At 51.0% G+C, this 57671-nt stretch carries 50 protein-coding genes; 27 read left to right on the forward strand and 23 right to left on the reverse strand.

Features of this window, described 5'->3' with window-relative positions:
• Window positions 1–51 precede the first annotated feature (51 nt).
• On the reverse strand, window positions 52–807 hold the full coding sequence (locus HMPREF9442_RS14200) for a nucleotidyltransferase family protein (protein WP_008629930.1): 756 nt from the start codon (window positions 805–807) through the stop codon (window positions 52–54).
• 476 nt (window positions 808–1283) lie between these two features.
• On the opposite strand from HMPREF9442_RS14200, the gene HMPREF9442_RS14205 reads away from it, so the two are divergent.
• From HMPREF9442_RS14205 to HMPREF9442_RS14215, 3 genes are all read left to right on the forward strand, one after another.
• Window positions 1284–1499 carry a hypothetical protein gene (locus HMPREF9442_RS14205; protein WP_008629934.1) on the forward strand — a complete coding sequence of 72 codons (216 nt, stop codon included), beginning with the start codon at window positions 1284–1286 and terminating at the stop codon, window positions 1497–1499.
• A 147-nt stretch (window positions 1500–1646) separates the two neighbouring features.
• On the forward strand, window positions 1647–2120 hold the full coding sequence (gene trxA, locus HMPREF9442_RS14210; RefSeq protein WP_008629957.1) for a thioredoxin: 474 nt from the start codon (window positions 1647–1649) through the stop codon (window positions 2118–2120).
• Window positions 2121–2254: 134 nt separating this feature from the next.
• Window positions 2255–3115 carry an AraC family transcriptional regulator gene (locus tag HMPREF9442_RS14215; protein WP_008629959.1) on the forward strand — a complete coding sequence of 287 codons (861 nt, stop codon included), beginning with the start codon at window positions 2255–2257 and terminating at the stop codon, window positions 3113–3115.
• A gap of 60 nt (window positions 3116–3175) precedes the next feature.
• Here the strand turns inward: HMPREF9442_RS14215 and HMPREF9442_RS14220 are convergent, their stop codons facing one another.
• From HMPREF9442_RS14220 to HMPREF9442_RS14270, 11 genes are all read right to left on the reverse strand, one after another.
• Complete coding sequence (locus HMPREF9442_RS14220; RefSeq protein WP_008629960.1) at window positions 3176–4720, reverse strand: RapZ C-terminal domain-containing protein; 1545 nt, start codon at window positions 4718–4720, stop codon at window positions 3176–3178.
• 5 nt (window positions 4721–4725) lie between these two features.
• A complete protein-coding gene (locus HMPREF9442_RS14225) occupies window positions 4726–5925 on the reverse strand; it encodes a hypothetical protein (protein WP_008629961.1) in 1200 nt (399 codons plus the stop codon).
• The gene (locus tag HMPREF9442_RS14230; RefSeq protein ID WP_008629962.1) at window positions 5922–6566 is read right to left on the reverse strand and encodes an ATP-binding cassette domain-containing protein; all 645 of its coding nucleotides are present in this window, start codon (window positions 6564–6566) and stop codon (window positions 5922–5924) included. Before HMPREF9442_RS14230 ends, HMPREF9442_RS14225 begins: the two co-directional genes overlap by 4 nt.
• Window positions 6566–8026, reverse strand: coding sequence for a DUF4836 family protein (locus HMPREF9442_RS14235; RefSeq protein WP_008629963.1), 1461 nt, complete (start codon window positions 8024–8026; stop codon window positions 6566–6568). The genes HMPREF9442_RS14230 and HMPREF9442_RS14235 overlap by 1 nt, the downstream gene beginning before the upstream one ends.
• A 33-nt stretch (window positions 8027–8059) precedes the next feature.
• Window positions 8060–8815, reverse strand: a complete 756-nt coding sequence (locus tag HMPREF9442_RS14240; protein WP_436197883.1) for a 16S rRNA (uracil(1498)-N(3))-methyltransferase — start codon at window positions 8813–8815, stop codon at window positions 8060–8062.
• Between the two features lie 5 nt (window positions 8816–8820).
• A complete protein-coding gene (locus HMPREF9442_RS14245; RefSeq protein WP_008629965.1) occupies window positions 8821–9387 on the reverse strand; it encodes a bifunctional nuclease family protein in 567 nt (188 codons plus the stop codon).
• On the reverse strand, window positions 9387–10658 hold the full coding sequence (locus HMPREF9442_RS14250) for a nucleoside permease (RefSeq protein WP_008629966.1): 1272 nt from the start codon (window positions 10656–10658) through the stop codon (window positions 9387–9389). Before HMPREF9442_RS14250 ends, HMPREF9442_RS14245 begins: the two co-directional genes overlap by 1 nt.
• A 458-nt stretch (window positions 10659–11116) precedes the next feature.
• The gene (locus tag HMPREF9442_RS14255; RefSeq protein WP_040603212.1) at window positions 11117–12268 is read right to left on the reverse strand and encodes a hypothetical protein; all 1152 of its coding nucleotides are present in this window, start codon (window positions 12266–12268) and stop codon (window positions 11117–11119) included.
• A gap of 299 nt (window positions 12269–12567) precedes the next feature.
• Window positions 12568–13752 carry a class I SAM-dependent rRNA methyltransferase gene (locus HMPREF9442_RS14260; RefSeq protein WP_040603214.1) on the reverse strand — a complete coding sequence of 395 codons (1185 nt, stop codon included), beginning with the start codon at window positions 13750–13752 and terminating at the stop codon, window positions 12568–12570.
• A gap of 19 nt (window positions 13753–13771) precedes the next feature.
• The gene (locus HMPREF9442_RS14265) at window positions 13772–14392 is read right to left on the reverse strand and encodes a 3'-5' exonuclease (RefSeq protein ID WP_008629971.1); all 621 of its coding nucleotides are present in this window, start codon (window positions 14390–14392) and stop codon (window positions 13772–13774) included.
• A gap of 15 nt (window positions 14393–14407) precedes the next feature.
• Window positions 14408–14962, reverse strand: coding sequence for a DUF5063 domain-containing protein (locus HMPREF9442_RS14270; RefSeq protein ID WP_008629973.1), 555 nt, complete (start codon window positions 14960–14962; stop codon window positions 14408–14410).
• 115 nt (window positions 14963–15077) lie between these two features.
• Here HMPREF9442_RS14270 and HMPREF9442_RS14275 point away from each other — a divergent pair, with 115 nt between their 5' ends.
• From HMPREF9442_RS14275 to rpmA, 5 genes are all read left to right on the forward strand, one after another.
• Window positions 15078–17573, forward strand: coding sequence for an FtsK/SpoIIIE family DNA translocase (locus tag HMPREF9442_RS14275; protein WP_008629975.1), 2496 nt, complete (start codon window positions 15078–15080; stop codon window positions 17571–17573).
• A gap of 21 nt (window positions 17574–17594) precedes the next feature.
• Window positions 17595–18236 (forward strand): outer membrane lipoprotein periplasmic chaperone LolA1, encoded by a 642-nt coding sequence (gene lolA1, locus HMPREF9442_RS14280; RefSeq protein ID WP_008629976.1) that lies wholly within the window; start codon window positions 17595–17597, stop codon window positions 18234–18236.
• A 46-nt stretch (window positions 18237–18282) separates the two neighbouring features.
• Complete coding sequence (gene trxB, locus HMPREF9442_RS14285; RefSeq protein ID WP_008629978.1) at window positions 18283–19221, forward strand: thioredoxin-disulfide reductase; 939 nt, start codon at window positions 18283–18285, stop codon at window positions 19219–19221.
• Between the two features lie 181 nt (window positions 19222–19402).
• Window positions 19403–19720: a 50S ribosomal protein L21 gene (rplU, locus tag HMPREF9442_RS14290; protein ID WP_008629981.1), complete on the forward strand. Its 318-nt coding sequence runs from the start codon at window positions 19403–19405 to the stop codon at window positions 19718–19720.
• A 20-nt stretch (window positions 19721–19740) separates the two neighbouring features.
• Window positions 19741–20016, forward strand: a complete 276-nt coding sequence (rpmA, locus tag HMPREF9442_RS14295) for a 50S ribosomal protein L27 (protein WP_008629983.1) — start codon at window positions 19741–19743, stop codon at window positions 20014–20016.
• A gap of 83 nt (window positions 20017–20099) precedes the next feature.
• Here the strand turns inward: rpmA and HMPREF9442_RS14300 are convergent, their stop codons facing one another.
• The 3 genes from HMPREF9442_RS14300 to HMPREF9442_RS14310 all read right to left on the reverse strand — a co-directional run bounded on the left by HMPREF9442_RS14300 (window position 20100) and on the right by HMPREF9442_RS14310 (window position 23628).
• Window positions 20100–21374, reverse strand: coding sequence for a hemolysin family protein (locus HMPREF9442_RS14300; protein ID WP_008629985.1), 1275 nt, complete (start codon window positions 21372–21374; stop codon window positions 20100–20102).
• Window positions 21375–21447: 73 nt separating this feature from the next.
• Window positions 21448–23043, reverse strand: a complete 1596-nt coding sequence (locus HMPREF9442_RS14305) for an aspartate:alanine exchanger family transporter (RefSeq protein ID WP_008629987.1) — start codon at window positions 23041–23043, stop codon at window positions 21448–21450.
• 126 nt (window positions 23044–23169) lie between these two features.
• Entirely contained in the window at window positions 23170–23628 is a 459-nt protein-coding gene (locus HMPREF9442_RS14310; RefSeq protein ID WP_253271124.1) for a hypothetical protein, read from the reverse strand.
• A 369-nt stretch (window positions 23629–23997) separates the two neighbouring features.
• Here HMPREF9442_RS14310 and serS point away from each other — a divergent pair, with 369 nt between their 5' ends.
• Entirely contained in the window at window positions 23998–25287 is a 1290-nt protein-coding gene (serS, locus tag HMPREF9442_RS14315; RefSeq protein ID WP_008629991.1) for a serine--tRNA ligase, read from the forward strand.
• Window positions 25288–25324: 37 nt separating this feature from the next.
• The gene (locus HMPREF9442_RS14320) at window positions 25325–27682 is read left to right on the forward strand and encodes a bifunctional dihydroorotate dehydrogenase B NAD binding subunit/NADPH-dependent glutamate synthase (RefSeq protein WP_008629994.1); all 2358 of its coding nucleotides are present in this window, start codon (window positions 25325–25327) and stop codon (window positions 27680–27682) included.
• A 101-nt stretch (window positions 27683–27783) separates the two neighbouring features.
• Here the strand turns inward: HMPREF9442_RS14320 and HMPREF9442_RS14325 are convergent, their stop codons facing one another.
• Window positions 27784–28914, reverse strand: a complete 1131-nt coding sequence (locus HMPREF9442_RS14325) for an AAA family ATPase (RefSeq protein ID WP_172634417.1) — start codon at window positions 28912–28914, stop codon at window positions 27784–27786.
• Between the two features lie 179 nt (window positions 28915–29093).
• Here HMPREF9442_RS14325 and HMPREF9442_RS14330 point away from each other — a divergent pair, with 179 nt between their 5' ends.
• Together HMPREF9442_RS14330 and HMPREF9442_RS14335 are read left to right on the forward strand one after the other, a co-directional pair.
• The gene (locus HMPREF9442_RS14330; RefSeq protein ID WP_040603217.1) at window positions 29094–29459 is read left to right on the forward strand and encodes a DMT family protein; all 366 of its coding nucleotides are present in this window, start codon (window positions 29094–29096) and stop codon (window positions 29457–29459) included.
• Window positions 29460–29479: 20 nt separating this feature from the next.
• Window positions 29480–30208, forward strand: a complete 729-nt coding sequence (locus tag HMPREF9442_RS14335; protein ID WP_008630007.1) for a tRNA 2-thiocytidine biosynthesis TtcA family protein — start codon at window positions 29480–29482, stop codon at window positions 30206–30208.
• A 221-nt stretch (window positions 30209–30429) separates the two neighbouring features.
• On the opposite strand, the gene HMPREF9442_RS14340 is transcribed toward HMPREF9442_RS14335, so the two are convergent.
• Entirely contained in the window at window positions 30430–31419 is a 990-nt protein-coding gene (locus HMPREF9442_RS14340; RefSeq protein WP_008630009.1) for a family 43 glycosylhydrolase, read from the reverse strand.
• A gap of 67 nt (window positions 31420–31486) precedes the next feature.
• A complete protein-coding gene (locus tag HMPREF9442_RS14345) occupies window positions 31487–32476 on the reverse strand; it encodes a family 43 glycosylhydrolase (protein WP_008630011.1) in 990 nt (329 codons plus the stop codon).
• Window positions 32477–32681: 205 nt separating this feature from the next.
• Between HMPREF9442_RS14345 and HMPREF9442_RS14350 the strand changes: the two genes are divergently transcribed.
• Window positions 32682–33176: a 3'-5' exonuclease gene (locus tag HMPREF9442_RS14350; protein WP_008630014.1), complete on the forward strand. Its 495-nt coding sequence runs from the start codon at window positions 32682–32684 to the stop codon at window positions 33174–33176.
• Between the two features lie 94 nt (window positions 33177–33270).
• Here the strand turns inward: HMPREF9442_RS14350 and HMPREF9442_RS14355 are convergent, their stop codons facing one another.
• The 5 genes from HMPREF9442_RS14355 to HMPREF9442_RS14375 are packed head-to-tail and all read right to left on the reverse strand — an operon-like array spanning window position 33271 to window position 41676.
• Window positions 33271–35724, reverse strand: a complete 2454-nt coding sequence (locus tag HMPREF9442_RS14355) for an ABC transporter permease (protein WP_008630016.1) — start codon at window positions 35722–35724, stop codon at window positions 33271–33273.
• 14 nt (window positions 35725–35738) lie between these two features.
• Window positions 35739–36428 carry an ABC transporter ATP-binding protein gene (locus HMPREF9442_RS14360; protein WP_172634419.1) on the reverse strand — a complete coding sequence of 230 codons (690 nt, stop codon included), beginning with the start codon at window positions 36426–36428 and terminating at the stop codon, window positions 35739–35741.
• Window positions 36429–36470: 42 nt separating this feature from the next.
• The gene (locus HMPREF9442_RS14365; protein WP_008630019.1) at window positions 36471–38924 is read right to left on the reverse strand and encodes an FtsX-like permease family protein; all 2454 of its coding nucleotides are present in this window, start codon (window positions 38922–38924) and stop codon (window positions 36471–36473) included.
• A 23-nt stretch (window positions 38925–38947) separates the two neighbouring features.
• Window positions 38948–40201 (reverse strand): efflux RND transporter periplasmic adaptor subunit, encoded by a 1254-nt coding sequence (locus HMPREF9442_RS14370; RefSeq protein ID WP_008630021.1) that lies wholly within the window; start codon window positions 40199–40201, stop codon window positions 38948–38950.
• Window positions 40202–40236: 35 nt separating this feature from the next.
• Window positions 40237–41676, reverse strand: coding sequence for a TolC family protein (locus HMPREF9442_RS14375; protein ID WP_420850140.1), 1440 nt, complete (start codon window positions 41674–41676; stop codon window positions 40237–40239).
• Between the two features lie 242 nt (window positions 41677–41918).
• On the opposite strand from HMPREF9442_RS14375, the gene HMPREF9442_RS14380 reads away from it, so the two are divergent.
• From HMPREF9442_RS14380 to HMPREF9442_RS14445, 14 genes are all read left to right on the forward strand, one after another.
• Window positions 41919–43286, forward strand: coding sequence for a sigma-54-dependent transcriptional regulator (locus HMPREF9442_RS14380; protein ID WP_008630025.1), 1368 nt, complete (start codon window positions 41919–41921; stop codon window positions 43284–43286).
• On the forward strand, window positions 43283–44587 hold the full coding sequence (locus tag HMPREF9442_RS14385) for a sensor histidine kinase (RefSeq protein WP_008630027.1): 1305 nt from the start codon (window positions 43283–43285) through the stop codon (window positions 44585–44587). The genes HMPREF9442_RS14380 and HMPREF9442_RS14385 overlap by 4 nt, the downstream gene beginning before the upstream one ends.
• 353 nt (window positions 44588–44940) lie before the next feature.
• Window positions 44941–46191: a hypothetical protein gene (locus HMPREF9442_RS14390; RefSeq protein ID WP_008630029.1), complete on the forward strand. Its 1251-nt coding sequence runs from the start codon at window positions 44941–44943 to the stop codon at window positions 46189–46191.
• A gap of 30 nt (window positions 46192–46221) precedes the next feature.
• Window positions 46222–47100 carry a nucleoside phosphorylase gene (locus HMPREF9442_RS14395; RefSeq protein ID WP_008630031.1) on the forward strand — a complete coding sequence of 293 codons (879 nt, stop codon included), beginning with the start codon at window positions 46222–46224 and terminating at the stop codon, window positions 47098–47100.
• Window positions 47101–47114: 14 nt separating this feature from the next.
• Entirely contained in the window at window positions 47115–47606 is a 492-nt protein-coding gene (locus HMPREF9442_RS14400) for a GAF domain-containing protein (protein ID WP_008630033.1), read from the forward strand.
• Window positions 47607–47686: 80 nt separating this feature from the next.
• Window positions 47687–49081, forward strand: a complete 1395-nt coding sequence (gene mnmE / locus HMPREF9442_RS14405; RefSeq protein ID WP_008630035.1) for a tRNA uridine-5-carboxymethylaminomethyl(34) synthesis GTPase MnmE — start codon at window positions 47687–47689, stop codon at window positions 49079–49081.
• Window positions 49082–49353: 272 nt separating this feature from the next.
• Window positions 49354–50229 (forward strand): helix-turn-helix domain-containing protein, encoded by an 876-nt coding sequence (locus tag HMPREF9442_RS14410; RefSeq protein WP_040603220.1) that lies wholly within the window; start codon window positions 49354–49356, stop codon window positions 50227–50229.
• A gap of 119 nt (window positions 50230–50348) precedes the next feature.
• On the forward strand, window positions 50349–51464 hold the full coding sequence (locus HMPREF9442_RS14415; protein WP_040603221.1) for a site-specific integrase: 1116 nt from the start codon (window positions 50349–50351) through the stop codon (window positions 51462–51464).
• A gap of 168 nt (window positions 51465–51632) precedes the next feature.
• Complete coding sequence (locus tag HMPREF9442_RS14420) at window positions 51633–52424, forward strand: transposase (RefSeq protein WP_008630043.1); 792 nt, start codon at window positions 51633–51635, stop codon at window positions 52422–52424.
• Between the two features lie 73 nt (window positions 52425–52497).
• Window positions 52498–52872 carry a helix-turn-helix domain-containing protein gene (locus tag HMPREF9442_RS14425; RefSeq protein WP_008630047.1) on the forward strand — a complete coding sequence of 125 codons (375 nt, stop codon included), beginning with the start codon at window positions 52498–52500 and terminating at the stop codon, window positions 52870–52872.
• A 4-nt stretch (window positions 52873–52876) separates the two neighbouring features.
• Window positions 52877–53947 carry an AAA family ATPase gene (locus HMPREF9442_RS14430; RefSeq protein ID WP_008630049.1) on the forward strand — a complete coding sequence of 357 codons (1071 nt, stop codon included), beginning with the start codon at window positions 52877–52879 and terminating at the stop codon, window positions 53945–53947.
• A 449-nt stretch (window positions 53948–54396) separates the two neighbouring features.
• Window positions 54397–55572 carry a site-specific integrase gene (locus tag HMPREF9442_RS14435; protein WP_008630052.1) on the forward strand — a complete coding sequence of 392 codons (1176 nt, stop codon included), beginning with the start codon at window positions 54397–54399 and terminating at the stop codon, window positions 55570–55572.
• 28 nt (window positions 55573–55600) lie between these two features.
• Entirely contained in the window at window positions 55601–56758 is a 1158-nt protein-coding gene (locus tag HMPREF9442_RS14440; RefSeq protein WP_040603240.1) for a site-specific integrase, read from the forward strand.
• Between the two features lie 21 nt (window positions 56759–56779).
• Window positions 56780–57448, forward strand: coding sequence for a hypothetical protein (locus HMPREF9442_RS14445; protein ID WP_008630055.1), 669 nt, complete (start codon window positions 56780–56782; stop codon window positions 57446–57448).
• The last annotated feature ends 223 nt before the right edge of the window (window positions 57449–57671 follow it).

Genomic DNA, 57671 nt, shown 5'->3' on the forward strand with positions numbered 1-57671 from the left:
TCCAATAAATTACACTCTTTTCGTAACTTCACCCCGCAAAAGTACAACAAATTATCGAGACTGACAACACTCTCCCGTTAAGAAATCCTCCGCCTTCTCCAGAGCATCTTGTTTCCCCACGTCCAGTATTTTAAGCCCGGGAGAAGGATAAGCATAAATCGGCTCCCGGTCGCACACCGAAAGATAAAAGTCAATCACGGAAAACTTGTCCGGCCACGCATCGAAATAAGGGAACAACCGCGGAGAAAACAGATGCACACCGGCAAAAGCATACTTCCGGCAAGCCTCCACGTCCAGCCCCTTGTAAGGCGACTTCACCTCTCCGGTTTTGACGTTCGTCCACCCCGCCAGACGGTTTTCCTCATCGAACAACAGATAACGTTGCGTCTGCCGTTCGCTCACCAGCAATAAAGCCGCCGCTCCTGCCCCGTGCCGATAAAAATCCTGCAAATCCACATTGCTCAATATATCCACGTTGTGTACCAGAAACGGGCGTTCCGCAACACCGTCCTCCAATAAAAGAGGTATGGCCTTCTTTATACCTCCTCCTGTTTCCAGAAGTTCCCCTCTCTCGTCGCTGAAACGGACATCCGCACCGAAAGCGTCATGTTCCTCCACAAACCGGATAATCTGGTCGGCAAAATGGTGCACATTAATCACAATCTCCGTAAATCCGGAAGCCACCAGTTTACGAATCAATATCTCCAACAAAGGTTTTCCTCCCACCGGGACAAGTGCTTTCGGCATCGTGTCCGTCAAAGGCTTCAGGCGGGTTCCCAACCCCGCTGCAAAAATCATGGCTTTCATATTTGCAAATATACTGATATAATCTCATTCAAGACATCACATTTCACACGTTTTATCCTTCCGAACAAAAAAAGAATAAAAACATTGGCGTTCCACGGAATAATCCGTATTTTTGTAAAAACGATACACTATGGATGCAAAGTTGAAAGACATAGCCGAATATATCGTTATCGCCATCCACGAATTTGCCAAGCGACATCAGTTGGAAGAAGAGCAAGCCTACCGCTCCTGAATCATTATAAAGCCATCGACTTCTTGGAAAGCCAGTACGACGTGGCACACACACACAAAGCTTCGATGACATCATCGAAGGTCTGACCACCCTTTGCCAACGCCACGGAGGGGCTTTAGTATGATTTTGTATCACGGAACAACATAGATTTCGGCACCTTTCTCAAAAAATTGGCTTTCATGAAAGGCATCACTTTCCTATACTTTTTCGGCATGCAACGTGCCATAGACCTTTTAGAAAAAATATGAGCGAGATTGAATATATGAAAGAATGTATGGCACGTGACTTAGTCGTCATGTTAGTGGACGAACAGAAAATGTCACTGCACGGAACGTTAGACGCTCTATACCAATCCGAAACCTACGCCAAACTAAAGGACACAAGGTCCGGTCTTTATTTCCAAAGTCCCGTTTACGTTTACGGATTCTTGCGCAAGGAGATATTGACGGGCAAGATGTAGCAAAAGAATATACAAAAGCGGAAAAATAAGCCAAAAATCCCAAACGGGATATTTTGCCAACTTTTCCGGCAGAATTGCCATGCGATTATCCGGATTTTTATCGGATATTTGCAATGTTCAATAAAAGTATTCACAAAACGTAGAATTATGAAACTGATAAAGCCCATTATCGCCGCGCTGTGCCTGGCCTTAGGTCTCAACGCATGCGCCAACAACAAAGAAAGTAAAAAACAAAACAAGAAAGGAGCAAATATGGAAATCGTTCATTTAACCAAAACAGAGTTCTTAAACAAGGTATATAACTATGAGACCAACCCTAACGATTGGAAATATGAAGGTGACAAACCGTGCCTTGTGGATTTCTACGCCACGTGGTGCGGCCCGTGCAAGGCCCTTGCACCGGTGTTGGAAGAGTTGGCTAAGGAATACGACGGCAAAATCTACATCTACAAAGTAGACGTGGACAAGGAAGAGGAACTAGCTGCCACATTCGGCATACGCAGCATCCCCACCCTGTTGTGGATTCCGAAAGACAGCAAGCCGATCGTCACACAAGGCGCCATGCCCAAAACGGAACTGAAGAGGATGATAGAAGAGACGCTTCTCAAAGCGAAACCCTAATGCCACGCGCACACATCCGTCCGACTATAAACGAACGGCATGGAAACAAAGGGATGGGAAAAGAAATTACTCCCATCCCTTTCCTATTCCGGCAATTTGGACTATATTTACCCATCTAACGCAAAACCGAAAACATGGACTTCAAATTCAACACACGCATGGACGGTTTTTTCGCCCTGACGACGCGCCTGCACGAGGACAGGGCGTTGCAAGGCGGAAAGGGGTTCTATAAGTTCATTTGGGTGAGGGACGGAAAACTGGACATCGAAGTGGACCACGTGGTCATGCACCTGCGAAAAGGCGAGCTTGTCACCCTCTCTCCCCTGCACCATGTGGACATGCTCCGCGCAGAAGGGCACTATCTTTCAGTGCTTTTCAACAGCAATTTCTACTGCATTTACGGTCACGGGGGCGAATCCTCCTGCCACGGCTTCCTGTTCCACGGTTCATCAAACATCCTGCACCTCTCATTGGACGCTACGGAGACGGAACGCCTGTCCCATATCACCGACACGTTGGCCGAAGAATGCGCCGTGGCCGACAACCTGCAAGAGGAAATGCTCCGCCTGCTGCTCAAACGGCTCATCATCGTATGCACCCGTATGGCACGCCTACGGTTGGAAACCGGCAAAGGCAGGGAAAACGGCTTCGACATCATCCGTCAGTTTTACGTGCTCGTGGATAACCATTTCAAAGAAAAGAAACAGGTGCAGGACTATGCGGAAATGCTCTACCGCTCTCCCAAGACCCTTTCCAACCTCTTCTCGCTCTACGGGCTAGATTCACCGTTGCACATCATCCACGAACGCATCGATGCCGAGGCACGCCGGCTGTTGCTCTATACCTCGAAGAGCGCCAAGGAAATCAGTGAGATACTTGGATTTGAAGATTTGGCCACGTTCAGCCGTTTTTTCAAGAAAATGAACAGGAAAAGCATCTCCGACTTCCGAAGAGAAGAGAAAAAGGAGGATGACCGTCCGACAGGCTTGGCTTGAAGGCCTGTCCTTCTGTCTAATTTTATCTATACCTACGAAATATAAAACCCTACGCCCGACTTACCCCTTGACGGCAGGCAGCGCTTGTGTGATATTTTGCTCGCGATGACATATCCGTACTTCTATGCCGAACTTCGCATGCAGATGCTCGGCCAGATGTTGGGCGGAATAGACGCTGCGGTGACGGCCGCCCGTACATCCGAAAGCAAACATCAGGTCGGTAAAACCGCGCCGGAGGTAACGCGCCACATGGGCATCCGCCAATTTGTAGACGCTGTCCAAGAACGTCAGAATCTCTCCGTCCTCTTCCAAAAAACGGATAACGGGTTCGTCCAAGCCCGTCAGGGCTTTGTACGGTTCATACCTTCCGGGATTGTGCGTACTGCGGCAATCGAACACATAACCGCCTCCGTTCCCGCTGGTGTCTTCGGGAATCCCCTTCTTATAGGAGAAACTGAACACGCGCACGACCAACGGCCCCCGACCATCGTACCGGGAAACCGAAGCCGGCCCGATGTCCGCACGGAGCCTATCGGCTACACGCTCCATTCCTGCGTCCTTTCCGCACGGTTCGTCCGGCTGTGCGGGAACTTCTGTCTGGAAAGCGGGCAATTCCACCATCCGGCTCAACACGTCATATAAATAAGGATAAGGACACTTACCCTCCGAAAGCCACTCTCGCAAGTTCCGTATGGCCGGGGCTATGCTGTCCAAGAAATGCTTCTTCCTCTCGAAATACCCCCGGAAACCGTATGCCCCCAACACCTGCAACGTGCGGAACAGGACGAACAACCGCATGCGTTCACGGAACCGTCCTTCGTCCACGTCCGTGTACAGCCGTGCCGCATCGAGGTACGTCGCCATCAGCTCGTGGCGCAGCTCCGGGGCGTAATGCGCCGAAGCCTGCCACAGGAAACTGGCCACGTCATACTCCACCGGCCCGCGCCGCCCGCCTTGGAAGTCGATGAAACGGAGCTGCCCGTCCCTGTCCAACATGACGTTACGCGCCTGGAAATCACGGTATTGGAACGCGTGCTTATCCGGGTCTCCCACCAAATCCTTGGCCATCTCCGAAAACGCCTCTTCCAACTTCACCTCGTTAAAGTCCAGTCCCGTAGTCTTCAGGAAGCAATATTTAAAATAGTTCAAATCGAAGAAAACAGCCGTCCTGTCCATGGAAGCCATCGGGTAACACCGTCCGAAATCCAAGCCTTCTGCCCCGACAAACTGGATGCGTGGCAGTTCCGCTATCGTCCGCCGCAACAGTTCCTTCTCTTCAGGAGCATAACGTCCGCCTTTTTCGCGGCCGTCCGACAGCGCGTCGAACAGGCTACGATGCCCCAAATCGGCCTGCAAATAGCACAAACGGCTCGTCGAAACGGCCACAACCCGGGGTATAGGCAACCGTTTCTGCCCGAAATGCCCGGCCAAATAAATGAAAGCCTCGTTCTCCTCCCGTGACGTGCCCACCACGCCTATCAGGGAATCCCCTTCGGCATCCCAGAACCGGTAATACGTACGGTTGCTTCCGGCTCCGGGCAACTGTTCCACACTTTGCGGCGCACAGCCCCGCCAGTCTTCGTATAATCGCAACAACTCTTCCATGTCTCTCAGTCTTTATGTTTCCAAATGGCCATCACCTTACGCTGTATGGCGCATACGTTCAACACGCTGACCGCCACGCAGAGCACCACACCCAAGGCGCACGCGGGCCAAAGGCTTGCCTCCTCCATCTGGGGGAACAACAATAGGATCATATCCAGATAATAACCGCGAAGCCACGTCAGCAGGCCGATGGCCAACAACAATACCAGCACGTTCATTCCTACCGTCAGGCTCTGATAAGGCAGACCGACCCGCCAAGGGCTGTAACCTATGAGCAGCAGGTTCTCCAACTTCGTCGTATTCTTCTGCACCAACAGATAAATGCTCAGCATCAGGATGTAGAATGACAAGACGCTGATGAGCAGCCCTACGCTCATCACCACACCCGACACGATTTTCAGGAAATAAGTGGTCTTTCCGGCATCCAACTTGTCTTCTTCCGTATCATATCCCTTTTGCTGCAAGAAACGCGCGATGGCATCGTCTGCCGGGTTGTACACTTCGACGATAAGCCGTGTGGGTCCGGCATCCCCGTCCGGGGCATATAGCCTGTTGCTCCACTTCATGAAACTCTCGGGTACCAAGATAGTGTTCAGCCGGTTACTGAAACCAATGACCCGTCCTTTCATCATGTCCTCCCGGCCATTGCCCCGCAAACGCACGTTCAAGTCCAACATGCTGACCACTCCTTCCGAAAGCTTGGGCAGCGAACGGCTTTGGGCAAAGCCGAAATTGTAAATCGTCAGGTAACTACGCGGCAAAATGATGGGCACCACGGGATCGCCCTCCGCGAAGTGCCAGTCTTTCAGGTCTGCGTCCACGAAACGGTCGGGCACGGATTCAAAGAACATCTCCGTGCTCATATATGCCATGCCTTCCACGCCCATGCTCGCACTCACCTTATATCGGCTTGAAGTGAAAGCCCCCACGCTCTTGCAAAACTTCTGTGCCTTGATTTCATCGATGTCCGCCGCAGAAAACGCATTACTCCGGCCACTGAAGGAACTGACCATGCTGATCCGCTTGGAGACAATCAGATAATCTTTCTTGATGAAACTGTCGCCCTGCGTGAAAACAGGCAGGACGTCATAATAAAATTGTACACTCAACAAGACAATGAGCATACCCAACAAATTGGCAAAGAAGAACCCGGCAAACTGAGGCACGCTGACGTGCCGACGCAATAATTTCCAAACCAAACTCATAACCTGAATGTCTTTTCGTAGTCTAATGCGATATGCTTACCGATACTGGTCACGATGACACCCGCTCCCTGCGAGCGGGCTTCCTCCATCATGATTTCTCCCATCGTCCTGCCGTTCTCCTCGTCCAGATGGCTTATCGGTTCGTCGGCCAACAAGAAGTCGAACGGCTGCACCAAAGCCCGGATCATGGCTACACGCTGCTGTTGACCGAAACTCATGCGGCTTATCGGGACATGCAACTTGTCACCGATGCCCAACGCGTCGAACCAAGCTTCTATCTGTTTTTTCTTCTTGAATCCCGTCAAGTTGTTTTTAATCGCCACGTTCTCGTAAGCTGTCAACTCGGGAAACAAACGGAGTTCCTGAAACAAATGACTCAACGAACGTTTCCGTAGCTCCACCCAATCCTTCACCTTATAATTACGGATGTTCTTCCCGTCAAAGCTGATGATACCCCGATAGTCGTTACGATAACCGATGATATAACTGCAAAGGGATGATTTGCCGGTGCCGGAACCTGCCTCGACCAAATACAAATGCCCCCGCTCGAACGTCACTTCTTGATGCCAAATCTCGCTCCGGATGTCATCCCGTAAGGCAAACACCTCCGGCAATGCATTCTTCAATTCTATCTTGTCCATTATTTCAATAAATCCTTCAATAGATTCCGATTCCCACGCGTATGCAGCTCCAATGTCAGACGGCAGGCATCGGATGAGCGCAACACTATCGCATCGAACAAATCCAACATTTTCCGGCCTCCGTCCACGCCGCTTTCCTGCCACAACGCATCCACCATCGGGGCACGTTTGACCTGTTCCAAATTCACCCACAAGAAGAAACGGCTGTCCTTTATCCGGCTGTTCCATTCCGAAAGGGTCTTTGTTTCCGGGCCGCTTACCCAACCTGTCATTTCCTCTTCGGGCGTGACGTAGAGCGTCTCCCCTTCTACCCCGAAATAGGCCTGTACGCCATTGGCAGCCCAATAAAAACGGTCGTTCCCGAAATCCCGGAAAGTCCATGCGCCGCTCCGCGCAGCACTTTCCTTCCAATATGCGGCTTCTTTCAAAAAGTCTTTCTCCGCCAGATGGGCCGTCACGAGGACATTACCGGGATTCTGCAAGGCGGAAGCCGGAACGGTAACAGCCACGTCCCCCTTGATGCTGCGGATCATCAAGTCTGCATCCACGCCCAAGTTCAATCCAATCAGGAAGGTGCGCGCCACGGGATTCTGCCGCAGCATCTCCAACAAAGAACCACCGTCCACATTCACGCAAGCCCACGCCAAAGCATCCTCCGGCACCCGTCCGGCAAATTCGCCGTCCAACGGTTTGCCCAAGAAAGCCAAACGCTCATAATACTTGTTGATGTCGCTGTTCCTCGAACTGATTTCTGCTTCCACGGTCACCCCGTGCGAAGAGAGATTCAAACCGGCACAGAGATACACATCGCCCAGGTTCGCATGCTCGGGCAAGCCCTCCAAAAATCCCACACCACGGAAGTTGGGCAACACGTCCAACCGCGACACGACGCGGAAAGAAGCGTCCTTACGGTCCAACTCAGCAAAGAGGGGCGAAGACATCCCGCTTTCCGCCTCTTTCTGCCTGAAACAAGCCAACATGTCATAGCGCAACGCATCCATGTCGGCTTTCAGGCCCGGCCCCATCATAAGCAACGCACCGCCACCGAAACCCACCATCCAACTGCCGTCCCATACCGTCCAAGAGTAGCCCCGGTAGTCTTCCACAGGCGTGCACCGGCCTTTCTTTGCGGCCTCGTCCAACAAACACCGTAAGTCCGCCTCGTCTCTGACAGCAGCCAACAAGCCAACGTATTCTTTGGAAGAAACAAAGGCATACATTTTCTTCGACCAGTCGATTCCGGTCTGTCCGGGTTCCAACCCTTCCGGCAACAGTTTCTTCCAATCCTGCATGCCCATGTCGTTTTCTTCCGACAAGCGCACCCAGTCTACGGCTGCCAAAGCCAAGGGACGCGATGGCAAGGTACGGCGGTAATCGTCTGCCGTAAGAAACTTGTAAAGCCCTATTGAAAGGGCCAAAGCCAACACCACGGCCACGCCCCATATCCATTTCTTTTTCATCCTATCTCTGTATTGTGTTAATCTTGCAACCTTTTATACGCAGGCGTGACGGATGTGCATCAGATGGACGGCCACCAACCCCGCCGTCTCCGTACGCAGGCGGCTCCGGCCCAAACTTACGGAACGGAAACCGTGGGCCTGCGCCAACCGCACTTCGTTGATGCTGAAATCCCCTTCAGGCCCTACCAACACCAAAGCGTCTTGTCCGGTATCCAATTCGTCCAACAGAAAAGGCTTTCCGCCGTCCATGGCCTTGTCTTCGGATGCCTTGGCCACACCGGCCACATCGGCTTCGTCATAACAATGCGCGATGAACTTCTGCCCGGCGAACGGACGATCCACAAAACGCTTGAAATCCTCCATCCCGTTCAACAGCGGCTTACGAGCCTTATGGCTCTGCTTCATGGCCGACACCAAAATCTTGTCTATGCGCTCCGTCTTGACCACCTTGCGCTCCGAGTAACGGCAATCCAAGAACGTCAGCTCGTCGAAGCCGATTTCGGTGGCCTTCTCCGCCAACCACTCTATCCGGTCCATATTCTTGGTAGGAGCCAAGGCCAGATGCAGGTGCCCGCTCCACTCCTTGGGATGCGGAACGGCTTCCAAGACCTTAAAGAGGCATCGTTTTCCGGTGGCCGTTGTAATCTCGGCTTTATAAAACATTCCTTTCCCGTCGGTCAGGCGAATCTCATCTCCCGCCTGCAAGCGCAAGACCCGCAAGCAATGTGCAGCCTCATCTGCCGGCAATTCGTCATCCACCGCGACGTCCGGCGCATAAAAAAAACGGATTTCCTTCATTTCCTTCGTTCTATTTCGTCACGCAACTGCGAGGCCAATTCATAGTTTTCGTCTTCCACAGCCCTTTTCAATGCCTCCTTCAATGCCTCCACGCTCACCGAATTTACCGGAATGGAATACATCCCCTCTCCTATTTCGCGCATGTACTGGTGCTCCAATAACGCTTCGCCAATGGTTATCGGGCAATCGAATGTATAGGCCAGAATCAGGCAATCGGATGCCTTGCAATAACGAATCATGTGAAAAACGCTCCCTTCGCGGTAAAGGACGTGACAGTAGGTTACGCCTCCCTCCACGGCGGCAATGCGCACTTCTTCTATGTCCATATTGCATTGCGTGAAAGCTGTCCGCATAATGTCGGCCATGGAAGAGGGCAAAGTATTCTTTTTATTCCCCTTCATCTTCATCAACAAGAGGAAAGCCTCGCTCCTCTCTATCAGGACCGGCAAAATACGTTCACCGTCCTTTTCTTTCAGAACGGCCATGTATGCGGCACCGTCTTCCGTACATTTGGACACGGTCAGCACTTTCAGTTCTTTTACCGCCTCGTTCATCTTACTCATCAATCTTTAACTACATGTTTATACTTAAAAAATATGGCAAACAAGACAGCCACAACCAAAGCGTAGGCTGCAAATATATACCAACAGGTGTTCCACCCGGCTATGACCTCTTGTCCGGAGGCCGTTTCCGGCAAAGCGTACACAAAACGGTTGATGACGGCCTGAGCCGACAACGTCCCTATGGTAGCGCCCAAACCGTTGGTCATCATCATGAACAACCCCTGCGCACTGCTGCGTATGCTGATGTCCGTCTCCTTGTCGACAAACAAGGAACCCGACACATTGAAAAAGTCGAAAGCCACCCCGTAAACCAACATGGACAGGACGAACAACCACACGCCCGGCCCAGGATTGCCCAACGCAAAGAATCCGAAACGGAACACCCACGCCAACATCGCTATGAGCATCACCCGCTTGATGCCGAAACGGCCCAAAAAGAACGGTATCAACAAAATGCAAAACGTCTCACTGATTTGCGATATGGAAATCAGGATATTGGCATGCTGTACCCCGAACGTGTCCGCATATTCGGGAATGCCCCCGAAAGAGAAGATGAAAGGACTGGCAAAACCATTGGTGATCTGCAAACAGATGCCCAGACACATGGAAAAGATGAAAAACAAAGCCATACGCTTTTGACGGAACAGCGTGAAGGCACGAAGCCCTAAGGCTTCCACCACGCTCTTGCGTTCCGCCGCATGGCTTACCGGGCATGCCGGAAGCGTCAAAGCGTAAGCGGCCAACAACATGCTCAGGACACCGGAAAAGGCGAACTGTCCCGCATTCTCCTGCATGCCGCCCAAATCGACCGCCCACATGGAACAAATGAAACCGACCGTACCGAACACACGTATCGGAGGGAAATCTTTCACCGTGTCCAGACCGGCCCCCTCCAAGGCGGAATAAGCCACGGAATTGGCCAATGCTATGGTGGGCATGAAGAAAGCCACGCTCAGCGAATAAAGGGTGAACAAGGTGGAAAACGAGGCTTCCGCACCGGCTTCAAACCCATAAAGCGAAGCCCCCAACATGAAAACGCCCGCCAGAAAATGGCAGAGGCTCAACACCTTTTGCCCCTGCATCCAACGGTCTGCAATAATACCTATCAGCGCGGGCATGAACAAAGACACGATGCCCTGGACCGAATAAAACCAACCGATGTTCTCGGCCATACCGATTTTCACCAAATAACTTCCCATAGAGGTCAGATAAGCCCCCCACACGGCGTATTCCAGGAAGTTCATCACCGTCAAGCGCATCTTTAATCTCATAGCTCTCACGTTTTATGTATTCCACAGTCTATTATGATATGCAAACTTACACAAAAAAATCCGTTTCCATGCCGGTACGGACAAAAAAGCGACACAAATATCCATTAAAAAATCCCAAACCGCAGATTACTCCAACCTGCAACGCAGCACCACGTGGTTGCCGTCTTCCGTCACAGACGGCACATTGCATACCATTGGATGTAAATATAAATAAAACCCAAGAAATGCACAAGGATTTTAGATGAATTTTACCGGCAACTTATTCAAAATGAATCGTAAACAAACAATAAAAGAATGCTCTCCGGCATCCTCCACAACCCATAAAATCAATCTGCGCCAAACGATTTTCCGTTCTCAGCCAAACGATTTTTCATTCTGCTGAGATTGATTTTCCATTCTCAGCAGAATGATTCATGTAAAAAAAGAAGAGCGAAAAGCACCGGGCAAGGGCACGGAACTTATTCTTCCGGTGCGGAAGGCCATTTGAAACGGAACATATACAGCCGCTCCCCCTCCTCGTCGGGCACCACATAGGAATAATAATAAGGCTCCACATAACCGGCCATCCGGAATCCCAAGGGTACGTCTACATCACCTACCAATACCCCATCGCGGTAAACCTGCAACCCGTCTGTAACCGAACCGCCGCCTTTCCGGTAAGAACGAAACAACAACCCCGTCTCGTCCACATATTCCACAGCATTATAAAAGCCCCTCGACATACGTTCGGCCCACCTTTCCTTCCAGGGTTGGTCATAACTGTCCCAACGAAGGTAGTTCAAATCCATGTCCCGTCCGGCAAAGCCGAAACAGGCCAACTGGTTATAATCATGGTCGTAACGGTACACTAAAGAATCGGCCTCGAAGGACACGTAAAAATCCCCATTGTCCGCAATATCGAAAGCCAGTTGGGAAAAAAGCGTTTTGGTGAGGGGCTTGTCATAATAACTCTCAGGATACCCGAATGCCAACAACCGACCGAAACCATGTTTGCCCAAGTCCACTTCCCGTATGTGAGCCGCTTTATCAAGATAAAGCTCCGTGTCTTCCAAATAATTATACCCCCATAATTCATGCACCGTGCTATATATCTTATCACCAAGGGAACGGAAGTGCATGTCCGACCCGTGGACGTAATACACGGGGTCGGAAAAGGCCGTCTCGTCCACCTTATCCTTGTCCTTGCGTCCGTTGTAGGAAATAAAGAACCGATCTTTGAAAAGGAAATCCTTGTCATAGACATAATACCATCCGCTCGAATTATTGAGCAGGATTCCTCCACCGTCGAGCATGCAGCATCCATAGACATCTCCCGCTTCCGTCTCATTACGGGCATGCCCTTTCCCCAACTTCTTGTCACGCAACCGTCCCGTGGACTCGTAACGGTACACCACACAAAGTTTCTTGTCCACCACGTAGAGGTAATCGTCGCATACGCCCGACTCAATCATATAAGAAGTGGGCACCGTGTCCAACCACAAGGTATCCACGTCCACTACAGACACCTCGACATCGGCCACCGAATCCGGTGTAAGCCGGAAGTTAGGGTTCGTTTCCTTGCACCCGTAAAACAAAGCCGACAAAAGCGCCAACATACAAGTCTTTCTCATGATATCCAATATTTAACGGGACAAACTTACGGAAAATCCCGGCTGCAAGCAAAGAATCGGACTACTTTCTTTTGCACCGTGCCGACAGCCTGCCTCTCATTGAAAAGGGGGCACATCCCCACGGATGCACCCCCTTAAAAAAAAGAAGGTTGTCATCTCGACAACCAATCTTTCATTAACCTTAAATCTAATACCATGAAAAACACAGTACAAAGGTATGGGTTTCCCACATATGTTGCAAGTGTTTTGCTAAAAAACCTCTTGTATTTAACCTTATTTCACAAATTATGGCGTTTTCATCACTCTACATAGAGCACCAAACCCTTCAAATATTCCCCTTCAGGATGGTAGATATTGACGGGATGGTCGGCCGGTTGATGCAACTGGTGGAGAATACGCACGCGGCGTCCGCTCTGCGCGGCAGCGGTAAAAACAGCGGTGCGGAAATGGTCCTTGCTTACCACCTGCGAACAACTGAACGTGAACAGGATGCCGCCCGGCTTGATTTTACTGAAAGCCTTGGCGTTCAAACGCGCATAACCCTTCAGAGCCTGCCGAAGCGCATCCTTATGTTTGGCAAAAGCCGGAGGGTCGAGAATAATCAAATCATACTGGTCTCCCATCGCATCCAAATACTTGAAAGCGTCTTCGGCATACGCCTCATGGCGGGCATCGCCCGGAAAGTTCAGTTCCACGTTGGCGCGGGTCAGGTCTATCGCCTTGGCCGAACTGTCCACGGAATGCACCAACGTGGCCCCGCCGCGCATGGCGTACACGCTGAATCCCCCGGTATAACAGAACATGTTCAGCACGGCACGCCCGCGGGCATAATGCTCCAACAGCGAACGATTGTCGCGTTGGTCCACGAAAAATCCCGTTTTCTGGCCTTTCAACCAATCTATATGAAACTTCAAGCCATTCTCCACCGCTACGTTTTCCGTGCTTCCGCCCACGATAAAACCGTTTTCCTGCCCCAGTTCCGCCTTGAAAGGCAGGGTGGTTTCGCTCTTATAATACACGTTTTCCACTGTTCCTCCCGTCACGGCCACAAGTGCCCGCGCTATTTCGTGACGCGCCACGTGCATGCCCACACTATGGGCCTGCATGACGGCTGTCTTTCCATACACATCCACCACCAAGCCGGGCAGGCAATCCCCTTCGCCATGCACCAACCGGTAGGTGTCATTTCCGTTTTCATGTCCGGCCACTCCGATGGCGCACCGCAGGCCGTAAGCCACCCGCAGGCGGTCTTCCCAATAAGCACCGTCCACCGCCTTGTCCTCGAAATCCAGCACCCTGACGGCAATGGAACCGATTTGCCAATGCCCCACGGCTATAAAATCGCCCTCGGATGTCAACACGCGTACCACCTCCCCTTCTTCAGGTTCTCCCTTTATATGATGGATGGCTCCGGAAAAAATCCAGGGATGGAAACGCTCCAGACTTTCTTCTTTCCCTTTTTTCAAATATAAGTTCTTATACATAGTCTTTATCCTCATTTATTTATGATTCCTGCACCACGGCAAGTTTATAGTCTTTGTTTTCCCTTAAGGCTTCCAGTTCCCGGTACAACCGTATACATGCCCAAGCATCGGTAGCCGCATACAGTTTCTGCCCCTCGGTCAGCACGTCCGCCTCCCAGTTGGTGAGACGCTGCCCTTTACTGATCTTCTGCCCGAAGATATTGGCATACAGCTTCTGCAGGCTCATGTCCTCGATACCAAAAGCACGGACATAATCCTGCAAATCCAGGAAGGCCCGAGGCTCGAACTCGCCACGCTTGTGGAGCGAGGCAAAGTCGTCGCGCAACGACAAACCTACTTTCAAGACATTTTCGTCCTGTAACAAACGTTTCACACTATCGGTCACTCCGATATAATTCAGTCGAAACAGGAAACATGTATCATCGGTAGAAACCTGTAACAAAGCCACTTTGTTCACACATCCCTTACGGAAGGAAGGGCGTGTTTCGGTATCCACCCCCAAAACGGCCGAAGCCAACAAATAATCTACCGCCCGAGACGCTTCCGCCTCCGTCTGAATCACAAAAATACGCCCCTCGAACAGGGCACGCGGCAAAGCCGCTATAAGTTTCTTGTCAAACTTACTATACAGTGTTTTCATCTTATTTTGGAAAGGTTAATCTACATCTAATTCCTCATCTTCATCGTCTTCCGGGCTGTACCTGACACGATGAAGGGCACGCATGGCATTCGTCAGCGTCTGCCCCCAATACAGCACGAACGCATTCCGCACTTCGGCCACAGTCTCGTACATGTTTTCCTCCAATCCGATACGGTAGGTCTCCACAAAATTCTTCAGCGCCTGATAAATATCCGCCAAATCCTCTGAAATTGTTTTTACGGCCGGCTCGTCGCTGAATTTCACTCCCTCGTTGCAAAAATCCAGGTAATCGTCCTTCCCGTCCAATAAGGAAGAAAGCGTCAGACGGACAAATTCATAATCCTGCTCCGAAACGAAAGCTTCGGGAAGAAAGTCCTCCGCACCCTCAATATCCTCCAACAAGGCAGCCTTCAAATAGAGTAAAGGCAAGAGTTTTAATACGGTATCCGTGAAATCCCGGCACTTCCTCCCTTCCGATTGTTCCAAATAGGCACAAAATTCGGCTGCCACGGTTACAAATTCCACAGTATTCCGAGAATATACTATCGTTTTCTTATCATTCACATTCATGGTGCTCTCTCATCATTTTCTAAAAACCGCAAAGCTACAAAAATTTGAGCGAAAAAATAGCAAAATTGATGATTTTCATTTACTTTTGTAGTTGTTTTCATACCGACAAGCCAAGATGAGTAAAAAAAATCCGACGATACAAACTACCAAATTAGGAAACAAAGTACAGAGAGGAAAAGGAAAAAAGCCCGAAAGAAAGACAGATACGGAAGGAAATGTGCTGAATGCCGGAGAAGAACCGGTGGGACATAAGGAAACCCTGCGCTTTTTTTTCGGACTGGTACTCTTAATCCTGGCTCTTTTCATGCTGTTGTCTTTCACCTCCCACCTGTTTACGGGCGCGGAAGACCAATGCCTGATAGAACAAGGAGCGATGGAGGGATTCCTGAATTATGCCGGAGCCGTGGGAGCCTACTGTGCCAATTATTGGATAAACCGCTGTTTCGGATTCTCGGCCTTCATACTTCCCGTATTTCTGATTATTGCAGCCATGAAACTTACCCGCGCCTATAAGGTCAGGCTGTGGAAGTGGTTTCTGAACTGTTCCATACTCATCATCTGGTTCTCCGTCACCTGTTCTTATTTCTTTCAACAAACGTTTGAAGGTCTGAGTGGTTGGAACTTCATCAACCCGGGCGGTGACCACGGCTTATTTATCAGCAACTGGCTCAACCAACGTATCGGCAAGGTGGGCACGTTTATGGTGCTGCTCCTGACCGCTGTCGCCTACCTGGCTTACCTGAGCAGCGAAACGATACGATTGGTTCGGCGAATCTTGAATCCGGTGGACTACATCAAGTCGAAACTCCCGGCAAAAGCAGCAGACGGGGAAACCGAACCGGCTGAAGATTCTGCCGACCCGGAAACTACCGACGATACTGCCGACATCATAAAAGAGGAGGAAGAGTGTCCCGTTCAAACCACCATAAATTTCGACATGGATGCCCCGCTTAAGGAAGAGAAAGAGGAATATACGGACGAGGAAGAAGAAACGGATGCTCCGGACAAACGGTCTGATTCCCCAAAAGCAACTCCCGAACTGGACATCGTGGAAACAGAAAAAGAAGAACTTGCCGACGCAAGCGGCAAAGGAGCCTTGGAACCTTACGACCCGAAACTGGATTTGGAAAATTACCATTACCCTACGCTCGAACTGTTGGACAAACGCAACGATGAAGATGCGCCCATCGACATGGAAGAACAAAACAAGAACAAAGACCAAATCATTGAAGTGCTCCAGAATTTCGGCGTAGGCATATCTTCCATAAAGGCTACGGTGGGACCGACCATCACGTTGTACGAAATCACTCCGGCAAAAGGCGTACGCATCTCACGTATCAAAAATCTGGAGGACGACATCGCATTGAGCCTGAGCGCACTGGGCATCCGTATCATCGCTCCCATACCGGGCAAAGGGACTATCGGTATAGAAGTGCCGAATGCACGCCCCCGCATGGTGTCGATGGAAAGTATTCTGAACAGCCGGAAGTTCCGTGAGTCGGACTACGAACTGCCCATCGCATTAGGCAAGACCATCACGAACGAGGTTTTCATGGTGGATTTGGCCAAAATGCCTCACCTTTTGGTAGCCGGTGCCACCGGACAGGGTAAATCTGTCGGACTGAATGCCATCATTACCTCCTTATTATATAAGAAGCATCCGGCGGAACTGAAATTCGTCATGGTAGACCCGAAAAAGGTGGAGTTCAGCATCTACTCACCCATCGAGAACCACTTCCTGGCGAAGATTGCCGACGGAGACGACGAGCCTATCATTACGGACGTACAAAAGGTAGTGGCCACGCTGAAAAGCCTATGCTGTGAAATGGACACGCGCTACGACTTGCTGAAAAAAGCCCGTGCCCGTAACATCAAAGAGTATAACGCCAAATTCAAGAACCGCCAACTCAACCCTGAAAACGGGCATCGTTTCATGCCTTACATCGTAGTCGTCATCGACGAGTTCGGAGATCTGATTATGACGGCCGGAAAAGAAATAGAACTGCCTATCGCCCGCATCGCACAATTGGCCCGGGCCGTGGGAATCCACATGATCATCGCTACCCAACGCCCGACCACCAACATCATTACGGGTACCATCAAGGCAAACTTCCCGGCACGAATGGCCTTTAAAGTAAGTGCCATGATCGACTCCCGTACGATTCTGGACCGCCCGGGAGCCAACCAACTTATCGGACGAGGCGACATGCTTTTCCTGAGCGGCAGCGAGCCGGTGCGGGTACAATGCGCTTTCGTCGACACACCGGAAGTGGAACGAATCACGAACTACATTGCCAAACAACAAAGTTACCTCGGCCCGTTCGAACTACCCAAAGTGGAAATGGAAGGGGAAGAAAGTAACGCAGGTGCTGTAGACATGACCCATCTTGACCCACTATTCGAAGAGGCCGCACGCCTTATCGTGGCCACCCAACAAGGTTCCACCTCCATGATACAACGTAAATTCGCCATCGGATACAACCGTGCGGGACGTCTGATGGACCAACTGGAAAAAGCAGGTATCGTAGGAGCGGCACAAGGCAGCAAGCCCCGGGAAGTGCTGTGCATAGACGATACCGACTTGGAGATGAGACTGAACAATTTAAGATAACCTGATAAAGAAACTGAAAAGATGAGAAAGATATTGTGGACTGTGGCTTTGTGCTTTGCCCTTATCCCGGCAAAGGCGCAGCAAACGCCCGATGCACGAAAGATACTGGACGAAACAGCCTCCCTGTTTACGGGTAAAGGCGGTGTCAAAGCTACTTTTAAAGCTGACAATTTCACCGAAGGCAACCTACAAGGAAGCGTCTCGGGCACGATGTGCATTCAAGGCAACAAATTCCAAATGACCACACCGGATATGGTCACCTGGTACAACGGCGAAACGCAATGGAGTTACATGAAAGCCAACGATGAAGTCAATGTAAGTGTACCGACTCCGGAAGAACAGCAAAGCATGAATCCCTACACGTTCGTCAACTTGTACAAAGAAGGATATCATTATCAACTCAAGGAAACGACCCTGCGCGGAAAAAGCTGTTATGAAATCACGCTGACCGCCAGCAACAAGCAAAAAATCCCGCACACGATTATCCTGGATATCAACAAGGACAACCATAATCTGATGTGCATCCGTATGCAACAACGTAAAAAAGGACAGTGGACACGTATCTCCATCCAACAGTTGCATACCGGACAATCGTTCGCAGCAACAGACTTCGAATTCAACCCGAAAGATTACCCGCAGGCTGAAATCATAGACCTGAGATAAGTCTGCTTATACATTAATTATATATACATACAAACCCCAAAAAATTATGGAACATATTCGTTGCTTGATTATCGGTTCCGGCCCTGCCGGATATACAGCGGCCATCTATGCAGGCCGTGCCAACCTTAACCCCGTATTGTACGAGGGCATACAGCCCGGCGGCCAGTTGACCACCACGACAGAAGTTGAAAATTTCCCGGGTTATCCCGAAGGCATAGCCGGTCCGGACCTGATGGAAGACTTACGCAAACAGGCCGAACGCTTCGGAACGGACATCCGTAATGCCATTGCCATTAAAGCGGACCTAAACGAACGACCCTATAAAATCACATTCGACAATGACAGTACCGTAGAAGCCGATGCCCTCATCATTGCCACCGGAGCCACAGCTAAATACTTGGGACTGGAAGATGAAAAGAAATATGCCGGTATGGGGGTCAGTGCCTGTGCCACCTGCGACGGCTTCTTTTACCGTAAAAAAACTGTAGCCGTAGTGGGCGGTGGAGATACGGCTTGCGAAGAAGCCACTTATTTGGCCGGGTTGGCAGCCAAGGTTTACCTGCTCGTGCGCAAACCTTTCCTCCGCGCTTCCAAAATCATGCAGGAACGCGTACTGGAAAATCCTAAAATAGAGGTACTATTCGAACACAACGCAGAAGGCTTGTTCGGCGAAAACGGAGTGGAAGGCGCACACGTGGTAAAACGCAAAGGAGAAGCCGACGAGCAACATTACGACATTGCTATAGACGGATTTTTCTTGGCCATCGGACACAAGCCCAACTCGGACATCTTCAAACCATGGGTGAAAACCGACGAAACCGGCTATATCCTTACGGAGGGCGACTCCCCACGCACCGGTGTACCCGGTGTTTTTGCAGCCGGAGACGTAGCCGACCCACATTACCGGCAAGCCATCACGGCAGCCGGAAGCGGCTGCAAAGCGGCCATTGAGGCCGAACGCTATCTGGCAGAACACAAGTTATAAAAGGCAGTGCATATAAGTAAAAACAGTGCATTCTTCCATTTTTATACGGAGAAAAACGTTGAAAAGTTTGGCAGAATGCACTGTTATTCGTAACTTTGCAGCCGATTTAGTCCAAAGAGGCTCAAAAAAGCGAGGCCACAATGGCATCCGCCTCATGGAAAAACCCGTTTAATCCATTAAAATGTACGTAATTGTAGAAATTAACGGTCAGCAGTTCAAGGCAGAAGAAGGCAAAAAGCTGTTTGTTCACCACATCCAGAACGCCGAGACCAACCAGACTGTTGAATTTGAGAAAGTGTTGTTGGTAGACAACAATGGTAACGTAACCGTAGGCGCTCCCACCGTAGAAGGTGCAAAGGTGGTTTGCGAAGTTGTATCTCCGCTAGTAAAGGGCGACAAGGTTTTAGTGTTCCACAAGAAGAGAAGAAAAGGTTACCGTAAATTGAATGGCCATCGCCAACAGTTCACGGAATTGACCATCAAACAAGTTATTGCTTAATCCTTAAAAGTTAGAAGAAAATGGCACATAAAAAAGGTGTGGGTAGTTCTAAGAACGGCCGTGAATCGGAATCAAAAAGATTAGGCGTAAAGATTTTCGGCGGACAAAAATGTGTAGCCGGTAATATCATCGTTCGTCAACGTGGCACAGTCCACTATCCCGGCACGAACGTAGGTATGGGTAAAGATCATACGCTTTACGCATTGGTAGACGGTGTGGTCACTTTCAAGAAAGGTGCTTACCGGGGCCGTCAGGACAGAAGCGTTGTTTCTGTCGTAGCTCAAGCTGAAGCTTAATAACGAGTTTATTGCAAACAGCATAAATAAAAGCCATTCTTTTCAGAATGGCTTTTATTTTACCCTTTGCACAAAAGTCAGTCTCAACCGACCGACCTCGTCACCAGTACTTTGTCTATACGTGCCCCGTCCATGTCCATGATTTCAAATACGAAACTATTCCATTCCAGTTTCTCACCACTACGCGGAATACGCTGCAAACGGTCGAGTATCAGACCGGCCAACGTATGATATCCGGAAGCTTCATATAAATCACCGCAGTCGAAATAACACAACAGGTCGTATAAAGAACATTGGCCATCTACCAGCCAACCTCCGTTGTCTGCACGTTTGATGATTTCCGGTTCATCTTCTTCATTATCCATACTTCCCACAAGTCCTTCAAATATATCCTTCAAAGTAACCATTCCCACAAAGTCACCGAACTCATCGCAAATCAATGCGCGGCTGATTTTTTTCAGCTTCATTTGCTCCAGAACTTTATAGATGCTCATTCCCTCATGGAAATATACTGCCTCCCGTGCCAAATCACCGACTTTGAAGTCTTCTTCACTTAACTTCATCACCAAATCCTTCAGCCAAATCATTCCCTTCACATGATCCAAATCACCGTCTGCCACCGGATAAGATTCATATAAATCCCGTTTCAGCACCTCCTGTATCTCCCGGGCCGACATTGCTGTATCCAACCATACCACGTCGCTTTTATGCGTCATGATAGAACCAATCTTCAAATCTCCCAACATGAAAACGCGTTGCATGATGTTCTGTTCCACGGGTTCTACAGCCCCTTCTTCCGCCCCTTCCTTAATGATAGATTTGATTTCTTCCTCGGTCACTTTTCCGTCATCTCCCTTTATTCCCAACAGATTAAAGATGAGTTCCGTACTCTTGGAAAGCAACCAAACGAAAGGAGAGGCTATCATCGCCAACACATTCATAGGTCGTGCCATCAACTTGGCCACGGCTTCCGCCACGCTCAAGCCGATACGCTTCGGGACCAACTCACCGAAAATAATCGTGAGGTAAGTCACCACCACCACAATCGTACCTTGCGCCAATACGGCAGCATAGGCAGAAGAGACACCACATGAAAGCATAAAATCCGTCAAGTCCGTAGCTATCTTATTACCGGAATAAATACCGGTCAAAATGCCAATCAGCGTAATGCCAATCTGTACGGTAGACAAAAATCTGTCGGGATTGCCAGACAGGTCCAAAGCTTTCTTTGCCGCCTTGCTCCCCTTCTTCGCATCCGTGGACAGACGAGACTTCCGTGCTGAAATCATGGCCACTTCCGACATCGAAAATACTCCGTTCAACAAAATCAATCCGATAATAATTAAAATCTCACTCATCCTACTTTTTCCGTCTATAATCTATAATTATTTATTTCTTTCAACAGTCCCATAAAAATGGAATTCGGCATTCTTAGAATGTCATGGCTATCACTTGAATAAACAAGATAAGAAAAACCATTGCAATGGGATAGACCGTAGCATATGCCACACCGGGAATGTTACTGTCCACCATAGAATCTGCTGCAGCCAGTCCCGGTGTACTCGTCATCCCTCCGGTAATCGTTCCTAAGAGATCTAACACCGAAACCTTAAAAATCAAACGCCCCACCAAAACCGATATCAGCATGGGTACTATCGTAATAGCCGCTCCCACTCCGAACAGCACCCAACCGCTGCTCTGAAATGTCGCCACCAAAGTCTTCCCGGCCGAGGTTCCCACTTCCGCCAAAAACAGAAGTAGCCCTAACTGCCGGAGCAAATGATTGGAAGGTCCTGACATGGACCATAATATGGGGCCAGTCTTTCCTATCGCACTCAACACCAAAGCCACGATAAGCACTCCTCCTGTCAACCCGGGAGAAAAAGACATTCCGTCACCGAACGATATATTCAGCTTACCGAACAATACGCCCAATACGATTCCCATGGCAATGGGGAAAAAATCGGTATCGGACAACAATTTGGCATTATTGCCCAACATGCAAGCCAAACCACTCAATCCGTCTTTTTCGCCCACCACCATCAGTTTGTCTCCGAACTTCAGGGCCAAATCGGGTGAAGGGGAAAGGTCTATACCGCTCCGCCTTACCCGCGTCACAGTACAGCCGAAGTTCTGGTGCAAATTCAAGTCCCCCAGTTGCTTGTTAATCATATTCTTGTTGGTCAACAGCAAAGACTGGATATCCTGACTCTCTACCAACGGCAATTCGCCTTCCTTACGTTCGCCCAATAATACACCTAATTGAGAAAGGGCATCTTCGCTCCCCACGGCCTGCACCCAATCTTCGGCATGCAAAGGCGTATGCCCCATCGGGATTAGAATTTCTCCACCTGATTTGACACGCGACACCACGGCACCCGTCATGCGCCCTACATTCAGCTGCGCCAAGGTATGTCCGAACACCTGAGGATTAGTCACCTTGAAAATACAAGTCTGCAACTCCGGATACTTGCTCCGCCGTTCTGCTTCCAACCTACGGGCCTCCTGCTCAAGGTCCACACGCAACATCTTCGGCAACAGTTTGACAAAAAGTATCACCCCGATGACTCCGAACGGATAGGCAATACCGTATGCAATAGAAGCCAAAGGAGAGTTCGTACTGTCGATGGCCACAGCAAGCCCCGGCGTACTGGTCAACGCACCGGCTATCAACCCTACCACACTGGGAGTATCGATACCCAAAGCATATTTCAATCCTACGGCGGTCAACGAAGCCGAAGCCACTATCAACATAGTAATCAGAATCAACGTCTTGCCCTTCGTGCGAAAAGAATCAAAGAACCCCGGGCCCGCCTGAATACCTATGGTAAAGATGAACAACACCAATCCGAAGTTGCCTAATTCCTTAGGAATAGAAACCCCGAAATGCCCGAAGAGCAAAGCAATGAAAATAACAGCCGAAACATCAAGGGAAACTCCGCGAATTTTAACACGCCCCAACATAAAGCCCAAGGCCACAATAAGAAACAAGGCAAAATAAGAAGAATTCAATAGTTCTGTCCACATAGAATTATAATCATGAATGCGCTTTGCAAAGATAGGGATAAAAACGAAAGTCCTCCAAAAGTTTCATTAAAAACTTTCAGAGGACTTTATTATTATATGATGCCGCCCGAAAGCGACTTTCATCCATTACTCATTCATCGTCAGTGCTGCCCGGCTATTACCAACCTCTTCCACGGCCTTCACAGTCACCGCTACGTAGTCGGAAGATGTCTTGAACTTAGGCATGTCCGGAGCTACGACCGTAATCACCATGTCATCTTCTCCATTCTCATCGGCAAAGACCTGGTTGGTCGGATTAACACCATAATAGTACACGCCCTTCTTGGCATCGAATTTGGATTCGCCCGGCTGCAACGCATTACCGAAACTGAGTCTCAACACGCCGTCCTTCACGCTGCAACGCACGGCTCTTGCTATCACGGAATCCTTAGCCTCCACACTGAAGCCATAGTTTTCCCCCTTCACGAAACGTACACGAGCCGGAACGCTGACACGAGCCTCGTTGAACGCCACTGTCACCACTTCACTTGCATTTACGGCTGCCACCATCATCATGGCGCTAACCATTGTCATTAACTTCTTCATAATTTCAATCTTTTTACCTTTAATATATACTTGGCCTCCATGGCCTCTCCTAAAAACAATACAAAGGTACGGAGGTTTCCTCCCGAATGCAAGCAAAAAGACCTCTTTTAACACGCACGGAGAAATAATATTGACCTATATCAAGAAATCCCGTTCATTCGTTTGTCTTTTATGTCAAAACAGTTACAATATGTTAGCAAACGGAGCTACTAGGCGTTTCTTACCGTATCACTTTTCTCGTCCTACGACGGTTCTTTTCGCCTTTTGACAAAGAAATAAGGAGTTTTTCAGGCTTTTCTTGCGCTCCCTACCTTTTTTTTAATTAATTTTGCAAGTTCAGGAAAATAGGATTATAAAACAAATAACAGTATGCTTACATTAAAACTCATCAACGAACGGACCGAATGGGTCATCAAAGGTCTGGAGAAAAAACATTTCCCCGGAGCCAAAGAAGCTATTGACAACGTGTTGGCCACCGACAAGAAACGCCGGGAGGCACAAACCCAGTTGGATATCAATTTGTCGGAAAGCAAGAAACTGGCCGCACAAATCGGCGCGTTGATGAAACAAGGCAAGAAAGAAGAGGCTGAATCCATCAAGACAGAAGTGGCACGGCTCAAAGATACCAACAAGGCATTGCAGGAAGCCATGGAGCAGGCACAGGAAGAGCTCACGGCGCAACTCTGCGCCATTCCCAACATCCCGTACGATATCGTGCCCGAAGGTAGCGGCGCGGAAGACAACGTGGTGGTGAAAATGGGCGGAATGGAAACGGAACTGCCCAAAGACGCGCTCCCACATTGGGAACTGGCCAAGAAGTATAACCTGATTGATTTCGACCTCGGCGTGAAAATCACCGGGGCGGGCTTCCCCGTATATCGCGGCAAAGGCGCACGGCTCCAACGTGCCCTCATCAACTTCTTTCTCGACGAGGCGCGTAAATCGGGCTATGAGGAAATCATGCCTCCCACAGTGGTCAACGAGGCTTCCGGTTACGGCACCGGACAGTTGCCCGACAAGGAAGGGCAGATGTACCACTGCAACCTCGACAACTTCTATCTCATCCCCACCGCCGAAGTACCCGTGACGAACATCTACCGCGATGTCATCCTCGACGAAAAGGACCTGCCCGTCAAGAATTGCGCCTACACGCAATGCTTCCGCCGCGAAGCCGGTTCCTACGGTAAGGATGTGCGCGGCCTGAACCGCCTGCATGAATTCTCGAAAGTGGAAATCGTGCGCATCGACAAGCCTGAGCACTCGGAACAGTCACATCAGGAAATGTTGGCCCATGTGGAAGGCCTGTTGCAAAAACTGGAACTCCCCTACCGCATCCTGCGCCTTTGCGGAGGCGACATGAGCTTCACGTCTTCCATCTGTTACGATTTCGAAGTCTATTCCGAAGCCCAAAAACGTTGGTTGGAGGTCAGCTCCGTGTCCAACTTCGACACTTACCAAGCCAACCGGCTGAAATGCCGTTATCGTCGTGCGGAAGACAAAAAAACGGAATTATGCCACACACTCAACGGATCGGCGTTGGCCTTGCCGCGCATCGTGGCCGCCATCATGGAGAACAACCAGACACCCGAAGGCATCCGCGTGCCGAAATGCCTCGTGCCCTACTGCGGCTTTGAAATGTTGGACGAGCAACCGTGCTGAGCCATACCTATTATTATAAATCCAAACGAATAGAGTTATGAACAGAATCATATCCAAAACCCGCTTCTCCGAAAAAGTCTTCAAGTTCGAGATAGAAGCCCCGCTGATTGCCAAAGCCCGGAAAGCCGGCCATTTCGTCATCGTCCGCGTGGGCGAAAAAGGGGAACGCATGCCGCTGACCATAGCCGGTGCCGATCCGGCCAAAGGTACCATTACCTTGGTGGTACAAGAAGTAGGACTTTCCTCCACCCGTCTGTGCCACCTGAATGAGGGGGACTATATCACCGACGTGGTCGGTCCGTTGGGCAAAGCCACTCATATCGAGAAATTCGGCACGGTGGTATGTGCAGGAGGAGGAGTAGGCGTAGCCCCCATGCTTCCCATCATCGAAGCCCTGAAGGCAGCAGGCAACCGCGTGATTTCCGTGTTGGCCGGACGAAGCAAAGAACTGATTATCCTAGAAGACGAAGTACGCAAGAGCTCTGACGAGGTCATCATCATGACCGATGACGGCAGCTATGGCCGCAAAGGATTGGTGACCGAAGGCATAGAAAGTGTCATCCAACGTGAAAAGGTGGACAAATGTTTCGCCATCGGCCCGGCGGTCATGATGAAATTCTGCTGCCTGCTCACTAAGAAATACGGTATCCCGACTGACGTGTCACTGAATACCATCATGGTAGACGGCACGGGCATGTGCGGCGCCTGCCGCATCTCCGTGGGTGGAAAGACACGCTTTGTCTGCGTGGACGGCCCCGAATTCGACGGCCATCAGGTCGATTTCGACGAGATGCTCAAGCGTATGGGTGCCTTTAAAAAGGAAGAGACGGAAGAGATGCAACGGTTTTCACAAGCATCCGGAAGCACGCCCGAAAGTACGGACTGCCAAGCAGAAAAAGCCTGTGCGGCCGATGCTTCCCAAATGGATACCACGACTTCGCTCAGCGAGCTGACCGACCGTAATGCACCGTGGCGGCAAGAAATCCGGAAGGCCATGAAGCCGAAAGAACGCACGGCCATCTCGCGTGTCGTCATGCCGGAACTCGATCCCGTGTACCGCGCTACCACGCGCACGGAAGAAGTGAATATCGGACTCAGCGCCGAGCAGGCCATGACCGAAGCCCGACGCTGTCTGGACTGCGCCAACCCGACATGTATGCAAGGATGCCCGGTAAGCATCAACATCCCGTCGTTCATCAAGAACATCGAACGGGGCGAATTCCTCAACGCCGCCCGCGTGTTGAAGAGTACTTCCGCGCTCCCGGCTGTCTGCGGACGGGTTTGTCCGCAAGAAAAACAATGCGAAAGCCAGTGCATCCACCTGAAGATGAACGAACCGGCCGTGGCCATCGGTTATCTGGAACGCTTCGCTGCCGACTTCGAGCGTGAGAGCGGCATGATGTCCGTCCCCGAATGTGCTCCGGCCAACGGTATCAAGGTGGCCGTCATCGGTTCGGGCCCCGCCGGACTTTCATTCGCCGGCGACATGGCCAAATACGGGTATGACGTGACGGTGTTCGAAGCCTTGCATGAAATCGGCGGCGTACTGAAATACGGTATTCCTGAGTTCCGCTTGCCCAACAAGATTGTGGACGTGGAGATTCAGAATCTGGAAAAAATCGGTGTGAAGTTCGAAAAGGACTGTCTCGTAGGCAAAACCATCAGCGTACAGGAATTGGAAAACGAGGGCTTCAAAGGCATCTTCGTAGGTTCCGGCGCAGGACTGCCTAACTTCATGGGCATTCCGGGCGAGAACAGCATCAACATCATGTCGAGCAACGAATACCTGACGCGCGTCAACCTTATGGACGCCTCCAACCCGGATACGGACACTCCCATCCATTTGGCCAAGAACGTCATGGTAGTGGGCGGTGGCAACACAGCCATGGACTCTTGCCGTACGGCCAAACGCCTGGGTGCGGAACGGGTGATGATTGTCTACCGCCGTTCGGAAGCCGAGATACCGGCCCGCCTCGAAGAAGTGAAGCACGCCAAAGAAGAGGGTATCGAGTTCCTCACCCTGCACAACCCGTTGGAATACATAGCCGACGAAAAGGGCGCGGTGAAGCAGGTGGTCTTGCAAAAGATGCAACTGGGCGAACCGGATGCTAGCGGACGTCGCAGTCCGGAACCGATACCGGGCGCCACGGAAACGTTGGACATCGACATGGCCATCGTAGCCGTGGGCGTATCCCCCAACCCGATTGTCCCCACTTCCATCCAAGGTTTGGAGTTGGGGCGCAAGAATACCATCGTGGTGAACGAGGGCATGCAGACCAACATTCCCTGCATCTTTGCCGGAGGGGATATCGTGCGCGGCGGTGCCACCGTCATCCTCGCCATGGGCGACGGTCGTCATGCAGCCAGCAGCATGCATGAGTATTTGCAGAAATAACCTGCATCACATCACATACATCAGCCCGTATGGACCGTGTGGTTCATACGGGCTGATTCGTTAGCGCACCGTGCACAACGCCATCCTTCCCCATTTTGGCATTACAAACCCAGTTCCCGCCTCAACCATTCCTCCATCACCGGATCCGGAATGACAACCTGACGTTTTTCCATCTCGATAAGTTCTTTCTTCAATAATGCCCGTTTTACGATGCTCACATTGGCCGACGAGCCCAATTTGTACTTCTGCAAAACGGCACGCGTAGTGAATTCCCTGTGCACACCCTCCAGTACGGCCCGCAAAAAATTCATCTGATATGCAGTGAGGCTCTCTGTCTGCTTTTCGAACAGCGGCGTATTCTGGTCGATGATATCCTGATATGCCCCCTCGAAATCCTGTTCCGTGGCCGTCTCGTCTGTATGAATCCACACCAACCACGCCAACTGCTGCACATACGAAGAATGGTTGTCTACGGCCCGGCATATCTTCCCGGCCAACTCGGCGGAAATATGTTTGCCCGTAGCCTCAAAGCGTCCGCAAATATAATCGACCCAATCCTCCGTCCCGATTTTGGGCAAATATACCGTATCGCCGAACTTGTAAAAAGGAAGGCTCTTTTTCTCAAAAAGTTCATTCATAAGATGTTTCTTACTGCCGAACAGGCAATACGACACCGATTTCTGTAATTGCCAAACCGAACGCAAGCGTTTCTGAAAAGCCTTTGAATCTTTAAACTCGGCTATCTGTTGGAACTCGTCGATGCACACGACTACATCGATACCTTTTTTGTGCGCAATTTTTTCCGGAAGTTGCAGGATATCGTCCACATCGTCTGCCTTGGGATTGAGTTCCAACGAGATGGAAAAATCCGTCATAGGCTCCGTGCCCAACGAAATCTTAGGGCTGATCCGCGAAAGGAACAACCGGGCATTTTCCATCCACTCCTCCAGTTTGGAAGAAGTCTGTTTGAGCACAGCCGACGCGAAAGCATCGTAAAATTCCCGTTCGCTACGACAAGAAAAAATATCCAAATAGACTACTTTCAACGTATCAGACTGAGCCAAACGGCACACTTTACGGACCAAAGATGTCTTCCCCCAACGGCGCGGAGAAATCAACACCGTATTCACACCATGCCGGAAGTTGGACAACAAACGAACTGTTTCCTTCTTGCGGTCGGTAAAATTGTCACCCGAAGTGGCCACACCAAAAACAAATGGCTTATTTTCCATAATCATCCTCTGTTTAACCCATCGCGAAGATAATGATTTTCCCGTTTAGTAACAACTTTATTACTAACAACCTTATTACAAATTGCACAACCGGCAGCTTCAACCTCCTTTTTTCCGCCCACGCGGCACAAGCAGCCCTATATTTTCGTAACTTTGCGCCCGGAAAAAAGAAACGTAAAATGAACGCAGTCTACACCATCTTGCTGCTCATCAGCAGCAACATTTTCATGACGTTGGCCTGGTACGGCCATCTGAAGTTGCAGCAAACGGGCGTATCGTCCCATTGGCCGCTTATCGGTGTCATCCTTTTCTCGTGGATGATTGCCTTCGCGGAATACTGTTGCCAAGTACCGGCCAACCGACTTGGCTTTGAAGGTAACGGTGGCCCTTTCAACCTGATGCAACTTAAAGTGATTCAGGAAGTCATCTCGCTCATCGTCTTCACGGTCATCGCCACCGTGATGTTCCAAGGGCAAGCTCTGCACTGGAACCATCTGGCCGCCTTCTTCTGCCTCGTGTTGGCCGTATATTTCGTATTCCTTTAACCACAAGCCCCCGTAAAAGCATGCAACTCACGGAAGCACAACTCTTGGAACGCCGTATCTGGCGGCATTTCAGCAAAGGACTGACCCAATACCATTTACTAGACGACGACGACCACATCCTGCTCGGTTTGTCCGGTGGCAAAGACTCGCTCGCCCTGCTCGACTTCATGGCACGCCGCGCCCGCATCCACCGGCCGAAACTCACCCTCACAGCCCTACACGTACGCATGACGAACATTGCCTACGAAAGCGACACGGCCTACCTGGAGGACTTCGCTGCCGCACGCGGCGTACGCCTTATCGTGCGCGAGACCTCGTTCGACCCAAGCACCGACACGCGCAAAAGCCCCTGCTTCCTTTGCTCTTGGAACCGCCGGAAGATGCTCTTCACCGTGGCGCAGGAACTGAGTTGCCACAAGATTGCGTTGGGCCACCATCAGGATGACATACTGCACACGCTGCTGCTCAACCTTTCTTTCCAAGGCCAGTTCGGCACGATGCCCGTACGGTTGCAAATGCGCAAGTTCCCCATGACCATCATCCGCCCGCTGTGCATGGTGCAGGAAAAAGACCTCGCAGCATGGGCGGAACTGCAAGGCTACCGCAAGCAAAAGAAGCTCTGCCCCTACGAGACCGATTCACACCGCTCTGACATCAAACAAATATTCGGACAAATAGAACAACTGAACCCGGAGGCCCGTTACTCAATGTGGAACGCTATGGAGCAAGAAGGCAAGCTCATGGAATAAATCACTGACATACAATATGATAAACAGCCATCCCCGACTAACCGGAGATGGCTGTTTCATTCTGCGCCAAATGATTTTTCAATCTCCTGAGATTGATTTTCCGTTCTGCGCCAAACGATTTTCAAATCTAAGGCGAACGATTTTCCATCCCGTTTTCCACCTCATCCCACCCTGCGTTTTCCGCAAAAGCCATCATCGAAAAACAGGACAAATCCTCCACGTCAACGCTGTTCCACCATACGGATGGTACCGTCCGCATTGTGGTAGAGCCGGTCCACACAAACGGAACGCAACCATGGGTCTCCGGATAGCGCACTATTGTGGTAAAAGGCAAACCACTGGCCTTTGTACTGCACGATGGAACCATGGTTGGTAACCCCCGTTTCCGGACGGGTGGGCTGCATGTAAATGCCAATATGTTTCCACGGCCCGAGCGGATGGTCACTGATGGCGTAACGCATGCGGTTATATCCGGGCACGCCCTCCTGACCCGGTTCATGGTTGTCGGAATAGGAAAGGTAATACTTGCCATTGTATTTGTGAATCCACGCAGCCTCGTGAAAATCCACAAGCCCTTCCATGGTCCGCATCGCGCCGTCCAGTTCCATCATGTTATCCTTCAGCCGTCCGCCCTTGCACGTGCCGCCTCCACCGTTATAGATGTAAGCCTGTCCGTCGTCGTCCACAAACACGCAAGGGTCGATGAGAGGATCCATCCCCTCAATGTACCCCTGCACGGTGAAGTTGGCAGCCGGTTCTTTGCTCGTGGCCACCCCTATTTTCCAACTCCAATGCCAGTCCGTCTCACTCGGATGGGGAAAATAGAAATAATACGTGCCGTCTTTGTAAGCACAATCCGGAGCCCACATGAAGCCGCCCTCCTTACGCCCCCAAGGCACCTGCGAGGCACGGAGAATTTCTCCGTGGTCGGTCCAATGCACCATGTCGTCGGTGGAAAACACATGATACTGGTCCATCAGGTCGCAACCGCGAGCCGGTGCGATGTCATGGGAGGCATACACATACAAGCGTCCATCGGCCCAGACGTGGGCTGAAGGATCAGCCGTATAGATATGGCGGATAAACGGATTCGGTGCCAGGTTGTCTATCTTCTCTTTTCCTTTCCCGGCTTCACTTGTGACGGTGGAGTGGCGTTGCGCCACGCACGCCGTCAACAAAAGGGCACATACGCTCCATATACTCTTTTTCATACATTCATCTTTGTTTACAGTAAAACTTTATTTCCCAAAAAGCCACCGGACTCCACAAGTGTCCGTCTCACTTGCGCCGCTCTACCATACGGATGGTGCCGTCGGGATTGTAATACAAACGGTCCACGCAGACGGAACGCAGCGCGGGATTGCCGGACAAGGCTATGGAATGGTAAAAAGCAAACCATTCGCCCTTGTATTCCACGATGGAACCATGGTTGGTGAAACAGTCTGAACCGCCCATGTAAATGCCCATGTACTTCCACGGCCCGAGCGGATGGTCGCTCACGGCATAGCGCATGCGGTTATATCCCTCCTCGCCTTCTTGTCCAGGATTGTGATTGTCGGAATACGAAAGATAATACTTTCCGTTGTATTTATGCACCCATGTAGCCTCATGGAAATCCACCAGTCCCTCCATGGCCTGCATCGTGCCGTCTATCTCCATCATGTTGTCCTTCAGCCGGCCGCCCTTGCACGTACCGCCCCCGCCTTGGTATAAGTAAGCCTGTCCGTCGTCGTCCACAAACACGCAGGGGTCGATAATCGGGTCCAAGCCCTCGATATAGCCCCGCACGGTGAAATTGGCAGCCGGTTCCTTACTCGTAGCCACCCCTATTTTCCAACTGTCATTGGTATACGTCCCGCTGGGATGGGGAAAATAGAAATAATACGTGCCGTCCTTGTAGGCACAGTCCGGTGCCCACATGAAGCCGCCCTCCTTGCGTCCCCAAGGCACTTGCGAGGCGCGGAGAATCTCGCCGTGGTCAGTCCAGTGCACCATGTCGTCGGTGGAAAACACATGATACTGGTCCATCAGGTCGCAACCGCGCGGCGGATTGATGTCATGGGAGGCATACACATACAAACGTCCGTCGGCCCAGACATGGGCAGAAGGATCGGCCGTATACATGTGACGGATAAACGGATTGGGAGCGAGGCTGTCGATCTGCACAGTCTCCTTTTGTTCGCGGTCTTTGCTGCCGTCCGATGCGGGACGGGAGGCGGTACAGCCCGCCCACAGCAAAGCGCATACTGCATAAACGCATTTTTTCATAAATGTGGTTTGTTAGGTTGTTAAAACAAAAATCTTATCCTGCTCTTATCCCAAGCAAGGATGCCCGTTAGGGATTTTTCAAAACAAATTTATCGAAACAAGACTGCCCTGACAAGTTTCCGCTGCAAATTATGGCATCCCTTGCCGTAAATTGACGCATTATTGCTATTTTTGCAATCAAACGTACACTTCCGCGCACTACGACATGAACGACTTTGCCGCCATAGATTTCGAGACCGCCAACGGGCAACGTTCCAGCATTTGCAGCGTGGGGCTCGTGGTGGTCCGCAACCGGGAAATTACCATCCGACACTACCGTCTGGTACGCCCCTATCCCAATTACTATAACTATTGGAACACACAGGTTCACGGGCTTTCCTTTCAGGATACGGCCCACGCCGCCCCTTTCCCGGAGGTATGGCGCGAAATCATACCCTTGATTGAAGGTTTGCCCTTGGTGGCCCACAACCGCCCGTTTGACGAAGGATGCCTGAAAGCCGCCTTCCAAGCCTATGGCATGGAATACCCCGGTTACCCGTTCCATTGCACCCTCCGCGCTTCCCGTCTTGCATTCGGCCGGGACTTGCCCAACCATCAACTGCAAACAGTAGCCCTCCGCTGCGGATACGACCTGACGCAGCACCATCATGCCTTGGCCGACGCAGAAGCATGCGCCCGGATTGCCCTAAAAATCCTGTGACGGCCGCTCCGGCTACTGTACCAAAAAGACCGTCCCTGCACAGAAAGCATCCGTACAGGGACAGTCCCGGAAAATGAAAAACAGTTATATCTTATCACGATTCCGGCCGGAGCACTTCCACCGGCTTGTCGTTCATGCATCGGCGCACCTGTCCGTAAACGATGAGCGACACTACCACGCATAGGCCGCACACGATGGCCGCCATCAATCCCACGCCCGGCGTCTCACCGTAGTGGAAATACTCCATCCATTTGCGCATGAGCAATGCTGCCGGGAAGTAGGCCAACACGCCACCCGCCACGACATAAAGCAAATAAGACCGGAGCTGCGGCCGGAAAACATCACGGAAACCTGCACCCATCACCCAGCGGATGGCCATGCTCCTTCGCCGCAGGCGTAAGGAATAGAGCAGCATGGAGAACACACCGGAGAACGTTATCAGTACGCTGAACACCGTCAAAGCACTCAGAAGATTAGCGTAATACGTTTCCTCTTTGTAATTTCCCGATATGTATTCGTCCAAAGACGACAAGATGATTTTCTCTTCCGGCACGTCAAAACGCTGCAACACGCGGCGGACGGCAGCCTCGGCATCTTCACGCTTACCCTCTTCATGCTTGATATATACGGCATCATGCTCAAAGAAATCACATTGATGATTCTCCGAAACACCTACCAACATCATCTCTTCTTCTCCTTTATGGAAATCCGACAAACGAATATCCACTTCGCCCACAATATTCAATGCCTGATGCTCGTAATGCGTATTATAGTCTGTTTTTAACAGGATGCACTGCTCATTACCCGTCATTTTACCGGTGTACAACCGTGCCTTGCGCACATCCTTCACGTTGAACGCCTGCATGGCAGAGCCATTGAACAGGACTTGCAGTTTATCGGCCTGCTCGGCCTTGGAGGAGAACGTGGCACCATTCTTGGACTTGATTCCGAAAAACTCCATGGCACGGAAAGGAATCTCCGCATATCTCACACCCTTATCCCCACTTTCATAACTTTCTTTTCTACCGGCCAGTTCTTCTTCCGTCCCTACCGAAATATAGTGCAACGACACCGGATTGAAAATATCACCGGGCATGGCTATTGCATCCGTAATACCCGAACCGGATTCTTTACGGAACTCTTGGGGCAAATTTTTAAAAATAGACATATAGTTGTACACCTCATCCTGTCCCCGCAAAGTCAGCCACCCAGTGTACAACCGCAAGATGTTGTTGCGCTCGAAGCCCAAATCGGAATGAATCATCCCGGAAATCTGGCGTTGCATCCCCAACGAAAGGAAAAGCAGCAACGCACTCGCGAAACATTGCACCACAAGCATCCACGCGTGCGTCCGCTGTCCCTGAGACTGACCGCAGAAAGACAAGCGATAAGTATTCTGCATCTTCCACACCGGATACCCCATCCCCAAGAGGCAAAGCAACACCACGAATCCCGACACCACCGCAAGGCAACGGCCTATCTGCCCGGCATCGCCCAACACATAACCCTCATACCTCAACCACTCTTCGCCCATCGCTGCCAACAACAGCCCGAGGAACACCACCGGCAACATCTCAGTAAGCATCCATTTGGCATTCTGCACATCCGAGGCACCCAAGCTCCGCCGCAAAGCATACTCACGGATTCGTCCTAAAAATATAGACGTGTAAACCGCCAACAGATTCACTACGGCACTCAACACCAATAGCAAAGACACTGCCACAAACGCCAGTTGGTAAAAGTAAGCCCGGACAAAACCGGAGCCGTCTCCCATCTTGTGAAACATACGTAAAGGGGTCAGCACCAGTTTTCCCGTGGGATAACTATCTTTTATATCCACGCGTGAAAGTTCGCTTTCCGTCCGCTCCGGACGGGATGTGCGGACCAGAATCCTGAAATTTTCATGAACCGCACTATTCCTCTCATAATCCTCCACCCACAACGGGCTGATAAAGTCATAATGCAAATTGCTCTTTCCCCGGCAGTCCTCCACCACGGCTCCCACTGTATAAAGCAACTGCCGCCACTTCTGTATGTGACATACACTCTCGCCACACACATCTATGCGCCCGAACAACTTGCGGGCCATAGTTTCGGTCAAAACAATCCGGTTATCCGCAGCCGCCACTTCTTCAAGCGAACCGGAAAGAACACGGCATCCCAACAAGGCTACCATCTCCGTAGATGCAGACAGCTCTTGCGCATAAAAAAACGTTTCGGGACGATCCGGCAGGTAAACACGTTCCCGCCCTCCTTGGTAACGGTACATGCCAATCATAGCTTCCTTCCCCAACACACTGCTTACCCTGTCACCCCAACGATACAACAGGGATTCGGTATGCTCCAAAGAATCTTCCCGTTCCACCACATACAAATCCTTATACCCCGGCCGGAAACTGTCATAGTGCGTCTCCGTCCACAGCCAGTTCACGCTGAACGTCAGGCACACGATGCTTACCGCCAAACCGGACACAGAGGCCACGGCCTGCCACCCTTGGTGGCGCAGACCGCGAAGAGCCTGCTTGAAATTCTGAATCCATAAACCCATGGCGACCTCCGCTTCTAAAGGTTCTGCAATCCGGCTTCTTCCTCACCCAGCACATGCCCGTCAAACAGATGGATGATGCGGTCGGCATAGCCCGCATCATGCTGCGAATGGGTCACCATGACGATGGTCGTCCCTTCGCGGTGCAGTTCGCTGAGCAAGCCCATCACCTCCTTGCCGTTCTTGGAATCCAAGTTTCCCGTCGGCTCGTCGGCCAGAATCAACTTCGGACGGGTCACGATGGCACGGGCGATGGCTGTGCGCTGCTGCTGTCCTCCGGAAATCTGACGGGGATAATGGCGTGAACGGTGCATAATGTCCATGCGGGCCATGGCCTCCTCCACCCTGCGCTGGCGTTCCTGCTTCGGCACACCCATGTAAAGTAATGGCAAGGCGATGTTCTCCTGCACCGTCAGCTCGTCGATGAGGTTGAAACTCTGGAACACGAACCCCAACATGCCTTTGCGCAATTCGTTCCGTTTCGACTCGCTACAAGAGGACACGTCTTTCCCGTCGAGCAGATATTGCCCCGAAGACGGGCTGTCCAACAGGCCGAGAATGTGAAGCAACGTGGACTTGCCACAGCCCGAAGGCCCCATGACGGCCACAAACTCACCCAGACCTATCTCGATATTCACTTTGTCCAAAGCCCAAGTTTCCACTTCGTCTGTCTTGAACACTTTTGTCAATTCATTCACTTGAATCATCGTTTCCATACATTATTCTCATTTATCAATTAATATTTATGTTTAAGCTTCCGGCCGGAGCACTTCCACCGGCTTGTCGTTCATGCATCGGCGCACCTGTCCGTAAACGATGAGCGATACCACCACACACATGCCGCACACGATGGCCGCCATCAGTCCCACGCCCGGTGTCTCACCGTAGTGGAAATATTCCATCCATTTGTGCATGAGCAATGCCGCCGGGAAGTAGGCCAACACGCTGCCCGCCACGACATAAAGCAAATAAGACCTGAGCTGAGGTCGGAAAACATCCCGGAAACCCGCGCCCATCACCCGGCGGATGGCCATGCTCCTCCGCCGCAAGCGCAAGGAGTAGAGCTGCATGGAGAACACGCCGGAAAACGTTATCAACACGCTGAACACCGTCAACGCCGAAAGCAAACCGGCGTAATAAGTCTCTTCCTTGTAGCTGTCTGCCATATATTGCTCTAACGGCATCAAGTGAATCTTATCCTCGGGGACGTCGAACCTCCGCAACACGCGGCGTATGGCAGCCTCTGCGTCCTCGCGTCGTCCCGGCGCATGTTTGACATACACCGCATCGTGTTCCACGAAACGGCATTCGTGACGGTCGGGGATACCGACCCACATCAATGGCCGTTCTTCTTCGTGGAAATCGCTCAAGCGCACGTCCATGATGCCTTTCACTTCCAACTTTCCGGCAATATGGTTAGTCCACGTAGTATACATCATTATATTATGCCCGGTATCATCGGAGCCGACATAAAGGTTCACCTTCCTGAAGTCTCCCGCCCGGAACTTCCTGCAAGCCGCCTCGTTGAACATGACCGGCTCCACACCGTCCTGTTCCGGCTGTCCTTCCAACCGCGCACCTCTCAGAATGTGCAGGTGGAAAAAGTCGAAAGCCGCATAAGGAACCTCCATATAATCTATTTCGTTTTCGGGTGTCAACCTGTCATCCTTCTTCCCGTTCCATTCTTCTTCGGTCAACAAATTGATGCGCCTCCGCGAAAAACGGTTGAAAATATCCGCAGGCAAGGCTATGGCATCCGTGATACCGGCTGCCGCCTCCTTCCGGAACTCCTGAGGCAAGTCGTAAAATATGGATTTGAAATCAAAAGGTTCTTCTTCGCCGGGCCAGTATTTCCGCCCGGTGTGCAAACGCAATATGTCCTCACGTTCAAAGCCAAGGTCTTGGTTCATCATCCCCGACAACTGGCGTTGCATGCCTAAAGAGATGAACAGCAAGAAAGCCGACGCGAAACATTGCACCACCAACAGCCAAGCGTGGGAACGGCCTGCGGAAACCCCTCCGCCCAACGTAAACCGATAAGCCCGGCGCACCTTGTGTACGGGATAACCCGTCCCGGCCACCACCAACACGAGCACTGCCCCCACGACTTGTGCGAAACAGACATACACATGCGAAAGATTGCCGGGCACTTGGCCTTCGTGCGCCAACCACTCCAAGGCCACGCAGCCCAACAAAATGCCCGACAAGGCAACGGGCATGACCTCCGTCAGCATCCAAACGGCATTCTGCCATGCCGACGCTCCCAAACTGCGGCGCAAGGCGTATTCGCGCACCCGTCCTAAAAAAACGGAAGTGTACACCGCCAAGAGGTTGACTACGGCACTACACAACAACAAGACGGAAATCAGCGTGAACGCCAAAGGGTAAAAATAAGCGTGCAGGAAAGATTCGCCGTAACCCACCTTATGAGCCGTGCGCAAAGGGATAAGCCGGAACTTCCAGTAACTCTTCTCCTGCGGCAAGTAAATCCGGCTGAACGCTTCCTCCACAACCCTGGGTTCTTCGGTCCGGACATAGACCATGTAAAGACCGAAAGCATTCCACTCCCGTTCACTTTCCTGCACATTCAGCGGCGACAACATATCGTACTCCCTAAACGTCCTACCTTCGTTATCGGCTACTACCGCCCCCACGGCCTGCGTCCCATCCACACCATAACCGGAGGTCTCAAAGGTTTGCCCCACGGCATCCGTCCTTCCGAAAATCTTCCGGGCCAGACTTTCTGTCAGAACCACATGCCCGGGCATGGCCAATGCCTTTTCAGGGTCGCCGGACAGTACCGTAAGCCCCAAAGCACGCACCATCCCAGAAGAAGCAGCCAAGCTACTGGCTCGAAAATAGTCCTCTTTCCGACCGGAAGGATACACTTGGATACCCGATGTCATCCCTACCACTCCTACTTCAGCTTTTCCCTCCAACAAACTGTCCATCTGCACAGCCACATTGTAAACGACACTGACTGTCCAACGGGTAGAATCATTATACTGCACCAGATACAAGTCCTTGTAACCCGGACGGAAGTAATCGTAGTTCGTTTCCGTCCACAGCCAGTTCAGGCTGAACGTCAGGCACACGATGCCCACGGCCAATCCCATGGCAGAAATCCCAGCCTGCCAACCGTGGCTGCGCAGATTACGCAAGGCCTGTTTCAGGTTCTGCACCCACAAACTTATTGTTCCCATAGCTTCAAACTATTTCCTTGGTTTCATTCGTCCCATGCCAATTCCTCCACGTCGCCATAACGGCTGTAGCCGGACGTAATGACACGGTCGCCGGGTTGCAGGCCTTCCAACACTTCATATTGCTTGGGGTTTTGCCTCCCCAAACGGATGAACGTGCGCACGGCACGGCTCTCGCCCGGCACCACCTTATAAATCCACTGTCCGCCCGTCACGGAATAGAAATCGCCACGAGGGATGGTCAGCACCCGTTCCGGGTTACCCAATTCTATCTGCACGCGCAGAGCCTGCCCGAGGCGCAAGGACGGAGGCACCTCGCCCGTAAAAGCCAAGTCCACGGTAAACATGCGGTCCTTGACCTCCGGTACGACGCGCCGCACCGACATGGCATATCGCTTGCCCTTGTAAGTGCCCTTGGCTGGAAGCCCGCTTACGATACGGTCGATGTAATACTCCCCGGGAGTGACCCGCACCTTATAGCGGTCGAGCACCTTGACTTCTCCGATTTCCCCTCCGGCCTGCACCTGTTGGCCGGGCACGACCGTGAGGTTGCTCAACTGCCCCGTGAGGGGCGCACGCACCACGAGCCACTCCTGCTTGGCCTTCACCCGCTCGAATTTCCGGATTTCCTGCTCCCTGTCGTTGCGGATGAGCGAGCGGCGCATGATGGTGGCCGCCGAATCGTGCTGCAGGCTCTCCTGTTCCAGTTCCGCCGCACGGGTCTTGTACTCGTACTCCTGCCGCGCCACCTCCAGTTCCGCCTTGCTCTTGATGCCCATGCGGAACTCCTCTTGGCTCAGGGCATAGCTGTCCGAAATGCGTTGCAGCTCATAACGGTTCTGCAACACCTGTTTGCGCAAGAGCAAAGTCTTCTGTTCCATCTCGATTTCCTGCTCACGGTAGGACATGAGTTGCTTGTGCAGGGCATTCTCCTGCACCTCCATCTCGTCCAACAACTCGGGATTGGACAGCACCAACAACGTGTCGCCCTGCCGCACCCGTGCGCCCTCTTCGGCCACGATGCGCTCCACGTAGCCGCTTATCCGGCTGTTCACGCGCAAGGACAGCATGGGTTGCACCACCCCCTCCTGCTCCACGTATTCCAAAAAGTCGGCCTCTACGGCTTCGGCAAGTCCCAACGTATCGGCCGACACGCGTTGTTTCTCGGGCGAGAACAGCAAGACCACCGTATAGGCAGCCAAGGAGAGGAACACGATGCCTCCCGACACATAATATTTGTGGCGCACGAACCACGGTTTTTTCTTGAGTTGTATGTCCATATATATAATAAGGTATAAACGTTACACATTCAGGTTCAGTCTTTCACCAGTTGCCCGTAATCCACCTGCAACGGGCGGCCTTCGAAGAAGTCGTAGAGCGTCAGGCTGCGCAGGGTGTAGTAGAGGCTCCAGTAAGTGTGCAGGGCGTTCAGGTAATTCCGGCGTGCGGCATCTTTCTCCTCGATAGAGGCGTTGAGGTCGAGCACACTGGATTTTCCCAACACGTACAGGCGGCGCGCCACCTCGCTGCGGCGCAAGGCCGTGCTGTCCGTGCGGGCCGCCACGCGCACACGTAGCCCCTGCAGGTTGAACTGCCCCACCAACTTGCGGATGTTTTGGTCGAAGTCCGTGCGGCTCTGCTCCACTTGCGTCTCCACCAAGTCCCGCTGCGAACGGGCCACGCGCACTTGTCCGCGCCCCTTTCCCCAGTCCAGGATGGGCAAGGTGATGCCGATGCTCACCGCCTGTTGGTCGAGCGGATGGCGGTAGGTGGAAGAGAATTTCTCTGCCGTCTGCGTCAGGCCGAAACGGAGATAGAGGTCGGCTTTCAGGCCGGCGTTGGCCTTGGCCTGCGCCACGTTGCTTTCCGCTTCCAACTTGCGCCGCTTCATGTAGAGGATGTCGGGACTGTGGAGATGCGCCCACTGCAAGGCCGCCCCCTCCTCCACCATCACGTCGGGCACTTCCGTGACCATCCGTATCGCGGGCAAGGTGTCGCCTTCATGCAAGCCCAGATAGGAACGCAAGTCCAGGGCGCATTCGTCCATCTCGATACGGGCATTCAGCCGGTTGGTTTCCTCGTTCAGGCGGTTGATTTCGAGTTGGAGCATCTCATTCTCGGTGGTCGTGCCAATCTGGTAACGCCCCTGCGCGAAACGGTAGAGCGTGTCGGCATGGGCGAAATTCTGGCACGCCGTGGCATAGTTGCTCTGTGCCATGGCCAGCGCGAAGAACTTGTCCACGGCCCGTGCGGCTACCAACTCCATCGTCTCCAGATAAGACCGCTGCGCCTCCTCGTAGCGCACCGGTTCGATGCGCCGCCTCCACTTCAGGCTGTTGTACCCGAAAAGCGACTGGCTGTAGCCGATGTTGACCGGCACGCTCTTCCAAGAAAAAGTGCGGTCGCTCAGCAAATCCGTACGCAAAAGGGAGGATTCCAAGGACAACGTGCCGCCCGTCCAACTGACATTCTGCTGCACGCGCAGGGACAGGTCGGTGTTCAACAGGTTTTGCTCGACGAAACGCACCGACCCGTCTTCCATCGTGATTTGGTTGATGGAACGGTCGAGGTTCGGGCCGGAAGTCAACGTAAGCGAAGGCAAATAGTCAGCCCGGAACGAACGGTAGTCCCAATAGGCCGAGCGGAATGTATGGCGTGCGGCCAACGCGTCGGGCGAAGACTGGCAGGCCCGGAGCACCACATCGTCCAATCCCCAGCCGCCCGCAGGCAGAAGAGGCTGTGCCGCCGTCCCCATCCCCCAACACACCGCGCATGCCGCGCATCCTATCCGCATTCTGATGTCCATAAGTCTTTTTATCATTCGGTTACAACTAATCACATCCAAATTGCGTGCCAAAAACACAAACAACTGTATTCTAGACGTGTACCCCATCCACACCTGAAAACGACTTGTGCGGATTTGCACTTTTTATGTGCGGAAATGCACATCCGCACACATTTTTGCGTAACTTTGCCCCGTACCAAATACCATATTCTATGCCTGCATTAGGAAAAATACTCATCATAGACGACAACGAAGACGTGCTCTTCGCCCTCCATCTCCTGCTTGAACCCTACGCGGAGAAAGTCAAGGTCATGCGCTCGCCCGACCGCATCGTGCATTTCATCACCGACTTCCGGCCGGACATCGTGCTGCTGGACATGAACTTCACCCGCGACACCGTGAGCGGACAAGAGGGCATGGACTGCCTGCAGGAAATCCTGAAACTGGACCGCCATGCCGTGGTGGTCATGATGACGGCCTATGCCGACACGGACAAAGCCGTGCAGGCCATCAAGGCCGGGGCTACGGATTTCGTGTCGAAACCTTGGGAAAACGATAAGCTGCTGGCCACGCTCCACGCCGCCATGAAGTTGCGCCGCTCGCAGACGGAGGTGGGACGGTTGGAAGAGCGCGTGGAAGCCCTCAGTGCCGAACGGGAAACGCCGCAGCCCCTGCTCATCGGCGAATCGGAGGGCATGAGGAACATCGTCTCCACCATCGGACGCTTGCGCGAGGCCGACGTGAACGTGCTCTTGTTGGGCGAGAACGGCACAGGGAAGGACGTAGTGGCCCGCTACCTACTCGCCCATTCGTCGCGTGCGGCAGAACCGTTCGTGACCATCGACGTGGGTGCCGTGCCGGAAACCTTGTTCGAGAGCGAACTGTTCGGATACGAGAAAGGCGCCTTCACCGATGCCCGCAAAGAAAAGAAAGGACGGCTGGAACTGGCCCACGGGGGCACGCTCTTCCTCGACGAGGTGGGCAACCTCTCCCCCGCCGCCCAAAGCAAGCTGCTCACGGCCTTGGAGAAAAGGCGCATCGTGCGTCTCGGCGGCACGCACGAGATTCCGATAGACGTGCGCCTGATATGCGCCACCAACGCCGACTTGCACGCGCAGGTGACGGAGGGCACGTTCCGGCAAGACCTGTTCTACCGCATCAACACGGTGGAAATCCACATCCCGCCCCTGCGCGAACGCGGCGAGGACATCCAACTGCTAGCCGACCATTTCCTGCGGACGTACGCACGGAAATACAAGAAAGACATCCGGCAAATCGCACGCGAGGCGAGGGGCAAGCTGCAACGGTATGCCTGGCCGGGCAACGTGCGCGAACTGCAACATGCCATCGAACGCGCCGTCGTGCTCTGCAACGCCGACACCCTCCATGCCGACGACTTCCTGCTGCACGCCCCGGCATCGCACGTGGCCGACGGCGGGACACTCAACTTGGAAGCACTGGAACGCAACGCCGTGGAGAAAGCCGTCCGCCTGTGCGAAGGCAACATGAGCCGCGCCGCCCAGATGTTGGGCATCACGCGCTACTCGCTCTATCGCAAACTCGAAAAATTAGGCTTATGAAAATACCCCCTCATTGGCAGGCAGCCGCCTGCGGCGCAGGGTTGTTCCTGACGGCCTCAGCCGCCTGTTTCTGCGCTGCGGAGCAACTGTGGCTCACCGCTGCCGTGTGCGTCGCGGCCTTCATCGGCCTGTATGCTTCCCTCCACCACCGGCAGACACGCCAAATCAGGCTGTTGCGCTCTTTCATACGGGGCATCCGCCACAGCGGGTTGAAAGAGATTCCCCGTTTCGCCCCGGAGGAATCCGGCCACGCCCTCGGCCTGGAACGGGAAATCGAACACACGCTCGCCGCATACCGGCAACAGCTGTTCGACGAGGCCACACGGCAGAAATATTACCAACTCCTGCTCGACCACGTGGACACCGGCATCGTCTCGTGCGACGGCGAAGGGCAGGTGGAATGGATGAACCGGGCGGCCACGGCACAAGTCGGCACATGCCGGTGCGTGCCGGAGGAATGGTTGCGGCGGTCCGGACCGGAGGCGCGCGTAGTGCCGGTGGAACGCCACGGGCAAACGAAAGAACTCTTGCTCTCGTCCACACGCTTCACTTTGGACAACCACCCACGGATACTCCTCACGCTCAAAGACATACACCACGTGTTGGAAGAACAGCAACTGGAATCGTGGAAGACGCTCACCCGGGTACTGACCCACGAAATCATGAACTCCCTCACCCCCATCCTGTCACTGAGCGAGACGCTCACCCGGCAAGCCCCCACGGCAGAACCTTCCGCCCAACAGTACGGCCAGATGCAGCAAGCCTTGCAGGCCATCTACCGCCGCAGCAAGGGCCTGCTCCACTTCACGGAGAACTACCGCAAACTGACCCGTGTGCCCCCTCCGCAATACGCAGCCATCCGTGTGGACGAGCTTTTCGACGACTTGAAAAAGCTGTTCGAGGGCACGCACCTCACCTTCGACCAACCTTATCCCGGTTTCACGTTCCAGGCCGACCGCTCCCAAATCGAACAGGTCTTGATTAACCTGATTACCAACGCACGCGACGCGTCCCCAAGCCCCGAAAGCGAAATAAAAATCCATTTGCGCCGGAACACGGCCGAGGACGAAGTGCAAATCAGCGTGCAGGACTACGGGCAAGGCATCCCCGTGGAGGCGCAGGAGCGCATCTTCGTCCCGTTCTACACCACCAAACCGAACGGTTCGGGCATCGGTCTGGCCCTATGCAAGCAAATCGTCAACCAACACCACGGCTACATCACCCTGCATTCCGCTGTGGGGAAAGGCAGCCTGTTCACCCTCTGCCTGCCGCGCAACGGCCTGCGTGCGCCCCAAACTTGAAACGCACAGGACGAATGCTTGTATACAGGTTTTTTACCACCGCCGCACCGTTTTATTGCACACTGAGAATCAATAACATACAATAGAAAAATCAATCTCCGCAGAACGAAAAATCATTTGGCGCAGAATGAAAAATCGTTTGGCTTAGATTGATTTTCCGTTCTGCGGCAAATGAAACGAGCCTTTCAGCGACAGGAAAAATGTAACGCTTTAGGAAGAAAGAGGATTCCTTTACACCGACCTAAAAGACCGCGTGGAGCGTCCTTTCCACGTTAAATATTATTAGAAAAGGATACAGGATAAAGAATAAATCCCTACCTTTGAATAAATAAGGTATAACCATCAGTTTGAACATGAAGAAATATATATTGCCGGTATTTTGTTCCCTTTTGCTTTCCTTGCCTTCGCAAGCGCAGAAGAACGGGCAGGCCATACCCCCCCCAACGGCTGAATATTATATGAATCATTACCAGTTTGACGAGGCGGAAGAACTCCTTAATCAGGACATCAAGAAGCTGAAACGCAAACGGCAACCGACCGACGTGGAAGAAGGAAAATTGCAGAAAATAGCCCGGTTGCGCTCCATGATGAGAGCTACGGAACGGGTGACGGTCATAGACAGCCTGGTCGTGGACAAGAATACGTTCCTGAACCACATCAAACTCAGTCCGGAAAGCGGGGAAATCAGTCCGTACGGCACATTCTTCAACCGTCCGGACGAAAACAATTGCACAGTCTACCTGTCCGAATTGGGCAATAAGATATATTTCGCACAACCGGACGAGAACAAATACCTCCGGTTGTTTACCAGCGACCTTGTGGGAGGCCAATGGACCAATCCCCATAAATTGGATGAGTTGGACGGAGATGACGCGCAGAACTATCCGTTCATGCTATCCGATGGCATCACGCTTTACTATGCCGCCCAAGGAGAGGAAAGCATCGGAGGATATGACATCTTCGTGACACGCTATGACATGGATGAGAAGAAATTCCTCTATCCGGAAAACCTTGGCATGCCTTTCAACTCGCCTGCCAATGACTACATGTTGGCCATTGACGAGTTCAACCAACTGGGATGGTTCGTGTCCGACCGGAACCAACCGGAGGACAAGGTGTGTATCTACATCTTCATCCCGAACGATGTCCGCAAGGTGTATGATGCCAATATATACGAGGAGGATGAACTATGCCGTCTGGCCCTTATCCACAGTATTGCGGAGACATGGGGGGACAAGGAAGCCGTGGCACAGGCACGGCAAAGGCTGCAAGCCGCACTGAGTGCACCCAAGGTGGTCAAGAAGCAGAAGGACTTCGAGTTTGTCATAGACAACCGCAACACTTACACCTTGTTGGACGACTTCAAATCTCCGGAAGCACGCAAAAAAATGGCTGCATGGCAGAAGAACCGTATGCAACTGGACAAAGACCGCCAACAACTGCAAACCCTGCGCGACCGGTATGCCAACGGCAACGACGCGCAACGTCAAACGTTGAGCCAACAAATCCTTCAGCTTGAAGCACAATGCGAAAAGGCTGAAACGGCACTGCGTGCGGAAGCCAAAACCATCCGCAATATAGAAATACAATCACACAAAAAATGATCATGTTTATCTTTTAAAACCATAACGCTTATGAACAAGTATTTTGCACCATCAGAGCTTATCATCAACGAAGACGGGAGCATATTCCATCTTCACGTAAAACCGGAACAACTGGCAGACAAGGTCATCCTCGTGGGCGACCCGGGGCGTGCCCCCGTAGTGGCAGCCCATTTCGACACCCAGGAATGCGACATCTCTAGCCGCGAATTCAGAACAATCACGGGTACGCATAAAGGAAAACGTATCACGGTCGTATCCACCGGCATAGGCTGCGACAACATCGACATCGTCATGAACGAACTGGACGCCTTGGCCAACATCGACTTCAACAGCCGCAGGGAAAAAGCAAAGCTCCGCAGCTTGGAACTGGTGCGCATCGGTACATGCGGCGGGCTTCAGCCTTATACGCCGGTCGGCACATTCATTTGTTCCGTAAAATCAATCGGTTTCGACGGTTTGCTGAACTTCTATGAAGGGCGCAATGCCGTATGCGACCTGCCGTTAGAACGCGCGTTGCTTAATCATTTGGGATGGAGCGGAAACCTGTGCGCCCCTGCTCCTTACGTCATCGACGCACATCCGGAACTGATAGAACGCATAGCTGCCGACGATATGGTACGGGGCATCACCGTAGCCTGCGGTGGATTCTTCGGCCCGCAAGGCCGTCAGCTCCGCATTCCTTTGGCGGACCCCCGTCAGAATGAGAAGATTGAAAGCTTTTCTTACAACGGACTTCAAATCACCAATTTCGAAATGGAGAGTTCCGCACTGGCCGGATTGGCCCGTCTGATGGGACACAAGGCCACGACATGTTGCATGGTGATAGCCAACCGGGTGGCCGGAGAAGCCGATCCAAGTTACAAAAACAAAATCGACGATCTGATTCAGTTGGTCATCGACCGGATTTAAACGATTATACAAGCATGAATATCGATTTCAACCCCTCTGAGGATTCAGACAAAAGCGAACGCTACCGCCAATTTCTCAAACATTACGCCGCGCTTATCGAAGGGGAACGGGACGAGATAAGCGTAATGGCCAACACGGTGGCTGCACTGAAAGAAGCGTTCGGGTTCTTCTGGGTAGGATTTTATCTGGTGAAATCCGAACAAGAACTCACACTCGGGCCGTTCCAAGGGAGCATTGCCTGCTACCGTATCCGGAAAGGACGTGGTGTCTGCGGTACGGCATGGGAGAAGGCATGCCCTCTGATAGTGCCCGATGTGGATCTTTTTCCCGGACATATCGCATGCAGCAGCGAATCCCGTTCTGAAATCGTGATTCCAATCATATATAATAAGGTAATAAAAGGAGTATTGGACATAGATAGTGACAAAGCGGACAGTTTCGACGAAACCGACCGTAAGGGGTTGGAAGAAATGGTCAACCTGATGGCTGCCACACTGTACCGATGACCTATTAAACATTCATATCCCTCTCCGTCCGTCTGCACTACAGACGCGACGGGGAGTTTCTGAAATAGCAAACAGCTCTCATGAACACGCAAGATACAATTTGTGCCATTGCCACTGCACAAGGAGGTGCCATTGGCGTAATCCGCATCTCAGGAAAAGATGCCATCGCCATAACCGACCGTATTTTTACTCCCGCAGGTAAACACCCCCTCCCCCTTTCCGAACGCAAGGCTTACACCATGGCATTCGGACATATCCGGCAAGACGATGGGGAGATCATTGATGAAGTATTGATCGGTTTGTTCAAGTCACCTCATTCTTACACGGGCGAAGATTGCGTGGAAATCTCATGCCACGGTTCGTCTTTCATCTTGCAACAAGTCATGCAACTGCTCATCCGGAAAGGATGCAGGGCGGCCGGTCCGGGTGAGTTCACACAACGTGCCTTCCTGAACGGAAAGATGGATTTGAGCCAGGCAGAGGCCGTGGCAGACCTGATAGCCTCTTCGTCCGCTGCCACCCACCGGATGGCCATGAACCAGATGAGGGGCGGTTTCAGCCGCGAACTGTCTGCCTTGCGCGAACGCTTGCTCCACCTCACCTCCCTGATGGAACTGGAATTGGATTTCAGTGACCATGAGGAACTGGAGTTTGCCGACCGTAGCGAATTGGAAACCATTGCCGGAGATATAGAAAAAGTCATCAGTGGATTGGTCCACTCATTCAGCGTGGGAAACGTCCTCAAAAATGGAATACCCGTAGCGATTGTCGGTGAAACCAATGCAGGAAAGTCCACACTCCTGAACACGCTGCTCAACGAAGAAAAGGCTATTGTGAGCGACATACACGGCACAACGCGCGATGTGATTGAAGACACGGTAAACCTCAGCGGCATCACGTTCAGATTTATCGACACCGCCGGTATACGCGACACCCACGACACAATAGAAAACATGGGGATTGCACGCAGTTTCCACAAGATGGAACAAGCGGAAATTGTCCTATGGGTCGTAGACAATACTTGTGCGGAAGCCCAAATCCGACAACTTTCGCCCCGTATCCTCCCTCTCTGTTCCAACAAACAACTCATCATCTTGTTGAACAAATCAGACCAAGCATCGCCTATCCCGACAAAGCTATCCGGCTTGCCAGAAAACACTGTCACGCTATCTATTTCTGCCAAAGAAAAAACAGGTATCCAAGAACTGCAAAATCTCCTTGTAAAGGTAGCCTCTGTCCCTGAACTGACTTCTTCCGACCTCATCGTCACGAATGTGAGACACTACGAGGCATTATCTCTGGCTCTCGAAGATATCCACCGCGTACAAAACGGACTTCAAACTCACCTTTCCGGTGATTTCATCAGTCAGGATTTACGTGGATGCCTTTTCCATCTGGCCGAAATTGTAGGCGGTGAAATTACTACAGATGAAGTATTGGGGAATATTTTTAAGAATTTCTGCATCGGGAAATGATATATCGCAATTAACTGCAACGAATTAGAACCAACTACAATGAAGCCGCTGATTTTCAGTGGCTTTTTTATTTGTCCAAAATCCGGCTATGTGCAGTCGGATATAGTTGTCCGCCATATTTTTCTACCGTATTTCTACCGCGGAACATTTTCGGGATTTGCCCCGATGTCACACTGAAGTAGTCAACAACATGTGTTGACAATGGTTTACATAGGTAGACAAAAAGCGAAATTAAAACTATATGGTTTCACTAAAAATATGGAGAAAACAACATGGAAGTAAAAAGAATTTGCCAATGGTGTGGTAAGCCATTCATTGCAAAGAAAACTACCACCAATTATTGCAGCCATCAATGTGCCAGTCAAGGTTACAAACACCGTATGAGAGAACGAAGACTCGAACTTCGTGAATTACAGGATTTGATAGAAGTCAAAAGTAAACTTGACCATCAAGACTACTTTACTTTTGCACAAGCCGCACAATTGATGGGCGTTTCTCGCCAATACATTTACAAGCTTGTCAAAGAGGAAAAGTTGAGAGCTTCAAGAATCAGTGCTAGGATGTCAATCATTCGCAGAGCCGATATTGAACTGATGCTCAAAACACGCCCCTATGAACGAAGAAGAGTAAAAGATGATCTTGACATAACTGAGTACTACACTGCCGAGCAAATTGCCGAAAAGTACAAAGTCTCGCAAAAATGGATTTGGGCATATACAAGAGAGAACCATATCCCCAAAATCCGTATTCGCCAATTCAACTATTACAGCAAGAAGCACATTGATGCGGCATTTGCCAAATACAAGACGGATGACGCCTTGACCGAATGGTACACTCCCGAAGAAATCGAGAAAAAGTACGGAATGACCCGTGTAGCCATCCGCTCGCATGTCTATCGCAACAACATCCCCTCAAAGAAAGAGCACGGCCAGATATTCTACTCAAAACTTCATTTCGACCTGTCAAAACAGACCGCCGAAGATAACTCGTCTGAATACTACACCGTACAGGAAGCCATGAAAAAATACAATCTCACCCGGGATTCAGTTTACGGCATCCTGCAATTCCACGAAATAAAACGGGAGAAGAAAGGCAGGTTCGTGCGCTTTCTAAAGGTGGAATTCGACCACATCATGGAAGCCCGTTAGTGGCTAAATGCGACCGACTGTAATTATCGGGAAATTATTTCCTGCTGATTATGGTCTGTATAAAAGCATTAAGGATTTTCGCAGCAAAAATCAGTTACAACCATTTAATATTCAACATTATGTCAGAATGCAAAACAGTTACATTGAGGACGCGCCCTTTGAAGAAAGGTATGCTGTCGTTCTATCTTGATTATTATCCGGGCTACCGGGATCAGGAAACAATGAAGACCATCCGCCATGAAGGATTGAACATTTACATCTATGCCAATCCCAAGAATCAGCGTGAACGCGACTTCAACGCTGCCATGTCGGAAAAGGCCGAAGCAATCCGGTGCCGGAGGTTTGAAGCCATCGTAAATGAGCGGTATGATTTCTTCGACAAACGCAAGTACAAAGCGGACTTTCTGGAGTATTACCGGAAGCAGCTCCGCAAGCATGACCAGAAATGGGGATTTGTCTATCAGCACTTCTACAACTTCGTTCATGGCAAATGCACATTTGAAGAAATAGATGTGGACCTGTGCAACAAGTTCCGGGAATACCTGCTTAACGCAAAGCAACTCCGGCGTGACGGACAGATATCAAGGAACTCCGCTTCCGGCTACTGGTCCACTTTCCGGGGATTCCTGAAGATTCTGTACCGCAACAGGATGATAAAGACCAATGTCAATGACTTTCTGGAAAAAATCGAACCGGAAGATGTTGCCAAGGAATACCTGAGTGTGGAAGAGCTGTATTGCCTGGCTGAAACTCCGTGCAAGATACCTGTTCTAAAGACTGCTTCCCTCTTTTCGTGCCTGACCAGTTTGCGGCTCAGCGATATACTTTCCCTCTGCTGGGAGGAAATCGTTGACTTTGCAGCCGGAGGAAAATGTGTCCATACCATCACCCAGAAGACCAAGACGGAAGACATCATCCCGATAAGCGATGAAGCCTTGGAACTGATCGGGTACAGTCCCGAGAAAAAAGGTCTTGTGTTCAAAGGCCTGAAGCGAAGCTGGACGCAGCAGCCGATGAAGGAATGGATCCGTTCCGCAGGAATTACCAAAAACATAACTTTCCACTCATACCGCAGGACATATGCGACCCTTCAGGCTGCAGCGGGTACTGATATCCGTACTATCCAAAGCAACATGGCGCACAAGAGCATCACTACCACCCAACGCTACATGAAAGTAGTCGACAGCAACAAGCGTGAGGCGACCACCAAAATCACATTGACAAGAAAGGGCTGACCTGACTGATTCGTGCCTGTTTTATCGGTTAGAGTATGATTTTTCGCAGAAAATCATACTCTAACCATATTTTTTCTTAATTCCCGGCTGATTTTCCGTCATTATTTACAACAGTCTGAAACCGGACATCTATTTTTGTCCTATCATAATTTCAAACAATAACAGTTTATGGCAGATAACAACCGAATATCCATCAAAAAGACAAGCCGGGTCCTTGCGATTACGTGTGTCGCCTATACGACAGTAGCAACAATATTGTACAACAATTACCAGATTGACCTGATTGACTATTCCACTCCGGTCATATTAGGAACCGTAGCAACCATCATGTCATGCGCTGCCCTGCAACGCCTGTTCTGTTCTCTACTCTCCAAAAGCTATCTTTCTTTGGGCTGCAAGGAGTTATCCTCAAGAGGAGCTGTCCCTTCCGAGACAAATCATGATACCCTGGTAGAATTGCCCCAAACAGATAATGCAACCAGTGAAAAACAGGTCGAGAGTCCATATCTTAAGGAATATGAAGCCCGCATAGAAGAATTGCGGCGCAATGAAATGGAGAAGAAGACTGCTATTGTGCATGCGATACATGAATACACCACACACGAAATGTCACAGTTCTTATCCATAGACGATCTTGAAACTCTCCATGAAAACATAGAATCTCTGGCATACGGACAAGCGGAACTATATAAACCGGTTCGTTCAAAGCCCGATAATCAAATCAAGTCCCCTTCGCTGAGACATTATGCATGGAATATCGGTGAGAGACTTGATATCCCTTTAATCGACAGGGCAAAGTTCATAAAAACAATATTCCCGCATGAACTGGAAAATGCGACAATCGAATACCTTTGTAAAAATCTTCGTGACTCAGTTCCCGCCATAATTGCCATAGATGTCCCGGAGAACGGGGACTATCATTTCAGTTGTATGCAAACTTCAGCAGACAGCGATAATTAGTTTCTGCTGATTATAATCTGCATAATATCATTATGTTGGTTTGCAGCATGTTTAACATTTAAATATTAAAAACATGCCAAACGAGAAACTGACATTCAATGACCTGCCGGAAGTAGTAGGCAAACTTTGCGAAAGAATCGAGAGTCTCGAAAATGCGTTGAAGGACAATTTTGCCAAACAGGTTCCTGTCAAAGAAAACCTGCATGTCCCTATGACCGTCGAGGAAGTATGCAGCTACCTTGGAATATCCAAGTCATCCTTCTATTACAAGGCCAAACACGGAGGGATACCTGTCATCAAGCAGGGGAAGCATCTGTTCGTATATCGCGACGAACTGGACAAATGGCTGGAGACCGGAAGAAAGAGCCAGGTGCCGCTGAGCTTCGAGGAGGAACACGAGCAGATGCTTGCTGCGACAAGACATAAGGCCAAACCAAGAGAACTGTAGGAATATGGAAAAGACGAGCTGCAATATTCCTACTCCGGAGGAATTGAGAAACTACATAAATGAATCGGTCATAAGTGTGACCGGGACATACGAGCAGTCCGCTTCCGTGCTTATGGTGGATGATTCCACAATCGGGACTTTGGGAAACTTCAGTGCATCCATTGGAAAGGCCAAAAGCAAGAAGACATTCAATGTCTCCGCCATCGCTGCAGCTGCCCTGAAGAATGCCACAGTGCTGCATTACCGTGCCTGCTTCCCAGAGGGAAAAAGGAAGATTCTCTACGTTGACACGGAACAGGGCAAGAATCATTGCCAAATTGTTCTAAATAGAATCCTGAGACTGGCAGGTTTGCCGAAAGATTGTGATGCAGACAATCTGACGATGCTGGCACTCCGGAAATATTCGCCCGAAGTACGACTGGCTATAACGGAAGAGGCAATCGGCATGATACCTGATTTAGGTTTGGTCATCATAGATGGCATCCGGGACTTCATCCATGATATCAATTCACCCGGTGAATCCACCGATGTGATATCCAAATTCATGCAATGGACCGATGACCGGCAGATACATATCCATACCGTCTTGCATCAGAACAAGAATGACGAACACGCACGCGGTCATGTCGGCACGGAACTGAACAACAAGGCGGAAACAGTCATGCAGATAGAGCCAGACAAAGATGACAAGTCCATAAGTGTGGTGGAAGTCATACACAGCCGTGACCGTGAGTTTGAACCGTTTGCCTTCCGGGTAAACGATGATTCCCTGCCCGAACTGGTGGAGTCATATCAGCCCCAGAAAAGGCAGCCAGGACGCCCGACCAAGGAACCGTTCGACCCGTACAAGGAAATACCTGAGGATTCGCACCGCTCCGCTTTGAACGCCGCTTTTGAGGACGGGAACATCAGCGGCTATAACAGCTACCTTGAACGGCTGAAAGAGGGCTACGGACGGCTGGGGATAAAACTGGGGTACAACAAGACGGTGGAATTGGCAAAGTTCCTATGCAACAAACGGATGGTCGTAAAAGAAGGGAAAGAATACAAATTCAACCGAGATTTCCATTATTGAGCCATTATGCCATTAAATCCCAGTGTGACATTTTTCTGTGACATTTCCCGGCTTTACTTTAATGCCGGGGTGTAGATATAAGAATAAAGCAAAGCTATGGCAGGTTTCATCATACAGGTACAATCTGCCATACTTCCTTTTGCATGTACACTGGAAACCGGACAGCATCTGCATTATTTGAAGTGAAGCTATCATCCATACCGGGCTTGCCCGTCTGCCAGTAGTAAACCATATGGGGGAGCCTAATTTCCGATGTCTATAAACCATGAGAATTAAAGAGAAGATATTTTCACTTATTATCCTTATTTGCAGTTGTTTGCATTTTCTATCACGATTCTCTTCAATTCCGAAAAAATCTCATTTCAGACGGATTTTTGTTACTCATTTTTGTTTCTTTTTCGACTAAAGAGACTATATTTGCAGTGTGATTTCAAGATGCGAACGCACTTATGACGGACAGGAGTAACAAAGATAGCAAAAAATCGCCAGTCAAGATAAGGTTCAAGGCGATGAAAGACGGTCGCAGATCCATTTATCTGGACTGCTACCGTAACGGCCATCGCAGCTATGAATACCTCAAACTGTATCTTGTGCCAGAGACCGATGACAAATCATTGCGCCTGAATGAAGCCGCGATGCGGAAAGCCGAGACCGCATGCAGGAAGAAATTGCGGGAATTGAAAAAGTTACCGGCCGAGAACAGACGGCTTATGGATACGCAAGACTGTATCTCTAATAAAGGCATATCCATATTGGAGTGGCTTTCCCGTTTTAAGGAGATACAGCGTAGCCGTGGTGTACATGATATCCATGCTATAGACCGGTTGTGCGCCATCCTGTCCGAAATGAACTGCGGTGACACAAAGGTAAATGAAATCGGCAAGGACTTTTGCATTGCCTTTGTAGAATATCTGAAGACCGGATATAAAACAGCCAAAGGAGAAAACCTTAAGCCAAAGACTGCATTTAACCGTCAGTGCACATTCGTGACAGCTCTTAATGTTGCCATGCGGGAAGGAATCATCCCCACCAATCCCATGAACCTACTCTCACATCATGAAAGGGCAAAAGCGAGCAAAGGGAAAAGAGACTATCTGACCATAGACGAAGTGAAGCGACTGATTGCGACACCTTGTAAAAACAATATGATTAAGAACGCATATCTCTTTGCCTGCAACTGTGGTTTGCGGCTCGGCGATGTCCGTAAATTGAAATGGGGTGACATAACGCAGGACAACGACAGATGGATACTTTCCGTCATCATGAACAAGAGCGGAAAGCCAATACATATACCGCTCGGCGTGCAGGCAAGAAGATGGATACCCGGATGTGAAGACAGCGGGAAACACGATACTGGCAGCCTTGTCTTCGAGCATCTGCCCGGAGACTCCCACATCAATGACATCCTAAAAATATGGGCTGCCGATGCTGGAATAGCCAAATCGGTGACCTATCACACAGCCCGACACACCTTCGCCACGATGCTGCTCACGCTCGGTGCAGACCTTTATACCGTTTCCAAACTTTTGGGCCATTCCCAGATAAAGAACACGCAGATTTATGCTGAAATCATCAACCGAAGGAAAGACGAGGCAGTCAATCTCATAGACAAAGTGTTTGATTAAGAACAAATCTTTTATAAATGACACCACTATGGCAAAAGCAATAAAGACACCCAAACAGCCCAAGGAACCTGTCAGAGTCCGTTATAAGACACTCAGTGACGGGAGCCAGTCCGTCTATCTCGACATCTACCGTGACGGAAAAAGGCAGTATGAGTTCCTGAAACTGTATCTCATCCCGGAGACGAATGCGGCAGCCAAGGCGCAGAATAAGGCCACGCTTGCTGCGGTTAACACCATAAAGTCGCAGCGCATCATCGAGCTGACCAATGGAGTGGCAGGGCTGAAGAACACCTCCCTGCGGTCGAAGATGCTGCTTCTCGACTGGATGCAGGCATACAAGGAAAGTCAGGAGAAAAAAGGAGTGCGAGGAAGTGGCAAACTGATATCCAACACGATGAATGTGCTGCGTGCCTTCAATGCAAAGGCGACCATGCGGGACATAACCCGGGACTTCTGCCTTGCCTTTATAAACTTCCTGCGTAACATCTATGTAAGCCCGAGCGGTAAGAAGCTGTCGCAGTTCACCTGCGTTTCCTACTTCGGATGCTTTCGGGGAGCGTTGAATGCGGCAGTTCGAGAGGAAATCATTGCCGAAAATCCGGTAAACCGGCTTAATACGGACGAGAAAATCAAGATGCCGGAGAGCAAGCGGGAGTTCCTGACCATAGACGAGGTCAAGATTCTCATAGACACTCCTTGCAGACGGGAGGATGTCAAAGGAGCGTTTCTGTTCTCCTGCTACTGCGGCTTGCGAATCAGCGATGTACTGGTCCTGAAATGGAAAAATGTGGATAGTTCCGCTGAGCAGTGGCGCATCAATATCATCATGCAGAAGACCAGACAGCCTCTTTATCTTCCCCTTTCCATGAATGCAAGGAAATGGATGCCGGAACGGAACGGAGCCGGAGATGAAGACCTTGTATTTCCCACATTGCCATGTGAGGACACCTGCAATGTGCAGCTCAAACCGTGGGTCAAGGCGGCGGGCATAACCAAGCATGTAACCTATCATGTCAGCCGCCACACCTTTGCCACAATGTTGCTGACACTCGGTGCTGACCTTTATACTGTATGCAAGCTACTCGGCCATTCGGATGTGAAGACCACCCAGATATACGCCAAAATCATCAACAAGAAAAAGGAAGATGCCATCAGCCTTATCGACATGGAGTTTGCCAATACCTGAACGAATATAATAATATAGAGTATGAGAAGATTGCCAGATGATTTCAATGTGAACATCCTGCTGCCGGGAGCAGTGTGGCTACTCATATCTGTCCTTGCCGGACGGGTAGCGGTCGCACGGCTTGAGACGGATGCTATTACCGTTGTCATGTTCGTGGTAATCTCGCTCGTTATCTTCATTGTTCCGATGGCTGTCTATATGGAGTATCGCAAGAAAATCGAGCAATTGTCGGAGCGCAAATCTAAAAAGGCTTCTTCACCGTCCGGCAGCGGTTCCTCTGGCAAGTCTCAATCGGCCACAGAACCAGAGACAGCATGTCGGTTTTCCTTTCCACCGGATTTCCCGGATGCCCTGAAAGGAGACAGAACTATGATATTTATGGAAGCCTTGCGTCATGAAGGCTTTCTTGATACGGAATATCGGCCGCATGATGGATGCAATGCCACACAGATGGCTTTCATCGCGGACAGCATAGCAGCAATATGCAACATCAGTCGCCAGTGGAAGATTTTTGGCGACTATTGGCATCTGAACAATATGCGCCAGTTGTTGGATGTAAAGAACCGCAGGGGTTCCAAAGCCGACAAAGAGGATGTTATAATTTCCATTTTTAAGAAAGTGGCGGAAGCCGACGATAATATCCGCAACACCGATGCATATCGCAGTTGGGAGAGAAACATCAAAATTTAACCGCCTTATCGTTTCAGGCAACCCATCTCGCTTAACATCTGTTTTTTCTATTCCCTGTTTTCGTCTGTTTGCTGTTGTTTTACAGCCGTGCTTTTAAAAGTTTTCCACTTAGCTTTCCATCTGTTTTACAGTCGGTTAAGATTCTTTGTCGTGTGATTTCCGATGGCTTATTTTGCACCGTCTTCCTTATCGGAACGACGGCTTTCACAGCCTAAGAAATCAC

The organism is Paraprevotella xylaniphila YIT 11841, assembly GCF_000205165.1.
In the GTDB taxonomy this organism is placed as follows: domain Bacteria; phylum Bacteroidota; class Bacteroidia; order Bacteroidales; family Bacteroidaceae; genus Paraprevotella; species Paraprevotella xylaniphila.

Excerpts from the sequence above, each read along its gene's own strand:
- HMPREF9442_RS14215 (WP_008629959.1), top strand. The coding sequence starts at position 2,255 with ATGGACTTCAAATTCAACACACGCATGGACGGTTTTTTCGCCCTGACG.
- HMPREF9442_RS14390 (WP_008630029.1), top strand. The coding sequence starts at position 44,941 with ATGAAGAAATATATATTGCCGGTATTTTGTTCCCTTTTGCTTTCCTTG.
- HMPREF9442_RS14340 (WP_008630009.1), bottom strand. The coding sequence starts at position 31,419 with ATGAAAAAGAGTATATGGAGCGTATGTGCCCTTTTGTTGACGGCGTGC.
- HMPREF9442_RS14270 (WP_008629973.1), bottom strand. The coding sequence starts at position 14,962 with ATGAATGTGAATGATAAGAAAACGATAGTATATTCTCGGAATACTGTG.
- HMPREF9442_RS14370 (WP_008630021.1), bottom strand. The coding sequence starts at position 40,201 with ATGGACATACAACTCAAGAAAAAACCGTGGTTCGTGCGCCACAAATAT.
- HMPREF9442_RS14330 (WP_040603217.1), top strand. The coding sequence starts at position 29,094 with ATGAACGCAGTCTACACCATCTTGCTGCTCATCAGCAGCAACATTTTC.
- HMPREF9442_RS14415 (WP_040603221.1), top strand. The coding sequence starts at position 50,349 with ATGTCAGAATGCAAAACAGTTACATTGAGGACGCGCCCTTTGAAGAAA.
- serS (WP_008629991.1), top strand. The coding sequence starts at position 23,998 with ATGCTTACATTAAAACTCATCAACGAACGGACCGAATGGGTCATCAAA.
- HMPREF9442_RS14260 (WP_040603214.1), bottom strand. The coding sequence starts at position 13,752 with ATGTATAAGAACTTATATTTGAAAAAAGGGAAAGAAGAAAGTCTGGAG.
- HMPREF9442_RS14395 (WP_008630031.1), top strand. The coding sequence starts at position 46,222 with ATGAACAAGTATTTTGCACCATCAGAGCTTATCATCAACGAAGACGGG.
- HMPREF9442_RS14360 (WP_172634419.1), bottom strand. The coding sequence starts at position 36,428 with ATGATTCAAGTGAATGAATTGACAAAAGTGTTCAAGACAGACGAAGTG.
- HMPREF9442_RS14385 (WP_008630027.1), top strand. The coding sequence starts at position 43,283 with ATGAAAATACCCCCTCATTGGCAGGCAGCCGCCTGCGGCGCAGGGTTG.
- HMPREF9442_RS14380 (WP_008630025.1), top strand. The coding sequence starts at position 41,919 with ATGCCTGCATTAGGAAAAATACTCATCATAGACGACAACGAAGACGTG.
- HMPREF9442_RS14375 (WP_420850140.1), bottom strand. The coding sequence starts at position 41,676 with ATGGGGACGGCGGCACAGCCTCTTCTGCCTGCGGGCGGCTGGGGATTG.
- HMPREF9442_RS14200 (WP_008629930.1), bottom strand. The coding sequence starts at position 807 with ATGAAAGCCATGATTTTTGCAGCGGGGTTGGGAACCCGCCTGAAGCCT.
- HMPREF9442_RS14220 (WP_008629960.1), bottom strand. The coding sequence starts at position 4,720 with ATGGAAGAGTTGTTGCGATTATACGAAGACTGGCGGGGCTGTGCGCCG.
- HMPREF9442_RS14250 (WP_008629966.1), bottom strand. The coding sequence starts at position 10,658 with ATGAGATTAAAGATGCGCTTGACGGTGATGAACTTCCTGGAATACGCC.
- HMPREF9442_RS14300 (WP_008629985.1), bottom strand. The coding sequence starts at position 21,374 with ATGAGTGAGATTTTAATTATTATCGGATTGATTTTGTTGAACGGAGTA.
- HMPREF9442_RS14365 (WP_008630019.1), bottom strand. The coding sequence starts at position 38,924 with ATGGGAACAATAAGTTTGTGGGTGCAGAACCTGAAACAGGCCTTGCGT.
- rplU (WP_008629981.1), top strand. The coding sequence starts at position 19,403 with ATGTACGTAATTGTAGAAATTAACGGTCAGCAGTTCAAGGCAGAAGAA.
- trxA (WP_008629957.1), top strand. The coding sequence starts at position 1,647 with ATGAAACTGATAAAGCCCATTATCGCCGCGCTGTGCCTGGCCTTAGGT.
- rpmA (WP_008629983.1), top strand. The coding sequence starts at position 19,741 with ATGGCACATAAAAAAGGTGTGGGTAGTTCTAAGAACGGCCGTGAATCG.
- HMPREF9442_RS14325 (WP_172634417.1), bottom strand. The coding sequence starts at position 28,914 with ATGGAAAATAAGCCATTTGTTTTTGGTGTGGCCACTTCGGGTGACAAT.
- HMPREF9442_RS14420 (WP_008630043.1), top strand. The coding sequence starts at position 51,633 with ATGGCAGATAACAACCGAATATCCATCAAAAAGACAAGCCGGGTCCTT.
- HMPREF9442_RS14435 (WP_008630052.1), top strand. The coding sequence starts at position 54,397 with ATGACGGACAGGAGTAACAAAGATAGCAAAAAATCGCCAGTCAAGATA.
- HMPREF9442_RS14230 (WP_008629962.1), bottom strand. The coding sequence starts at position 6,566 with ATGGACAAGATAGAATTGAAGAATGCATTGCCGGAGGTGTTTGCCTTA.
- HMPREF9442_RS14410 (WP_040603220.1), top strand. The coding sequence starts at position 49,354 with ATGGAAGTAAAAAGAATTTGCCAATGGTGTGGTAAGCCATTCATTGCA.
- HMPREF9442_RS14355 (WP_008630016.1), bottom strand. The coding sequence starts at position 35,724 with ATGGGTTTATGGATTCAGAATTTCAAGCAGGCTCTTCGCGGTCTGCGC.
- HMPREF9442_RS14440 (WP_040603240.1), top strand. The coding sequence starts at position 55,601 with ATGGCAAAAGCAATAAAGACACCCAAACAGCCCAAGGAACCTGTCAGA.
- HMPREF9442_RS14255 (WP_040603212.1), bottom strand. The coding sequence starts at position 12,268 with ATGAGAAAGACTTGTATGTTGGCGCTTTTGTCGGCTTTGTTTTACGGG.
- lolA1 (WP_008629976.1), top strand. The coding sequence starts at position 17,595 with ATGAGAAAGATATTGTGGACTGTGGCTTTGTGCTTTGCCCTTATCCCG.
- HMPREF9442_RS14225 (WP_008629961.1), bottom strand. The coding sequence starts at position 5,925 with ATGAGTTTGGTTTGGAAATTATTGCGTCGGCACGTCAGCGTGCCTCAG.
- HMPREF9442_RS14310 (WP_253271124.1), bottom strand. The coding sequence starts at position 23,628 with ATGAAGAAGTTAATGACAATGGTTAGCGCCATGATGATGGTGGCAGCC.
- HMPREF9442_RS14265 (WP_008629971.1), bottom strand. The coding sequence starts at position 14,392 with ATGAAAACACTGTATAGTAAGTTTGACAAGAAACTTATAGCGGCTTTG.
- HMPREF9442_RS14430 (WP_008630049.1), top strand. The coding sequence starts at position 52,877 with ATGGAAAAGACGAGCTGCAATATTCCTACTCCGGAGGAATTGAGAAAC.
- HMPREF9442_RS14400 (WP_008630033.1), top strand. The coding sequence starts at position 47,115 with ATGAATATCGATTTCAACCCCTCTGAGGATTCAGACAAAAGCGAACGC.
- HMPREF9442_RS14350 (WP_008630014.1), top strand. The coding sequence starts at position 32,682 with ATGAACGACTTTGCCGCCATAGATTTCGAGACCGCCAACGGGCAACGT.
- HMPREF9442_RS14205 (WP_008629934.1), top strand. The coding sequence starts at position 1,284 with ATGAGCGAGATTGAATATATGAAAGAATGTATGGCACGTGACTTAGTC.
- HMPREF9442_RS14335 (WP_008630007.1), top strand. The coding sequence starts at position 29,480 with ATGCAACTCACGGAAGCACAACTCTTGGAACGCCGTATCTGGCGGCAT.
- HMPREF9442_RS14245 (WP_008629965.1), bottom strand. The coding sequence starts at position 9,387 with ATGAGTAAGATGAACGAGGCGGTAAAAGAACTGAAAGTGCTGACCGTG.
- mnmE (WP_008630035.1), top strand. The coding sequence starts at position 47,687 with ATGAACACGCAAGATACAATTTGTGCCATTGCCACTGCACAAGGAGGT.
- HMPREF9442_RS14320 (WP_008629994.1), top strand. The coding sequence starts at position 25,325 with ATGAACAGAATCATATCCAAAACCCGCTTCTCCGAAAAAGTCTTCAAG.
- trxB (WP_008629978.1), top strand. The coding sequence starts at position 18,283 with ATGGAACATATTCGTTGCTTGATTATCGGTTCCGGCCCTGCCGGATAT.
- HMPREF9442_RS14235 (WP_008629963.1), bottom strand. The coding sequence starts at position 8,026 with ATGAAAAAGAAATGGATATGGGGCGTGGCCGTGGTGTTGGCTTTGGCC.
- HMPREF9442_RS14275 (WP_008629975.1), top strand. The coding sequence starts at position 15,078 with ATGAGTAAAAAAAATCCGACGATACAAACTACCAAATTAGGAAACAAA.
- HMPREF9442_RS14445 (WP_008630055.1), top strand. The coding sequence starts at position 56,780 with ATGAGAAGATTGCCAGATGATTTCAATGTGAACATCCTGCTGCCGGGA.
- HMPREF9442_RS14425 (WP_008630047.1), top strand. The coding sequence starts at position 52,498 with ATGCCAAACGAGAAACTGACATTCAATGACCTGCCGGAAGTAGTAGGC.
- HMPREF9442_RS14305 (WP_008629987.1), bottom strand. The coding sequence starts at position 23,043 with ATGTGGACAGAACTATTGAATTCTTCTTATTTTGCCTTGTTTCTTATT.
- HMPREF9442_RS14345 (WP_008630011.1), bottom strand. The coding sequence starts at position 32,476 with ATGAAAAAATGCGTTTATGCAGTATGCGCTTTGCTGTGGGCGGGCTGT.